Genomic DNA, 57,671 nt, shown 5'->3' on the forward strand with positions numbered 1-57,671 from the left:
GGGCGTTGCCGGGCAAAACAATATGTTATTCCGCAGTTGCTCAGTGACGAGCAATGCTTCATCGATCAAGCTGCGAGTTGCCTCGACGCATTCATCATCATTGAGTATGCGAGTAGAGGAAGAGGCAGTAGCATTCAATTGAAATAATGGTTAAGCAGTATGAATTACTTACATTTTTATTCCGCAGTAGCTCAGTGGTAGAGCACTCGGCTGTTAACCGAGCGGTCGTAGGTTCGAATCCTACCTGCGGAGCCAGTGCTTCCATAGCTCAGTTGGTAGAGCACTTCCATGGTAAGGAAGAGGTCACCGGTTCAAGCCCGGTTGGAAGCTTGTGTGTCGTATGTTGGCCCGTTGGTCAAGTGGTTAAGACACCGCCCTTTCACGGCGGTAACACGGGTTCGAATCCCGTACGGGTCATCTCTTTTACGGAGGATTAGCTCAGCTGGGAGAGCACTTGCCTTACAAGCAAGGGGTCGGCGGTTCGATCCCGTCATCCTCCACCATACGTTTTGATGAATGTGTAGGAAATTGGGTAGCATAATGTAGTCTAGGGAAAATGACTGCCGGCTTAGCTCAATTGGTAGAGCAACTGACTTGTAATCAGTAGGTTGCGGGTTCAAGTCCTGCAGCCGGCACCATCCGCGGAGGGGTAGCGAAGTGGCTAAACGCGGCGGACTGTAAATCCGCTCCCTTTGGGTTCGGCGGTTCGAATCCGTCCCCCTCCACCATTTGTTTTCACATAATGATTACATACATTTTTGTCATATCAATGTCGGATTATTTCGCGAATTTCCTTCAGAAATTCTCAAAATAATCCTGCGGTGTTAATTCATGAAGTAAATTCTGAGAAGTTAACTCATGAAGTTATATCAATGGGCTATAGCCAAGCGGTAAGGCAACGGACTTTGACTCCGTGATGCGCTGGTTCGAATCCAGCTAGCCCAGCCATTTAATTATAATTTAACTTATAACGAGCCATTAGCTCAGTAGGTAGAGCATCTGACTTTTAATCAGAGGGTCGGAGGTTCGAGTCCTCCATGGCTCACTGTTTGCGGAAGTAGTTCAGTGGTAGAACACCACCTTGCCAAGGTGGGGGTCGCGGGTTCGAGTCCCGTCTTCCGCTCCATGGGGCCTTAGCTCAGCTGGGAGAGCGCCTGCTTTGCACGCAGGAGGTCATCGGTTCGATCCCGATAGGCTCCATACTAAAACCTTAGGTATTACCTAAGGTTTTTTCTGTTTGTTATAGAATAAATATTCAAAAAGTTGTCGAGTTGAGCCAACTGTTTCTCCTCATGTACAATAAACATCAGATACAACAAGGGGAGGAGATCGGGATGGACATTTCGATTATTGGAGTGCCAATGGACTTAGGACAAACACGCCGTGGTGTTGATATGGGGCCAAGTGCCATTCGCTACGCTGGCGTAGTAGAGCGTTTAGAAAACTTAAATCATGATATTGAGGATTTAGGAGATATTCAAATTGGTCGCGCTGAGCGCGTTCAAGATGTGACAAATCCAAAATTACGAAACTTGAAAGCGGTTGCTGAAGCGAATGAAAAACTAGCCGCTACGGTGGATGAAGTTGTAGCCAAAGGTCGTTTCCCACTAGTGCTTGGTGGGGATCACAGCATTGCGATTGGGACACTTGCAGGAGTGGCTAGACATTATAAAAGTTTAGGCGTCATTTGGTACGATGCGCACGGAGATTTAAACACGGAGGAAACATCGCCCTCGGGAAATATTCACGGTATGTCGCTTGCTGCAAGTTTAGGACTTGGTCATCCAGCTTTAACGATGATTGGTGGATATAGTCCAAAAGTGAAACCAGAAAATATTGTGATCATCGGTGCTCGTGCACTTGATGAAGGCGAAAAACAATTAATTAAAGAAAAAGGAATCAAAATATATACAATGCATGAGGTTGATCGTCTCGGTATGACAAAAGTAATGGAAGAGACGATTGCGTATTTAAAAGAACGAACAGACGGTGTACATTTGTCTCTTGACTTAGATGGGCTTGACCCACATGATGCACCTGGAGTTGGAACGCCGGTGATCGGTGGGCTCTCTTACCGTGAAAGTCATTTAGCGATGGAAATGTTAGCTGAAGCGCAAATCATCACTTCAGCTGAATTTGTTGAAGTGAACCCGATTTTAGATGAGCGCAATAAAACAGCTGCAACTGCTGTCGCTTTAATGGGATCGCTGTTCGGTGAGAAGCTTGTATGAGAGGTGGCATGATGCCACCTCTTCATTTTTTTTAAAAATATGAATATATTCGTTGCGATTTGTGGAACTTTGCTTTATGTTATTCGTATAAAATAGTAGCCCCCATGTGGAGGTAAATATTACATGGACATGTTTATTAGGCAACGCATTAAAGCAGTTAAAAAAGGAGATCAAAGTGCTTTTGCTGATATTGTTGAAATGTACAAAGATAAAATTTATCAACTATGCTATCGCATGTTAGGAAATCGTCATGAGGCGGAGGATGCGGCACAAGAAGCGTTTATTCGGGCGTATGTCAACATCCATACGTACGATCCAACTATGAAATTTTCTTCTTGGTTGTATCGCATTGCAACGAATTTATCGATCGATCGCATGCGTAAAAAAAATCCTGATGTTTATTTAGATGCGGAAGTGTCAGGAACAGATGGGCTAACGATGTACTCTCAGCTTGCAGATAAGGGAACTTCTCCGGAAGATGCTTTAGAAAGCTTAGAGTTACAGAAAATGGTTCAAGAAGCGATTTTAAAATTGCCGGAAAAATATCGCACAGTCATCGTTTTAAAATATATTGACGAGCTATCGTTACAAGAAATTAGTGACATTTTAAACTTGCCGATTGGCACAGTAAAAACGCGCATTCATCGTGGTCGTGAAGCATTGCGTAAACATTTAGGCCATTTATGATAAAAGGAGTGAGACAGATGCCATGCTCTAAACAAATTGTTCAATGGATGCATGACTACTTAGATGGGGATATTCCAAAAGAGGAAGAACGACAATTGCGTAGCCATATTCAACAATGTGAAGCATGTCGCGAGCATTTTTATGCATTGGAAAAAACAGTGGCGTTTGTCGAAAACGTTTCTCACTTCACCCCTTCAGACGATTTTATCAAAAAAGTGATGTACAACTTACCTCGTGAAAAACGACGTGTACGTTGGAAACGGTGGTTTACTCATCATCCGTTTTTAACGGCTGCATCACTATTTCTCCTATTAAGCACAAGTGGCTTGTGGGCCGTTTGGCAAGAAGACAATGAATTTTCGTTTTCTAAGCAAGAACATTTAATTGTTCAAAATCATACTATCATTGTGCCGAAAGGAAAAGTCGTGGAAGGTGATATTGTTGTCCGAAATGGTGATATTCAAATTGAAGGAGAAGTGCGTGGCAACGTTACTGTTATTAACGGTCATAAATATTTAGCTTCTGCTGGTGAAGTAACCGGACAAATTGAAGAAGTTAATGAAGTATTTGATTGGATTTGGTATAATGTAAAAAGAGTCGGTTACAATATCGCCAAAACATTAACGAAATAGCCATCCATATTGATGGCTTTTTTACATGTGAGAGCAATTAGAATGAGTGAAGGAAGTGTAAGAATGCCATTTGGAGAGCTCCCAACATTTGTGAATTACCTCATTAAGTTTGTAGACATTCTTGTCGTTTGGTTTGTGATTTACAAACTCATTATGGTTGTGCGTGGCACGAAAGCGGTGCAACTGCTAAAAGGGATTATTGTCATTATCCTTGTTCGCATTGTAAGTAGCTTTATTGGATTAAGCACATTGCAATGGTTGATGGATCAGGCGATTACATGGGGTTTTTTAGCTATCATCATTATTTTCCAGCCTGAGTTACGTCGAGCACTTGAACAGCTAGGGAGGGGAAAACTGTTTTCTCGGAGCACGACGCCTGAAGAGGAAGAGCAAACGCACATCATTGAAGCGATTGTGAAAGCGACAGAGTATATGGCAAAACGACGAATCGGGGCGTTAATTTCTATTGAGCGAGAAACAGGAATGGGCGATTACATTGAAACCGGCATCCCATTACACGCACATGTTTCATCAGAATTGCTCATTAACATTTTTATTCCAAATACGCCACTTCACGATGGAGCTGTTATTGTTCAAAGAAATCAAATCGCTGCGGCATCTTGTTATTTGCCACTGTCTGAAAGCCCGTTTATTTCTAAAGAGCTTGGCACGCGACATCGCGCGGCATTAGGTATTAGTGAAGTGACCGACAGCATTACCGTTGTTGTATCCGAAGAAACTGGAGCAATTTCTGTTACGAAAAATGGGGAGCTTTACCGTGACTTAAAGTTAGATGTATTGAGAGAATTGCTGACGAAAGAGCTCATCCAACCGAAGACAACTTCCTCATCTCGTTGGCAGTGGAGGGCGAAAAAAAGTGGATAAATGGATGAATAGCCCATGGTTTATACGTATTTTTTCTTTGTTGTTAGCGCTTATGATTTACGTTTCAGTCAATATTGAAACACAATCGAATAGTACGTCACGAAATACGGTTGGTCAATCGGATGTTGAAACGGTGACGGACGTTCCAGTCGTCGCGTATTACGATCAAGAAAACCTTGTTGTTTCAGGGATCCCCCAATCTGTGAATGTCATGCTTGAGGGGCCAAAAAGCATTGTTACGCCAACGAAGCTGCAGCGAGATTTTGAAGTGTATGTCGATTTATCTAAGTTGTCAATTGGCAAACATACTGTTCCTTTGAAATACCGAAATATTTCGGAAAAGTTGCGTGTCACTATTGATCCAGCGACAATTACTGTAACGATTGATGAACGAGTGTCAAAAGACTTTCCTGTAGAAGTTGACTTTATTAATAAATCACAAATTGCAGATGGTTATTCACCAGAACAGCCAATTGTGAAGCCAAATGTTGTGAAAGTGACCGGAGCAAAAACATTAATTGATAAAGTGGCATTAGTAAAGGCACGTGTAGACTTAAAAGGAGTTGAAGAAACAATTGAGAGGGAGTCGAAAGTGACGGTATATGATAAAGAAGGAAATGTGTTACCGCTCGATGTGGAACCATCCATTGTCGACATTACCGTGCCAATAAAAAGTCCAAGTAAAACCGTTCCTTTAAAAATTGAACGAAAAGGAACGTTACGCGAAGGATTAAGCATTGTCAAAATGGAAGTAATTCCGAGTGAAGTAACGATTTTTGGACCAAAAGCAAAGATCGATGAGATCGAGTTTATTAGTGGTATTGAAGTCGACTTAAGCGATATTACAAGTGATACCACTTTACAAGTTGATGTGCCTGTTCCAAAAGGAGCTAAAATGGTAGATCCGGCGAAAGTGACAATTTTAATTGAAATTGAACAGGAAAAAGAAAGAACATTTGATCAAGTCCCAATTGAAATCATCGGACTAAACGATGCGTACAAGGCAGAATTTATCGATCCTGCTGATCGAAATGTTACACTAACGGCTTTAGGGGCCCAAAGTGTATTGGATGCTATTCAGTTGAAAGATATTGAGGTATACTTAAACGTTAGTGAATTAGGTATTGGAGAACATGACGTACCAATTGAAGTCAATGGTCCTCAAAACGTTCGATGGAGACTACCGCAAAAAGAAGCAACGATTCGCATTACAAGAAACGAGTAATAATAGAAGGAGCGATAGCATGGGTAAGTATTTCGGAACAGACGGTGTTCGAGGGATTGCCAATAGCGAATTAACGCCAGAATTAGCTTTTAAAATTGGTCGTTTTGGTGGATATGTATTAACGAAAGATAAAGAAAAAGAACGTCCGAAAGTATTAATCGGACGCGATACACGCATTTCTGGTCATATGCTCGAAGGAGCGCTTGTTGCTGGATTGCTCTCCATCGGGGCAGAAGTGATGCGCCTTGGTGTTATTTCGACGCCGGGTGTAGCCTACTTAACAAAAGCGCTAGGGGCACAAGCAGGAGTTATGATCTCTGCTTCCCATAACCCCGTTCAAGATAACGGCATTAAGTTTTTCGGTCCAGATGGGTTTAAGCTTTCTGATGAACAAGAGTTAGAAATTGAAGCACTTCTTGATAGTGAAGAAGATACGTTGCCACGTCCAATCGGCAAAGATTTAGGGCAAGTAAACGACTATTTTGAAGGTGGACAAAAATATTTACAATATTTAAAACAAACGGTAGATGAAGATTTTTCAGGCATTCATGTCGCGCTTGATTGTGCACATGGGGCGACATCGGCATTAGCGACACATTTATTTGCTGATTTAGATGCCGATGTATCGACGATGGGTGCATCACCGAACGGATTAAACATTAACGACGGTGTCGGTTCGACGCATCCAGAGGCGTTGGCTGCGTTTGTGAAAGAAAAAGGAGCAGATGTAGGATTAGCGTTTGATGGCGATGGTGACCGATTAATTGCGGTGGATGAAAACGGTCAAATTGTTGACGGTGACCAAATTATGTACATTTGCGCGAAATATCTCAATGAACAAGGCCGCTTAAAACATCAAACGGTCGTCTCGACCGTCATGAGCAATCTCGGCTTTTATAAAGCGCTTGAAGCGCAAGGGATCAAAAGCGTACAAACAGCCGTTGGCGACCGTTATGTCGTCGAAGAAATGAAAAAGAACGGCTACAATTTAGGTGGAGAACAATCGGGGCATATTATTTTCCTTGATTACAATACGACAGGGGATGGATTGTTGACGGCGCTGCAGCTTGTCAACATTATGAAAATGACGAAAAAGCCGCTTTCTGAGCTAGCGGGGGAAATGAAAAAATACCCACAAAAATTAGTAAATGTAAAAGTAACAGATAAACAGGAAGCAATCGCAAACGAAGAAGTGCAACGTGTCATTCGCGAAGTGGAAGAAGAGATGGCTGGAAACGGCCGCATTCTCGTCCGTCCGTCTGGTACGGAGCCGCTCGTTCGTGTGATGGCAGAGGCGCCGACAAATGAACTTTGCGATCAATACGTCGAGCGCATTGCGTCCGTTATTCGTGAACGCTTTGGCGTACAATAATGGTTTCAGTAAACGATATGCATAAATGGAACAGTTTATTCCATTTATGCATATTTTGTTTATACAGGGGTAAGCGATACACATTGACGTTTGCCTCTTTGTTGTTGTAAACTATTGTTGTTTGACATCTTACATGAAAGGAGGATAGCGGAAAAAAAGTTTCACAAAAGCGCCTGGACTAAGCTTTGGACGGGAAAAAAGCTTAGTTGACGAGGAGGAGGTTTATCGAGTGTTCGGCGGATGCCTCCCGGCTGATGCGATGACAGCCGCAAGTTCTTTCTTAAAACAAAGAGGCGACTCTTTGCACAAAGGAAAGAACGTTCATCGCAAACAAATATTTTAAGGGGCAAGAGCCCCTTCTTGCCCCTATTATTAGGGAGGATTTATTATGTGCGGAATCGTTGGTTATATTGGTGAACAACCAGCAAAAGAAATTTTATTGTACGGATTAGAAAAATTAGAATACCGTGGCTATGACTCGGCAGGGATTGCGTTATTAAACGAAAAAGGTGTTCATGTGTTTAAAGAAAAGGGACGCATTGCTGACTTGCGCGCGATTGTCGCAAAAGATGTCGATGCGCCGCTTGGCATTGGCCATACACGTTGGGCAACACATGGCGTACCGAACCGTGTTAACGCCCATCCACATCAGAGCACATCAGGCCGTTTTACGCTTGTGCACAATGGGGTAATTGAAAACTATGAATTGTTAAAACGCGATTATTTAGCACACGTATCCTTTACAAGCGATACAGATACAGAAGTCATTGTGCAGCTAATTGAAACGTTCGTAAACGACGGATTATCGGTAGAAGAAGCGTTTCGTAAGACGCTTTCGTTATTAAAAGGTTCGTATGCGATCGCGTTAATTGATGCCGAAAACGATGGTGTCATTTATGCGGCGAAAAACAAAAGCCCGCTTTTAGCTGGGTTAGGCGAAGGATTTAATGTCGTCGCAAGCGACGCATTAGCGATGTTACAAGTGACAAATCGATATGTTGAGTTAATGGATAAAGAAATCGTCATTGTCACAAAAGAACATGTGACAATTAAAAAGTTAAATGGTGAAGTCGTAGAGCGTGCACCGTATGTAGCGGAATTAGATGCAAGCGACATTGAAAAAGGAACGTATCCTTACTACATGTTGAAAGAAATTGACGAACAACCGCTTGTCATTCGTCGTTTAATTGAAAAATATCGCAATGAACAAGGCGAGTTAGCGATTGATGAAGATATCGTGCAAGCAGTGAATGAAGCCGATCGTTTATATATTGTCGCATGCGGCACGAGCTATCATGCTGGTTTAGTCGGCAAACAATTGATTGAAAACTGGGCGAAAATCCCTGTTGAAGTGCACATTGCAAGCGAATTTTCATACAATATGCCGCTTTTATCGGAAAAACCGCTCTTTATTTATATTTCACAAAGCGGGGAGACGGCAGATAGCCGCGCGGTGCTCGTGCGCACGAAAGAGCTTGGTTATAAATCATTAACCATTACGAACGTGCCAGGTTCGACATTATCGCGCGAAGCAGATTATACGCTTCTTCTTCATGCTGGACCGGAAATCGCTGTTGCATCAACGAAAGCATATACAGCACAAATTGCGGTGCTTGCGATGTTAGCGGCGGTCGCTGCGAAAGCAAAAGGCATCGCGCTAGATGTTGACGTCACAAAAGAACTCGGCATTGTCGCCAATGCGATGGAGACACTTTGCGACGCAAAACATGAAATGGAACAAATTGCACGCGAATATTTAGCGACAACACGCAACTGCTTCTTTATCGGTCGCGCGGTTGACTATTATGTCGTATTAGAAGGGGCATTAAAGCTAAAAGAAATTTCTTACATTCAAGCAGAAGGCTTTGCAGGTGGAGAATTGAAGCACGGTACGATCGCTTTAATTGAAAACGGCACACCAGTCATTGCCCTAGCGACACAAGAACATGTGAACTTAAGCATTCGCGGAAACGTCAAAGAAGTTGTCGCTCGCGGTGCAAATCCGTGCATCATTTCCATGAAAGGATTAGACATGGAGGACGACCGTTTCGTCATTCCAGCCGTTCATCCGATGCTCACACCGCTTGCGTCTGTCGTGCCATTGCAATTAATTGCTTACTATGCGGCATTACACCGCGGCTGCGACGTCGACAAACCGCGCAACTTAGCGAAGTCGGTAACGGTGGAGTAAAAATTAGAAGAAATGATAAAAACATGTTGAATGACAAAAAAGTCGGGTACTTGACAAAAAAGTCGGGAACCGGACAAAAAAGTTAGGTACCGAACAAAAAAGTCGGGAACTGAAAGCCTGTTGGTGAATCCAGCAGGCTTTTGTTTTTTCTATTATCTGCGGAAAATAAAGTCGCATACTGAAAAATAAAGTTATATATTCAATAAAAGTGTTGGCGAATTTTTATGCCAACAATTTTTTCTTTATTTCCGATCAAACAAATATTTGAATAATAAAAGGCATTTTGAAAGTGTTTGTAATATTGTGGTAAATTGATTAAAATCGGTCTTATTTGATTTCTATGGAAGAATAAAATTTCTTTCATCATCTGTGATGCCGCGAAGCGATGCATGGGCATCTAACGGGCAGTATAATTAAAGAAGGAATCAAATGCTAAATATCTAATATATAAAATCAATATGGATTTATATTCTAAAAATATATTTTAGGGGAGTTGTTATTCAATGTGTGGGATTTGTAACTAGACACAAAGAAAGAGATTTAGAAATTCCAAAGCATCGTCAAGATTTAATGACTGCAATTGAAAAAGATTTATTTAATGACGATGATGTATTAGCGGTTTTTTATGGTGGTTCAATCGGGAGTGAAAACATGGATTTATATTCCGACATTGACCTCCGCATCGTTGTATTACCTGAAAAATTCCAAGCATTTATCTCGAACAAAAAAAATCGCCCTAAAAAGTGGGGAAATGTTCTTTATTTTGAGGATTTAGGTCCGTTTGTAACTTATTCAATCGCTCACTATGATTGTTTCGTTAAAGTGGATACATTTTATTATAAACCTGAAGACATTCAGCCTTCCGTATGGTTGAAAAATATAAAAATTATAAAAGATACGGATGGAATGTTGGCAGATATTTTAGATAAATCAATGGCTTTATCCTATGAACCAACAATTGAAGAATTGGAACTTTGGCAAACAAAGTTTTTTGCGTATTTTCATGAAGCTTATCGCAGAGTAATGAGAAAAGAGTATTATTATGCTTTGAAATGTATTGACAACTTACGTTTATCAATGGCAACAGCTTGGTATATGGAAGCAGGAATCCAACCAAATACGTTTGGTGATTGGGCAAAATACGAAGGGGAAAGAAGCAAGCTAGAAGCTTGGCAACTTTCCCTCCTTGAAAGTTGGGAATGTGGTAGAAATCCCCTTGAAATGATGAATGTGATGAAAAGTATAGTTCCAGAATTTAAAAGAGTTCATAAAAATCTTTGTAATAAGCTCGGAATCGAAGAAAATTCTGAATGGATTAATGGAATTATTGATATGGTTATTTAAGCAGAAACACCCGCACATTTTGCGGGTGTTTTGCTTACACCCATTTCTTTTTTAACTATCCCGAAAATTAGTATTTTCATCATTTGCTAGTGCCGTAAGCACGACATGGAGGTCTATCCTGAAAATGAATTTTTCATTATTCTGATGATGCCGCATAGATGCGGCATGGTTGTCTCCCTGGGAAGAACGAATGAACTTCCATCATCTGTGGTGAAGTTCGTTTCATGGTTGGCTAACGAAGCAGTTAGTCATAATAAACCGTTAATAAATTGATGAAGAAAAAGGTGTATCACTATTCGATACACCTTATTAAATCACTTAAAACATCCTTAATCCAATTGCCTTTCTAACTTCACTGATCACTTTTTGTGATGACTCTTTCGCTTTCATTTTCCCGTGTTCTAAAACATCATATACATCACTATCTGACAATTTTTTTCTTTTTTCTCTAAACGGTCCAACGATGGAATTGATCGAATCGGATAGAATGGATTTACATTGTACGCACCCTATCGTCGCATTACTGCATTGGAGCTGAATCTTTTCTAACGTTTCCTTTTCAGTAAAGTAAGTGTGCAAATGATAAACGTTGCACCCTTCTTTTGAAGGGTTACCTGCTTGATGTTTATAGATACGAGTAGGGTCAGAATATGCCTTCTTTACTTTTCGTTGAATGGTTTCATTGTCATCTTTCATACTAATATAACTGTCGGCGTTATCGGATTTACTCATTTTCCCTTTCCCTGAAAGAGAAGGAATACGAACAGCATTTTCCACAATCGGTCTTGGTTCAGGAAAAATATCTCCATAGAGTTGGTTAAATCTACGTACAATGGTCCTTGCTATTTCCAAATGAACCAATTGATCTTCGCCGACGGGCACAAATTTTCCTTTGTGTATAAGAATGTCTGCTGCCATCAAAACTGGATAACCTACTAATCCATAATTGACATTATCAGGTTGTTTTTTTGCTTTTTCCTTAAATGTCGGACAACGTAATAAATCCCCTAATGGCATTACCATGCTTAAATAAGTATGCAATTCACATATTTCCTCTGCAATCGAGGATTGGACATAAAATGTAGATTTATTTGGATCGAGCCCTGCTGCCAAATAATCTTTAGCAATTTCCAAAACATTTCTCGTTAAATCATCTGGTTTAGGGTGAGTAGTTAGTGAATGAATATCACTGATAAAAAAGTATGAATTGTACTTTTCCTGTAATTCAAGGATATTCTTCATTGCACCATAGTAGTTACCCAAATGTAATTCTCCTGTAGGTCTTATTCCTGATACTAATATTCCCCTATTCATCGAAATCCCTCCATTTTGTTGTAGTTTTAATGCTTTGAATTGAAAAAAACGTCCACCAGCCGTCTTCCATGACTAATCACTCCTTTTAGACAACTAAATAAAAAGGCTTTCCATCCACTTGCCAAAGGACGGAAAGCCGCGGTGCCACCTTTGTTCGTTTGTAAAACAACAAACGCACTTTTAGGGTACGGAAACATAAATTACGTTTCGATACCTTGTCTCTTTTAACAGTGAGACTCTCCGCCAAAACCTACTCTAAATTTCGGTCTGGTTGCTCCGAAGCCCATTCAACATGGTTTCCACACTGATTTGCACCAACCATCAGCTCTCTGAAGTGTCCGCCATGCCTACTATTCTTCATCATCACAAAGATATATGAATTTTTTTATTTATTATAATCACACGGTAGAATGATTGCAATGTTTTTTACTAAATTATCCAAAAAATTAGTATTTTCATCATTGCTGATGCCACATAGATGCGGCATGGTTGACTCCCATGGAAGAAAGAATTAACTTCCACATCTGTGATGAAGCTCGCTTCATGGTTGGCTAACGGGTGCTTTGTTGAATAACCTACATTAAATATAAAAGAGATTGGAACGTTTTCTTGTAACGTTTTTCAAGCTCTTTTATTAATTTGAATTATACTGTGAATTCATTGTGAAAATTGTGCGATTTGACCTGTGACTCAACCTGCGTTTTACTGTTTTGCACCTGACAAGTGAACCCGTTAACAACACACACGATTGTTTTTCTTATTTTCGAGCCACTCGTCTATTCTAATTCGTGATCTCGCTCTTTTCTTACTAAAATTAGATAATGACCACCATACTTATTTACGTTTGTAAAACCTAGTTTCTCATAGAAGGAGGTTTTATCTTTTGTTCCTAAAGCAATAGTACGAACCCTCTTCACTTTTGGATGATTTATCAATCTTAATATCAACTGTTTTCCTATACCTTTTCCTTGATAAGGTTTATCCACTACCACATCGTAGATTTCTCCCCAACGTACATAATCGGTAAGCATACGGGCAAAACCAACAATTTTACCATTATCAAACGCTGCAACCAGTAAAGGGGTATTTTTTAACATTTCTTCCCATTCTGCTATATCAGTTGGCATCTTCCAAGTAGCTACTCTTTGGAAAATCTTTTTGAGTTCTACAACATCAATATCATCTTTGCTATGGCTGTAGCTAATATTCACTGATAGTTTCCTCCTTGCATTGTAATATTATTTATTAGATTCTTACAAGAAAATTAAATTCCTCCTGTATCCTTTATTCATGTGAACTTTACATAACACTATATTATTGTTGTATTCAAGAGTACATCAGTGGGCTAAAGAGAATAATTATAATATCGTTTCTTTATCTTCTGGCTTACAGCGTGTTGACGCACATCGTTTTTATGAAGAAAAAATGCAATATGATAAAGTAAGCTACGTATTCTTGAAGAGACTATCGAAGTAACAATAAGTATTAGCTCAATAAGAAGCAGTAAATAAGTATAAAAACGCTCTGATTTTTGTTCCGAGCGTTTTTCTTTGCGATTTATATTGTTATTTTGTACTAATTACTTTGTATTTGCTGTGTTTTTTCACATTTCTCTTCACGAAGTGAACCCGTTAAGGTTTTAAATGGGTTTTATTTTTATTATGTTTTAAGTATTTTCTGAAAATAAAACGGAAATGACTGATAGTAAAAAGGTTTGTGAGGGGAGAAACATGTATGTAAATAATGTGCGTGAGGCTTTGGATCGATTAACCGAGGATGAATTCGAGGAATATTTAAAAAGGTTGCGGTTAGTATTGAGAAAAAGGTACAAGAAGAATGTAAAGCCATCGGACCTAAAAAATCGAGTTAAAGAATTCATTAACGGAAAAGATCCAAAAATTGATTATTTTGAATCATATTTATTAACATTCGATGAGCTTTCAGTAAATGGAGCGATAAATGCATTACATAATAAAAAAATAAGAATACCAAAAACATGGAGACAACTGCTATTAAGTGTAACAGAAGATCGGACATTATCACCTGAAGTTGTAAAACATTTGGAGGACGAACAAATATTATCAGAGATAAAGGCATTGTTTTATAATTCCATTGAATATTGCAAAAACGAAAATAGGGATCAATTTTTTACAAATTTGTATAGCTTTAATAATTTTTTGAAAATAAAATGATTTATCAACTGACCTGTTCAAGACAACAGGTCATTTTTTTGAAATTTTTGTTGTTTAAAAATGACGTTTTTTGTAAATAATGATAGAAAAATGTCATTTTCAAATTACCTAAAAACAATTTTATTTCATAAATCAATCATTTACCGCATTTAAAGATACACAAAAAAATATTTCTTTAAATTATTTTTTCTCAAAAATATTTTTTGTATAAAAATGGGAACTGGGAAATTTTATGGCATGTATAAGGAAACTTGTCTGTCTATGATAGGAACGTGAAGGTTTTGCATCAAAGGAGTGGCATAGATGGCGAAAAGGAAAACAGAATTAACCGAAAAGAAAATCGCTGAAATGGAAAAAGAAGGTGGTGGTCAAGGCAAGGGAGAGAATTATAAACCTTGGATATATATTCAGGATTTTCCTTCAAGTGGTCTAGCGACTAGGGGGAAAGGATGGAAAACCAATCGAATTCATCACTTTTTATCCAAATTAGAACGGGATTATTTCTATGTATTGGAATGGAATCGGTCTGTTGTTGATATACGAGAACAGTTTCCATTAAATCGCGAAGATACATTGTTTATTGCCACAAACAAAGGCATTAAACATCCAATAGATCCGAAATCCCAAATACCAATTGTCATGACCACTGATTTTCTTATCACGGTGACCACTTCAGCAGGCACAAAACATTATGCCCGGACAATAAAACCATCAAAAGAACTGGAGAACAAACGAACCATTGAGAAATTAGAAATTGAACGTTCCTATTGGGAAGATCGTGGGGTTGATTGGGGAATTGTCACGGAAAAGGAAATGCCTAGGAACCTGATTGAAAATGTTGAATGGTTACATTCGTCCTATTTTGGTATAGAAGGTTTGCCTACATCAGCACTTCATACTTATGCTCAACAAATGAAATCATTCATTAAGAAATATAATACCTCGATTATAGAAGTGGTAACAGAATTTGATAACACATTTCAATTAGAAAATGGAATGGGATTAGAAATCCTTAAGTATTTAATTGCCCACCGAGAAATACGTGTAGATATTAATCAAAAGATTCACACGCACCTTTGGGTGGAAGATGTTTTCAAACTAGACTTTATATAAGAAAGAAGGGATCAAATGTTTGTAATAAATGACATCATCAGTATTGAAGAAGCTAGCGGCAAGAAACAATTGGAGCGTATCCTTTGGATTGATGAAGGTAATGTAATCTGTTACACCATCGATATTGAAAAAGAAAAAGCACTACCCATCAAGCGGAAAATCTCTGATTTGCAGCAATTACACACAGAACAATTATTATCGTTTATCGATAATGATCCTTATGGTTTTATCTATCAAGATGAGGAACAACTTCCTGAAAAAAATAAAATGTTGAGAGATGAACGTTGGGAATGCATCAAAGACATGGTTTTACAAGAGCCGGAAATATATGAAAGCGAAACAAGGGGTTCTCTCATTCGAATGGCGATGGAAAAGACGGGCAAAACCAAACGGTTACTTTATAAGTACATGGTTCAATATTGGCAAAGAGGTAAAGTGAAGAACGCTTTGTTGCCCGATTATCAAAATTCTGGCGGGAAAGGGAAGGAAAAGACTTGCACAGATAAGAAAAAAGGACGACCACGAAAATTTGCTACAATAACCGGCGAAGGTATTGTAATAACCGATGAGATTAAAAGAATTTTTGAGGTTAGTGTGAAGAGGTTTTATCATACTGCGAAGAAAAATCCTCTAGCAACGACCTATGAACAAATGCTTAAAACCTTCTTTGTGGCGGATTATCGATATGATAATGGCATAAAAAAGCCCATTCTCCTAGAACAAGATAAACTTCCGACACTAAGGCAGTTCCGATACTGGTACGAAAAGACCTATCAATTGGAAGAAAAACTTCGAAAAAGAAAAGGTAATCGGAGATACGAATTAGAGGATCGGGCAGTGTTAGGAACTTCCGTTGGTGAATTGTATGGACCTGGAACAAAATATCAGATTGATGCAACGGTTGCAGATGTTTATCTTGTCAGTTCTTTTAATCGAAATTGGATCATCGGTCGTCCTGTCATTTATGTAGTAATTGATGTATTTAGCCGTATGGTTGTGGGGTTGTATGTAGGACTAGAGGGACCATCGTGGCTCGGGGCAATGATGGCACTTGCCAATACTGCCAGCGATAAAGTTTCCTATTGTAAGCAATACGGTATTGAAATAACAAAAGACGAATGGGATTGTCATTACCTTCCTCAAACGCTATTAGCCGACCGGGGAGAATTAGAAGGGTACAATATCGAACGACTTATTTCTGTTTTTAATATGAAAGTAGAAAATACACCACCGTACCGAGCAGATTGGAAAGGAATTGTCGAACAGCACTTTAAGACCATTCATACAAAAGTCAAACCATTTTTACCTGGCATCGTGGATAGGGATGCCATAGTACGAGGTGATAGGGATTATCGTTTAGATGCCACGTTAACATTGGAAGAATTCACAAGTGTGATTATCCGATGTGTCCTCTATCACAATAATCACCATTGGTTGAAACACTATAATCAAGATGAAATGATGATTCAAGATGAGGTCCCACTGATTCCTCGCGAATTATGGAAGTGGGGTATAAAAAATCGTTCCGGCAAACTCCGTTCTTATTCAGAAGATATCGTAAAACTTAACCTCCTTCCAAGGGCAAAAGCTAGAGTGACGTATAAAGGAATTGAGTTTAAGAAAATGCGTTACAGCAGTGAAAGGGCATTAAAAGAAGGTTGGTTTGAAGAAGCCAGACAAAAGAGTTGGCAAATCCCTATTTGTTATGATCCAAGAAACATGTCACACATTTATTTGCCTAGCGAAGACGGTCGAAGCTATGAAGTAGCTACTTTGCTTGATCATCAAAAGAAATATCATGGAAAAACAATCGAAGAAGTAGAATATTTGTTTGCTTATGAAACGTTGAAACACCAAGAATATGCTCATGAAGAAATTCAACAAAAGGTGGATTTGGCAAGCGACATCGAACACATTGTTCAAAAAGCAAAAAAGTTAGTTGATCAAGAAAAAATAGAAATGAGTAATGCCCAAAAAGTCAAAGGAATTCGTGGGAATCGTTCAATGGAAAAAGAAGAGAGAAGGAAAGAAGAAGCCTTTTTATTAGCGGATTCTGACCAATCGACTCAAAGAACTATTTCAGAAGAACATGTCGAAGACACGCAGCCGAAAAAGAGCGTTTCCAGAATCGAGTTATTACGACAAAAACAAAAGGAGAAGTTGATGCATGCAAAAAACAGTCAATGAAACACAGATTCTGCATGGTAAAACAGTAGTTGATGCGATTTATAGCCCTCAGATCGTTCAAGATTATGAAAACAATCCATTGATTGAAGCACTTCCTCCTATTCTTACGGAGGAAGAAGTAATTGAACAAATATCCGTATTCCCTCCATTTAATGAAAAAGAACGTTCGTTGAATGCTAATTATCGATTTCATTGTGTGCAGAGGCTGTTTCAATACTTTCAACCATTTGAAAAACATTTAGACCTTGAACAACGAATTTCAAGAGCCATCCGTCAAGGATATCTGCACCGAAATCCAATGCAAAAAGAAGAAGTCATGAGAATTCATGAAAGTTACCAAGCGATAAAAGAGGGGAAATTTTTAAAGAGCTATCAAACAGAAACAAAACGAACAGCAGCTGGCTTTACGCTTATTGGTCTTTCAGGAATCGGAAAATCGACCGCAATTGAAAGAGTGTTATCTTTTTATCCGCAAATTATTAAGCATCATGAGTATCAAGGGAAACCATTTATTTTTACTCAGATTAGCTGGATGAAGCTGGACTGTCCGTTCGATGGTTCATTAAAAGGCTTATGTATAAGCTTTTTTGCAGAATTGGATCGATTGCTGGGATCCAACTATCTAAACAAATTTGGGTCACAAAAAAATACTACAGATTTAATGTTACAGCGAATGGCTCATCTGGCAAGTCTCCATGGGATAGGCTTACTCATTATCGATGAGATTCAGCACCTCAGTCTTAGTAAGAGTGGCGGATCGGACAAAATGCTGAACTTTTTCGTCACATTGGTTAACACCATTGGTATTCCTGTTTTGCTGGTTGGAACAAATAAAGCTGTTTCGGTTTTACAAAGTGAATTCCGGCAAGCAAGACGGGGAAGCGGACAAGGGGATATGGTTTGGTCCCAGATGCCAAAAGATGAGTCATGGGAGTTATTTGTCGAAGGTATGTGGGAATATCAGTGGACAACCAATTATACACCGCTAACCAGTGAATTCAGTGATTTGATTTATGAGGAAAGCCAAGGAATCCTCGATATTGCTGTCAAACTCTTCATGCTATCACAGGTAAGAGCGATTGCAACAGGGGAAGAAAAATTAAGCAAACAAATCATCAAACAAGTGGCAAACGATAGCTTAAGGTTGGTTCGACCGATGTTAAAGGCATTGAGATCAGGAATTCCAAGTGAGATTGCCAAATACGAAGATATTCGTCCCATTGATATTGATGAGGAAATTGAAAAATATAAAGCCTCCATTGATTTGCAAGAAAAGATTCGCATTCAAAAGAAGATACAAGAACAAAAACGTCAAAAAAGGGAGCAATCCCTTTTAGAAGAGGTGACACTGCAACTGTTAGCTATGGACTTTGAGCCCAAAGAAGCCCAGACCGCCCTAAAGAAAGTCTTTAAAAAGTTTGGCGAAGATATTGAAAAACCAATGGTGATAAAAGAAGCGATAAAACTCCTTATTGAAAAGGATGAGAAGAAAGACAATGCTCAAATCAAAACCAAGAAAGCCAAATCAAAATCGGAAAATTATTTGGGTCACTTAATGGAAGAAGCAAGGAATAAGAAAAAATCAGTTCACGAATGGTTTCTTGATAAAAACATTGTCAAACAACCTTTAGATGATTTTTGGGAGGAAGATGACCATGCTACTTTGGTTTCCAACGCCGTATCCTGATGAGCTTCTATATAGCGTATTCGCGAGGTATCATGTGCGGTCCGGAAATACAAGTCCTAAAATGACGACCGAAGAATTGTTTGGAAAACGGACCATCCGATCAGTTTGGGACTTACCAGCCAATTTGAATACTTTGTTGAGTCGAATGGGTCCTTATTGGGATGCAGATAACCTAATTTTCAACCATACGATGTATTCATATTATGCAGCCTTTTTGCTTCCAAAGCAGGCAGATCAAGTAAAAAAATCCATGATGGATGATAAAGGGAGTACCATTCATACCCGTATCGGAGTTTCAGCAAGTAATGTGAAAACAAAAACGAACCTTTGGGTATGTAGTGATTGTATCAAAGAGGACATGGACACGTATGGCGAAATGTATTGGCATCGTATCCATCAAGCTCCTGGCGTGTTTATTTGTCCAAAACATGAAACGATATTGGAAGAAACAGCGGTATCTACAAAAACTGAAAACCAACATGAATATGTAATCGCAACCCCTTTTATTGAAAGAAAACGGATGAACCTGGATGGGTTGCAAAAAGAAGAACTTCAGTTGCTTTTAAAAATTGCTCAAATAACGGAGTCCCTGCTAACAAATAGGCATCTCCAGACACAAGATAATACCGTTAGGGAAAAGTATGTTGAGCTTTTAAAACAAAAAGGATTTGCCAGTCCTAATGGGTTTGTAAAACGTGATAAATTATATCAGAGCTTTACTTCAAAGTTTTCCGACCGCTGTTTGGAACTTTTACAGTCTCCAGTATTGTTCGAAGAAACCAATTGGTTAACGATGATATTTCAAAAACACCGGAAGTCCTTTCATCCGATACGGCATATACTAGTCATGCTGTTTTTAGAAACCGACTTGAATCATTTGTTTAATAAAGAGCAGTATCATCCTTTTGGTAAAGGTCCTTGGCTATGCTTAAATGTCGCATGCCCCAATTATCATAAACCAGTTGTTACATCTTTAACGATAACCAGATGTTATGATACAGGGAAACCGGTTGGAACATTTCGTTGTGACTGTGGGTTTGTTTTTTCAAGGAGAGGACCTGATAAAAACAGTAATGATCGGTATCGTATTGGCACGATAAAGGAATACGGTAAGGTTTGGAAGGATAAACTGACCGAATTAGTGAACGAAGGGTATTCACTTACAGATATATCAAAAGAATTACAGGCGGACCGAGCAACAATCAAAAAGTACGCTGCCGAATTAGGATTAAAAGTACCATGGAAATTACCAAAAATCGAAAAGGAAAACCAAGAAGATCCGTTGGAACGATACGAAGCCCAATTAGCCGAAAGAAAAAATAAATGGCTTGAGCTACAAAAGTTATACCCTGAAAAATCAAAGACGGAATTACGAAAAATGGCACCTGATGTTTATGCGTTTTTGTACCGACATGATCGTGATTGGCTTAATAAATATTCTCCTTCAAAGAAAAGAATTCAACCCTCTAAGCAACGTGTAAATTGGGACAAGCGAGATGAAGAAATCTTAAAAATGGTCAAGGAAGCTGTTCGGACATGGGATTTGGGAGCTGAGAAGCCAACAAGGATTACAAAGACAGCCATTGGCAAGAAAATCAACCACTTGTCCTTACTTGAGAAAAAAGGTGATAAATTACCCAAAACCATGAATTATATTTCTCAAGTAGAAGAAAGTTTAGAATCGTTTCAAATGAGACGGGTGGAATTTGTAATCGAGAAATTAAAACAAGAGGGACAACCTATCATTGAATGGCAAATTTATAAAAAGGCAGGACTTCGACCGAACGTTTCAAATAAGGTGAAGAGGTTTATTTCTTTAAAGATAGTTGATTTAAATACTGTTTAAAAAGAGATGTTTAACAGGTGAAAAGTATGTGAAAAATTTAACATTTGATCAAATTTGAAAAATTAACTTGACGATTTGCTATATTATGGTTATAATTAAATTGAAAATAACAGAGATATGTTTTGCGGAGTCAAATCATATCAAAATCTAAATTTTAGGTGGGTAGAAGCCCATCTAAACTAATTTGAATTGAATTATCAATAATGCGTGGCATTATTGATGCGAATTTTTTCTTTAGGAGGTCAGATGTTCCTGATCTCCTTTTAATTTATGGAGAGGAGAAGGCTTCATATGGAAAGGGTCATGATTTTTATTGATGGAAATAACTTTTATCATGCGGCAAAAAATTATTTAAACCAGAGTCCAAAGTATAAATTAGAGGAACTTTGCCAAAATGTTACAAACAAAAAACCTAATAGATATTTATTGAGAAGTTACTTTTATACAGTAAATGAACCACATCAGCAAGCAATTATAAATGCCTTAAAAAAAATTCCACGTATTTCTGTTAATGCAGAAGGGTATTTAAAGAAAAATAGAATTCCAGGTATTACATTTGACCCTAATGATCCTAGTACATATATTTCTGAAGAAAAAAGAACAGATATTAATTTAACAACTGACTTATTAGTAGGAGCATATATGAATAGTTATGATACTGCAATTATTTTTAGTGCAGATAATGATTATCTCACACCTATAAAAGAAATTCAGAAAATAGGAAAAATTGTGGAGTTGGTTATTACAGAGGGACAACCTATCTCCGAAAATTTAAGAAATACTGTTGACGAAGTATTTGAATTAAATGAAGATGATTTTAAAAATTGTTGGAATGGCACATATATATCAAACAGAAGACAAGCTCAAACCACTCCTTAACACCAATGAAAAGAAATCGCTTAAGAAAATTTTTTGAGAAAAAAGCTCTTAAGGGAAACAAAGAGGTGGCTTTTTCAGTCACCTCTTTGTTTATTTTTTATTTATTCATTTTTAGTACCCGACTTTTTTGTCACGCAAAAAAAAATCGTGGTACCCGACTTTATTTTTTACGAAATGTAAAATCGAACGTAAGAATGCGGGGTTTATCGTTTCACAGTACCCAACTTTTTTGTAATTTAACAAAACACACGTCACGATGTATGTAATCGGACGTGTGTTTTTTCGTGTAAATATTTATGCCTTGTTGTTTCGTTTGTTTTGCTGATACAGTTGTACGATTTGTTCCTCCTGTTCGCGAATGATGACTTTTGGAACAGGCGTCGGTTTTTTGTTTTGATCGATGGCGACCATTGTTAAAAAGCATGTCGTTGTTAAGTGATGTTCGCCTGTAAATAAATCTTCTGTTTCGACTTTGACGAATACTTTCATGGATGTGCGACCGGTCGAGTAGACGAATGCTTCGAGTTTTAAAATGTCACCTACTTTTGCGGACGAAATAAAGTCAACTTTGTCGATCGAAACGGTGACGACTGCTTTTCGCGCATGGCGCATGGCGGATATTGCCGCAATTTCATCAATGTAAGCTAAAACGGTACCGCCAAAAATCGTGCCGAGATGGTTCGTATCAGAAGGTAATACGAGACGCGTTTGAATCGTTTTTGACTGCTCGACGCTTACTTCCATGATTTCATCCCTCCGTACGCTAAAAGACGCTCGCGGTATTCGCGTGCTGCCTCTACCATCACTTGAAGTGCGGCAATCGTTTCTTCTTCTTTTCGAGTTTTTAATCCGCAATCTGGATTGACCCAAAATTGTTCTGGACGAAGAACGCGAAGTGCCCGTTCGATTTGTTCGCTTAGTTCTTCTTTTGTCGGAATGCGTGGGCTATGAATGTCATACACCCCTAATCCGATTCCCTTCTCATACTCATATGTTTCAAATACAGAAACAAGTTCACCATGGCTTCGTGACGATTCAATGGAGATGACATCCGCATCAAGCTCATCAATGATATGCATCATATGTTCAAACTGTGAATAGCACATATGGGTGTGAATCTGCGTTTCCTCTTCCACCGATGAGGTAGCGAGGCGAAACGCCATAACGGCATCTTCCCAATACGATGCATGTTTTTTTGTTTTCAAAGGCAATCCTTCCCGTAATGCTGGCTCATCGACTTGAATGATGCGTATTCCTTCTTTTTCTAACTGCAATACTTCCTCACGAATGGCGAGGGCGAGCTGCACCAGCACATGTTTTCGTGGAATATCGTCGCGAACGAACGACCAGTTTAAAATAGTTACTGGTCCTGTTAACATTCCTTTCACAGGTTTAGTCGTTAATGATTGGGCATATACTGTTTCTTCTATGGTCATCGGTTGTTGATAGGCAATATCGCTAAAAATAATAGGTGGGCGCACACAACGTGATCCATATGATTGCACCCAACCGTTTGTTGTGCATGCCATGCCTTGCAGTTTTTCACCGAAAAACTCCACCATATCTGTACGTTCAAATTCGCCATGGACAAGCACATCGAGCTGAAGTTGCTCTTGAATGTCGATCCATTTTGCGATTTCTTTCTTTATAAACGACTTGTATTGCTTGTCGTTCCATTCGCCTTTTTTCCACTTCATTCGAGCTTGGCGCACGTCGCTCGTTTGTGGGAAGCTTCCAATCGTCGTTGTCGGCAAAAGTGGAAGCTGCAAATGGGCTTGTTGTGCTTTTTGTCTTTCGCTGTAAGATGTTCGGTTTAATGGAACGGTTGTGATATCGTCTGTTTGTTTAGATTGACGGAACTTGGAAAAATAAACGTTTGTTTGTTCATCGTATTTGATTAGCTCGTCGATCGTTACGTTTCCGTTCATATACTCTGTCAACATACGTATTTCATCTAATTTTTCATCGGCAAATGATAAAGCCCCAGCAAGCTCCGTCGGCAATGCATGTTCATGTTTTGTCGTGACAGGAACATGCAGTAAGCTGCAAGACGGTTGAATGATCAGTTGTTCGGCAACGTTTGCTAAATGATGAAGGAGCGTTGCTTTTTGGGCAAGCGAGCTTTTCCATACATTGCGACCGTCTACAATCCCAGCAACTAATATTTTATCTTTCGGAAATCCGTACGTGTTTATGTTTTTCATGTTCTCGCCATCGTCATGCACGAAATCAAGCCCAATGCCTGCGACAGGTAAAGCAACGATTTCACGATAATGCGATACGCTATCAAAATATGTTTGTAAAATAAGGTTTATATTTGGTACATCGCGATGAAAAACTTCATATACATCACGAAATGCATCGACTATGTCATCGTCTATATCTTGAACGAGAATCGGTTCATCGATTTGGACGAATGACACGCCCGCTTCGCTTAGTTGTTTGAATAATTCCACATAAAGAGGAACTAATTGTGCGAGATGTTTGCGCCACTCGTGTCGCGCGTATTGCTTAGAAAGCAAAAGAAACGTAATCGGTCCAAGTAATACAGGCTTTGTTTCTAAATTGAATGTTTCTTTTACAAGCTTGTATTCTTTCAATAGGCGATTATCCACTAATTTCGGCTTCGTTTGCCCGATTTCAGGCACAATGTAGTGATAATTTGTATTAAACCATTTCGTCATTTCAAGCGCATGTTGCCCATTTGTCCCACGTGCCATTGCAAAATATTGCTCAAGCGTATCGTTTATTTGTTGAAATCGCTTGGGAATATACCCAAACATAAATGCGGTATCTAGCACGTGATCGTATAAAGAAAAATCTCCGATCGGAATGAGATCAATTCCTTTCTCAAGTTGTTTACGAATGGAATCGAGTCGAATCGTTTCCATTGTTTTTGTGAATTGATCTTTGTCTATTTGCCCATTCCAAAAAGATTCTAATGTTTTTTTCCATTCTCTTTTTTCACCAATGCGCGGATACCCTACATTTGAACTACGAATGAACAAGTTAAGCACCTCCAGTTATTTATATCCCAATCAAGCAAAAAAACCCTCTTCCAAACAGAAGGAGGGCATAGCTAGCTCGTATTGAGATACATGAAGTGCCTCAAGATCATATGTCCTCACTCCTCCCTATGACGCGTAGGTCGTAAGTGCATACAACAGGCAGGTCTCCTGACTTAGCTTCATCGCTGTTTATCTCCTTCCCATTTCAAATGAAACAGTGGATTGTGATAAACAGCTCTGCATCACAGTGGCGCGACCGTGTTGGACTTTCACCAAACTTCCCTTTTAAGATTCACAGCATGTGTGAACCACCTGTTGCGTGAACTTATTATGTTATTGTATAAAATTCAGAATAAACGAACTTTTTGTTTTTTTCAACAGAAATATTAATGTATTTTTACATAAAACATAAAAATAATGTAGTAATCACCCTAACGTTTGTGAATTTTTTGATTTGTATGCATATTGATGGTCAGCTATGGAGGATTTTTTATTTAATGCTATCAATAACATCATAGTAATAATGCAAGCTGTGCCAATCCATTGAAAAAAACCAAAAGGTTCTTTTAACCAAAAAACGGTTGTTAAAACAGCGGCGAGTGGTTCAATGTTGCCTAATAGGCTTGATTCTTTAGGCGAGAGACTTTGTAAGCTTTCGATATAAAACCAAAATGCAATCATTGTACCGAATATAATAACGAAAATTAAGTATAAGTACGTTTCTATGGTTAAGTGTTTAAAATCCATTTGCCAGGGTGGATGAACAAAGCTTAGTGCTAAGCCGCCAATCACCATGGACCAGCCGACAACGACAAGTGAATGATATTGTTTCAGTAAAGGAACAGCATATAGAGTATAAAATGCTAAAGCGATGCCAGATAAAAAACCCCAAACAATTGCGAGCAGTGGTACAGATAGTTGGGAAACAGAACCGTTTGTTAATAAGAAAAAGCAACCAACTAAGGCGAGCGAAATAGCCAATACATCTCTTTTTGTTATAGTAGCTTGTCTGTGAAAAACGGAGTAAATGATAATCATAACAGGTGCTAAATATTGCAATAATGTGGCGACAGCTGCGTTACCATGTTTAATGGAAGCCATATACGTATATTGAACAGCCAGCATACCGAGCAATCCGAAGGTAATCAATGAGATAACTGCTTTTTTCGTTTTCCAAACGGAAAATATTTGTGTGCGCTCTTCTTTCCTAACAAATTGAACGATTAAAAGTAAAAAACCAGCTACGAGTAATCTTGTCGTTACAAGCCAATCTACATCGATGCCATACTGAAAAAGTTTTTTTGATACAGTTCCCCCAATCCCCCAAAATAATGCTCCGGTGATGACTAAAAATAATCCTTTTTTTCTATTCATGATTCATTTTTCACCTCGGAATATAAAAATAGTACTATGATAGTTTGTATAATAAGACAAAATACATTATAAATCATACAAAGATTGAATAAAAAAATATCACTATATTGAGGTGATAGTGTGCAAATAAAGGATTTTATGGTTGATCGAAATTTAAAAGAATTAACTGAACATCGGACGGTTGCGTTGCCAGTTGCATGTTACGAGACAATTATTAATCAAAACGTTCATGGATATATACCGCTCCATTGGCATGACGAATTACAATTTATTCTCGTTATAAAGGGTCAATCCATTTTTCAAGTTAATGGGGAAAATATCGTTGTTGGAGAAGGAGAAGGGTTGTTTATTAATAGTGGCTGTCTGCATATGGCAAAAGATATGGATGATTCGAATTGTGCTTATATTTGCTTAAACGTTTCGCCTAGCTTTATACTGTCACAAGAACTTTATGCCACCTATGTAACTCCATATATTCAAGCGACTAATTTATCTTACTTACAATTACATCCAAACGAACTATGGGGGAAAAATATTTTGGATGCTGTCAGAAAAATAAACGAATTGATACGGAAAAAATCCTTATACTATGAACTAGACATCTTTATCCAGTTAACATTCATTTGGAAAAATTTAGTTATGAATGGTTTTCAATTAAAGTACGAGCGGATGGAAATGCTAAAGAGCCATCGAATGAAACAAATGTTAGATTGGATACACACACATTATGCAGACAAAATACTTTTAGAAGATATTGCCCGAGCTGGCCAATTGAGCCGTTCCGAGTGTTGTAGATACTTTAAAAAATTTCTCAAAAAAACACCACTAAATTATGTAATAGAGTATCGAATTCAAAAAAGTTTAATTCTCTTGCAAAAAGATCATTTGAATGTTACAGAGGTTGCCTACCAAGTCGGTTTTAATAGTACAAGTTATTTTATTGATCGATTCCGAAAATATATGAAAATGACACCACTGTCTTATAAAAAACGTATGAGTAACTTTAATTCAAACAGATCGTTCGATTGAACTGTAACAAATGGTCTATAACAAGAGCCGCTTTGTTTTATGGCGGCTCTTTTTCATTGAAAAGACCTTTATTACTTAAAAATACGCCTTGAGTCGTAGTTGAAAATATAGCTATGGGACATGATGAACAAAGATGAGAATCGGTAAGATGAAAGCAAGGAAGGAGGCGAAAGGGATGTTAAAAAAAATCGGGTTATTGCTTGCAGGTGGAATGGCGGTACTCGTGCTTATGTTTCACCTCGGGCCGCTCATTGGATTAGCGATCAGCTTGGCGATTTTGTACTATGCGGTCAAAAAGTTTTTCAAAGCCGATTCGACGTTCGGCAAAATCGTTTGGGCGCTCATTGGCTTGGCTGCGCTGATGGTAAGCGTGTCGAATGTGCCGGCGCTTGTTGCTATCGTCGCAGCGTATGTGCTGTATGTCGTGTATAAAAAATGGAACGAACCGAAAGAAGTGGTGCAAGTCGTTGACGATCCGTTCGTGAACTTCGAAAAACAATGGGCGGAGCTACAAAAACATTATTAAAGGAGCGAAGAACAATGGGTTTACTTTCTCGCATGAAAACGATGATTGCAGCAGATATTCATGAATGGTTGGACGAAAAAGAAAAGAAAAATCCGATTGCGGTGCTAAATGAATACTTACGCCAATGCGAACAAGAAGTAGAAAAAGTACGAAAGCTGCTTGAGCGGCAATACGTATTAAAAGAGCAGTTTACGCGCGAATATCGCGAAGCTGTGCAGCTGGCGGAAAAGCGGAAAAAACAGGCGGATATTGCCTCAAAAGCAGGAGAATCGGAGCTGTTTGCATTTGCGTCTCATGAGCAAATGCAATACGAAGAGCGGGCGGCGCGATTAAAGCAATTGCTTGAGCAAACAAGCGAACAGTTATTGGAACTAGAAAAGAAATACGAACAAATGAAACATCAACTAAAAGATATGCATATGCGCCGCATGGAACTGATGGGGCGAGAAAATATCGCACGGGCGCATTATCGCATGAATCGCGTATTAGACGGGTATGCAAGCCCAGCGTTTACTACGTTCGCGGATACAGAGTCCTATTTAGCGCGCCTCGAGCAACAAGTGCAGTCAGACTATTATCGCCATACGATTGACGCTCGCATCGCTGAATTAGAAAAGCGGTTGCAGCAAGAGCAATAAACATATATGCTAAAGGCGTACGTTGTTGCGCCTTTTTCGTTTGATTGAGTTATCGTTGAAAGGGGGATGCCCCGTGGATAAGAAAAAAACGACTGACTATGTTAGTTGGGTAGTGCTTCTTGCGCTCATGATTTTGGCGCTAGAAATTGCGTTTTTTCATCCAGGCATTATTTTTTCTGTTCTTTTTTCAGCAGGCTTTATTTATATCGGAAGAAAAAAATGGCATCGGAAACTTGGGAAAATCGTCTTTTGGCTTGGGTGCATTGGTCTTGTAGTGCACGTGTTCACAATGGTGACATTCAGGTTTTTGCTTGTCGCCCTATTGTTTTATGCGATCATTCAGTTTGCCCAGTCAAAGCGACGCCCTATCGTTATTCGTCCAGAGAGGACAACAACCTTTGCAGAAACAGAAGGCGGTTTTCGTCAACCGCTTTTTCAAAACATGTTGTTCGGTCGGCAAAAAACACCGGAGCATGCATATGAATGGAGCGATGTGAACATTCAAACAGGCATTGGCGATACAGTGATTGATTTAAGCTATGCGGTCGTTCCGAAAGGGGAAGCGGTCGTCGTCGTTCGTGGCTGGATTGGCAATGTCCACATTTTCGTTCCGTACGAAACGGAAGTAAGTGTCGTTCATTCCGTACTGTTTGGGGCAGTGTCTATGTTTTCAAAAGAAACGGAGCGGCTATGGAATCAAACGTTTATTTATGAAACGCCCGCATATGAAACAGCTGAGCAGAAGCTAAAAATCATCACCTCGATGGCGATTGGAAACGTTGAGGTGAAACGGATATGAATCGGCATATCGTTGGAGGGTTGCTTCTGGCTTTGACCGTTGCGGTTATATTATTTCTTTCATACGCTCTCACATTTCCGCCTGTGAAGTGGTCGGCGCTATGGGACGAAACGGTGCTTGGTGTGCCGTTTATCGTTTTTTTGTTTATGGCAAGCAGCCTAATTGGTGTGTTGTTTGGCGCCGTGTTCGATTGGTTTTGGCGTAAACAATGGCGAGCGGTTGAACATGCGTTGTTTCAAATCGAACAAGGAAATACCGAGCTATCGCGTCAACATACGGCAAAAGAACTTGAGGATGTATGGGAGAGAATTGAGAAACTGCAAAAACATTGGCTCGAACAGACGAAACGTACCCAAAAATTAACGACAGAAAAGGTAGAAAACGAAGAAGAACTCATCGAGCGAATTATTTCGGAAGAACGAAATCGCTTAGCGCGCGAATTGCACGATTCCGTGAGCCAACAACTATTTGCGGCATCGATGATGATGTCTGCGCTGATGGAAACGTATATAGGAAGCGAACAAGGGGAGAAGCAACTGAAGCTCGTGGAACAAATGATTCACCAATCGCAGCTTGAAATGCGGGCATTATTGCTTCATTTGCGTCCCGTACAACTGAAAGGAAAATCGCTTCAAGATGGAATGAGGGAACTGTTAACGGAACTTGCGCAAAAAGTGCCAATGGAGATCAAATGGAAAATCGAAGACGTGACGCTTGACCGCGGAGTAGAAGATCATTTATTTCGCATTTTGCAAGAATCGGTGTCCAATACGCTTCGCCATGCGAAAGCGAACATGTTAGAAGTATTGTTGCTTGAGCGAGATGGATTTGTCCTTTTGCGCGTGTCGGATGATGGCGTTGGCTTTGATGTCGAACGAACAAAAAGCGGCTCTTACGGCTTACAGCATATGTACGAACGAGCGGCTGAAATCGGTGGGACGTTAAAAATCGTTAGTGTAAAAGATAAAGGAACTCGGTTAGAAGTGAAAGTACCGCTTGTGTAAGGGTGGGAGTAGTGTGATTAAAATATTGCTTGTTGATGACCATGAAATGGTGCGGCTTGGCGTTTCTGCCTACTTATCGGCCCAACCGGATATGGAAGTTATCGGAGAGGCGGAAAGTGGGGAAAAAGGGGTAGAACTTGCCCTGCAACTCCGTCCAGATATGATTTTAATGGACTTAGTGATGGAGCCGATGGATGGCATTGAAGCGACGAAACAAATTATAAGCGCGTGGCCGGAAGCGAAAATTATGATTGTCACAAGTTTTGTAGACGATGACAAAGTATATCCAGCGATTGAAGCAGGTGCTGTCAGTTATATGTTAAAAACGTCGAAAGCGAGCGAAATTGCAAATGCGATTCGCGCGACGTTTCATGGGCAATCGGTATTCGAGCCCGAAGTGATGGGAAAAATGATGAACAATCGGCGAAAGCAGTCGCTTCCACACGAACAATTGACGAGCCGCGAAATGGAAGTGTTGTTGTTAATGGCGCAAGGAAAAACGAACCAAGATATTGCCGATGAGTTGTTTATTTCATTAAAAACAGTCAAAGTCCACGTCAGCAACATTTTAGCGAAACTAGACGTGCAAGACCGGACGCAAGCGGTCATTTATGCGTTTAAACACGGATTGATCAAATAATGCTCGCTTTTATGGCGAGATTTTTTTATTTTTTGCTTTACATTAACGTTACGTCAACGTTTATCATGAAATTGTCAGGGGGTGAGCGCGTGGAATATACGGTGCAGCAACTAGCAAAGTTGGCGGGGGTGACGAGCCGAACGCTACGTTATTACGATGAAATCGGTCTTTTGAAGCCAGCGAGAGTGAATGCCTCGGGCTATCGCATATACGGAGCGAAAGAGGTCGACCAACTCCAGCAAATTTTGTTTTATCGCGAACTCGGGGTGGATTTAGAAACGATTAAGCAAATCATCATGGCCCCGTCATTTGACGACGTACAGGCGTTAAAGCAACATCGCGAAAAACTCTTGGCAGAACGGCGGCGGTTAGAAGCGTTAATCGCCAATGTCGAAAAAACGCTATTAGCGAAAGAAGGGAGAATCATCATGAGCGACAAAGAAAAATTTGAGGCGTTTAAACAGCAGCTCATTGACGAAAACGAACGGAACTATGGCAAAGAAATTCGGGAAAAATATGGGGAGGAACAGGTGAACAAAGCAAACGAAAAAGTAAAAAACATGACGCAAGCACAATACGAAGAAGTAACAAAGCTTGGCGAAGAAGTATTGCGCGTATTGCATGAAGCGTTTTTGACTGGCGACCCAGCGGGAGAGCTTGCCCAAAAAGCAGCCGATTTACATCGTCAATGGTTAGGGTACTTTTGGGACCATTATTCAAAAGAAGCACATGCAGGATTGGCACAAATGTATGTGGATGATGAACGATTTAAAGCATACTACGATCAGAAACAACCAGGAACGGCGGAATTTTTCCGTGAGGCGATTTTTATTTATACAGGTAAAAAATAGGCAGGCATCAGCCTGTCTTTTTACATTGTAAAAGTTTGAAAAAAGATGTATATTTAAATGAGAATGATAATCAAATTTAAGGGTGATAACGATGGAGCAACAATTGTATGACGTGACGATCATTGGCGGTGGACCAGCAGGGCTGTATGCGACGTTTTATAGTGGATTGCGAGAAATGAAAACGAAGTTGATTGAATATCAGTCGCAGTTAGGTGGAAAATTGCATGTGTATCCAGAAAAAATGATTTGGGATGTTGGCGGGCATGCTCCGATTACAGGAGAGAAATTACGCGAACAACTTGTTAAACAAGCGCTTACCTTTAATCCGACCGTTGTATTAAATGAAAAAGTTGAAACGATTCAGCGAAGAGAAGACGGCATATTCATTTTACAAACATCATCTGGTCAACGACATATATCGAAAACGATCATTATTGCGGTAGGAAGTGGCATATTAAAGCCGCAAAAACTTCAAATTGAAGGAGCAGAAAAGTTTGAGATTACAAATTTACACTATACGGTGAAATCGTTAAAACAATTTAAAGAGAAAACGGTGATTATTTCGGGTGGGGGGAATACAGCGATTGATTGGGCAAATGAACTCGTGCCAATTGCGAAAAAAGTATATGTCACTTATCGTAATGAATCGTTAAAAGGACATGAGGCGCAAGCGACGCAATTATTAAATAGTTCTGCCATTTGCTTTTTCCATACGTCCATTACAAAATTAGTTGCCAGCCCCAACCATGAAATGATTGAGCGAGTGGTATTGACAAATCATGAGACGGGCGATGTGTTTGAACTCGATGTAGATGATGTCATTATTAGCCATGGATATGAACGAGATGCCTCATTGCTTGCCAATAGTGAACTACCCATTCAAATGGTTGACGAATATTATATTGCGACAAATGCAAAAGGAGAATGTTCTGTTCCGGGGTTATATGCAGCTGGCGATATTTCAAAATATGATGGAAAGTTATATTTACTTACAGGTGCTTTCCAAGACGCAGCGAATGCGGTAAATAGTGCGAAACGTTTCATTGAACCCACTGCCGATCCGTATGCGATGGTATCTTCACATCACGAAGCGTTTAAGGAGCGAAATCGAGAGTTAGTGAAACAAATGTTAAAATAATAGTAATGCATAAATTCGTTTGTTTTAACGCAAACTTTCGGTAAAACAAACGAGGTGAACATCGTGTTCAAACAACGAAACATATGGATGATGGTGTTGATGTTATTTATATTGACAGCGTACAGCCACCCACTTCATGTGACAACGAAGCAAATAAAATATACAAATGAACTGATGGAAGTCGATTTGAACATTCCGATCGTATCCGGATCGATCAACCAATCTTTCCAGCGCCAAGTCAATCGTTTATTGCGTAAGGAGTCGCTTGATTTAAAGCGTGAAGTAGAAAAGCAAGCGCGAGAAAATATGGCAATAAGCAAAAAGGAAGGATTTCCATATCGATTGCATGCAGCAGTCAGCAATTATGAAGTGACGTACAATCAACATGGCATACTAAGCATCCCGGTGACGTTATACAGCTATACAGGTGGTGCGCACGGAATGACAGTGAAAGTGCCAAATAATTTTGATTTTCATGAAGGAAAATCGTTACAACTTAGCGATTTATTTAAAAAGGGAACGAACTATAAGCAAGTGATTACGAACGAAGTGATTGCACAAATAAGAAAAGAAAACGACTTGTATTTTGATAATGCCATCGATGTTGTAAAAAAGATGCCAAATGATCAGCCTTACTATATAACAAGTGACGGCATTGTCATTTATTACGGATTATACGAGATTGCCCCGTACGCGGCTGGCATTCGTGAATTTCTTATTCCTTTTTCGATCTTGCGGCCATATATGAAAATCAAGCTAGCGCGATAAGAGCGCTAGCTTAATTATTGTTGGGAGGTAACAACCTCTTTTTTCGTCGTTTTTGTCATGGCTGTCCAACCCTCAAGAGCTAGGAAAATGCATAAAACAAAAAGGACGAAACCTGATCCGGCTAGTAGCCAATTTTGCGTTAAGGCATTTTGATACATTAAAACACAAAGGGCAGCGATAGTTACAACGAGCATAAACACCATCGGGATGACAACATAAAACGATTTCGCTCCTATTTTCATAAGCCATGCAGAAACAGCTAGCAAAGCGAGCGCCCCAAGCATTTGGTTGGCTGCTCCAAAAAGCGGCCAAACGGATTGCCATGTTCCCGATAACGCAAGTGCCCCAGCACCGATAAGACCAACCGTTGTGGCAACGTGGTTATTTTTAAATGCATTTGTCCGTTCTTCACCGAGCTCCTGAATGGCGTAACGCATTAACCGTGTTGCTGAATCTAATGTTGTTAATAAGAAAGCGGATGCTGTCAATGCGGTAAATGTAACTGCTGTTGCTTCTGGGATGCCGACATGGGACATAAAATAACCAACACCAGCAGAGAATGTACCGATTGGTCCACCAAGCTCACCCATACGAGTTGTGAAGTCAGCTTGTGTTAAATATGCAACCGTTCCAACCGAGATGATGGCTAAAAAGCTTTCTAATAACATGCCACCATAGGCGATAAATTTCCCGTTTTTCTCATTATCAAGCTGTTTTGCCGTCGTTCCAGATGATACGAGCGAATGGAAGCCTGAAATAGCACCGCAAGCGATTGTAATGAACAAAATTGGAAACAGAAATCCGAGTTTTTCATGATAAAAACCTGTAAACGCAGGGAACTGAATAGTCGGTGCAGCGATAATCATACCAACAGCAGCCCCAGCAATCATCCCATATAAAAGAAATGAGTTTAAATAATCCCGTGGTTGTAACAAAAACCATACAGGCAATACCGATGCAGCGTATGCATACCCTAACAAAATGAGTGACCATGTTGTTGCACTTAACGAAAGTGGATATTGAATTCCAGCCCATACAGATAAAAGCATTGCAATGACACCAAGCACGCTGGCTACAAATAAGTTCATTCGCATTTGATTAACAAAAAAGCCAAAAATAATCGCAATGCCGAGGAATAATACAGATGCTGTAGCAGCCTGTGGGACAGCAACAAATGTATTCGCAACTAAAATAATAAACACACCGACAACGAGCATAAGCGTGGCGATCGAGAAGGTTAAAAACAGCACTTGTCCACGATTACCCATATATTGTTTAATAATCGTTCCGATCGATTGTGCTTTATGGCGAATAGAAGCTTGTAGCGATGTATAATCATGGACGCCCCCGATGAAGATACCTCCAATCATAATCCATAAAACAGCCGGAACCCATCCAAATACTGCTGCCGTGATCGGTCCGACAATCGGGCCACCTCCAGCAATTGTAGCGAAATGATGTCCGAGTAAAACAGGTTTTTTTGCTGGCACGTAATCTATACCATCATACATTTCATGTGCTGGTGTTTTACGATCACCGTCTACTTTCAATTGTTTTTCAAGAAAACGTCCATATGTGAAATAGGCGATAAGTAAAATAATTCCACAAATAAGAAGCAACGTTAATAAATTCAATTCGTACCCTCCTCAAACGGTTTTTCGAAAACATCTGTTAACGGAAGAGCTTTTCGATGAGTAAATCGTTCTTTTTTGTTTAAAGCAATGATGGCCAAATAACATTCGAGCCAACCGTGTAAACCGAAACGGATAAATTGCAGCTTTCGAAAACGTTTCACCTCCTTTATGGCATCAACATGTGCCTCCGGTGCGACAATTGCCCCGATAAAAACGGTAGACATATGATCTTGATGACTAGATAGGTAATTTGGCAGCGAGCGAACGAATGCTTCAGAAAACTGTGTGACGTCCTCTTTTGTCACTATGTCGTTTTTTGGCCATACAAAAATAAATTGTTCATTTTCGACGGCCCAAATTTTAGACTTTTTTGTCATAAAATATTTCTCATCACGCCGATGGTAATGAGCATAAAAAGGTAGAGAAAATGCTTCAAGTTTTTCATCCCGATAAATATCGAAATAAGGTGTAAGAATGGTTGATAGCGTATGGATATAGTTGTTTGTGTTCATCAGTAGTCACCTTTTTATTTTTCTGAATATTATTATATTTTATAAATATAAAACATCTCAATAGTTTTGTTTATTTTCCCTAAAATTCTGTTTAATAGTTTAATAAATATATTTTATTTTTCTGAAAATTGTGTTAAAATGCAACAAAAAGGAGTTCATGCACATGGTTGAGAAGCAGCTAAAGGATCGTATTATTGAAACGGCGCTTACGTTGTTCGAAAAATATGGGTATCATGGGGTGACGGTCGATCGCATTGTTGCGGAATGTGGAGCATCAAAAGGGGGATTTTATCATAACTTTAAGTCAAAAGATGAACTGCTTTATCACATTCATGATGTATTTATTACGTATGTGCTAAATAAAGCACAAGAAGCATATGTAAAATATAAGACGCCAACTAAGCGGTTATGTGCGATCATTCGGTCGTTTGTTAAAGTTTTTCACATATATAAACCACACATTACGGTGTTCAATCAAGAGGCGGCGTATTTAAAGCCGGAATATGCTGAAAAAATTAACGAAAAACGTGAACAATATAAACAAATTATTTTTCAAGTGCTTCGTGAAGGTATTGAAGCAAAGCAATTTCGTACAGAAGTGCCTGTTGAAATTGCAGGGTTGTCGATTATCGGGATGGTGAACTGGATGTATAAATGGTATAAGCCTGATGGACCGATGTCGATTGAACAAATTGCTGCTGCTTTCAATGATTTAATTTTACATTCGCTCTTGACAGAGGAAGCGAAGCGAGATGAAGACGTTTCATCATTTCTTTTGTCGCATGTAGGCGACAAGTGATGAGTGTTGCATAGCGTACAGACCAACTAGTCGGTTTGAAACAAAAACAGGCTTGTTGGTTTCATATATTTTCATTTTTATAAAGGAGGAGAAAGGCGATGCATTTTGAATTAACGAAAGAGCAACAAATGATTAAAGAGATGGTTCGCGATTTTGCGGAAAAGGAAATTGCCCCATACGCGTCGAAATGGGATGAGGAAGCCATTTTTCCAATTGACACATTCAAAAAAATGGGCGAGCTTGGACTGTTTGGTATTCCGTTCCCTGAACAATATGGTGGTTCGGGAGGAGATACGATTTCTTACGCCATTGCGGTTGAAGAAATTGGTCGGGCATGCGGCGGAACAGGGTTAAGTTATGCGGCAGCTGTATCGCTCGGTGCAAGCCCAATTTACTATTTCGGAACAGAAGAACAAAAAGAAAAATGGCTCGTGCCAATGGCAAAAGGAAAGGCATTCGGTTCGTTCGGATTAACGGAGCCAAACGCAGGGTCTGATGCGGGCGGAACACAAACGCGCGCCGTTTTAGATGGCGATGAGTACGTCATTAACGGAGAAAAATGTTGGATTACAAATGCGGGATATGCCCGCCAAGTCATTGTAACCGCTGTCACTGGTAAAGATGAACGAGGAAAAAATATTATTTCCGCTTTTATTGTTCCGACCGATGCCCCGGGGTTTACGGTCAACTGCCATTATGACAAAATGGGCGTTCGCGCATCGAATACGTGCGAACTTGTATTGCAAGATGTGCGCGTACCAAAAGAAAACATACTAGGCGATCCGAAAAAAGGATTTAAGCAGTTTTTATACACGCTAGATGGCGGACGTATTTCGATTGCAGCATTAGCCGTTGGGATCGCACAAGCTGCATTTGAAAAAGCGCTTCAATATGCGAAAGAACGAAAACAGTTCGGCCAACCGATCGCGAAATTTCAAGCGATTCAATTTAAACTTGCTGACATGGCGATGCAGCTCGAACTCGCGCGTAATATGGTGTACAAGGCGGCGTGGTTAAAAGATCAAGGCAAACCGTTTACAAAAGAAGCGGCGTATGCGAAATTATTTGCTTCCGAAACAGGATTTCATATTTGTAACCAAGCGATTCAAATTCACGGTGGATACGGATATATGAAAGAATACGGCGTTGAACGTCATCTCCGCGATATGAAGTTGATGGAAATTGGTGAAGGAACATCAGAAATTCAACGACTCGTCATTGCTCGTCAATTAGGGTGTTAAAGGAGGGAAAGCATGCTTCATACGACAGTTGGACAATTGCTTGAACAAAAGGCTTTGATGCATCCCGATCATGAGGCGGTTGTGTATGCGGATCGTCAGTTGCGTTGGTCATATCGTCAATTTAATGATTATTGTCGCCTTGTTGCCAAAGGGTTGATGAAACTTGGCATTGAAGCAGGAGAACATATGGCGATTTGGGCAACGAATAAACCGGAGTGGCTTGCGTGCCAGTTTGCGACAGGGAAAATGGGAGCGGTACTTGTTACGGTCAATACGAATTACCGCACAGCCGAGCTCGAATATTTGTTAAAACAATCTGATGCGACAACGATTATTTTAATGGAACAGTATCGCGATGCCTCTTATATCGACATGATTTACGAAATTGCACCGGAACTTGCTTACTGTGAACCCGGAAAACTACAAGCAAAACGACTTCCACAGCTACGAAATGTCATCGTATTAAGTGAACAACGTTATCCAGGAACATTTTCATGGAATGACCTCTTAGCCATGGCGGAATATGTCGAAGACGCAGCACTCGATGCACGAATGAATTCCCTCGATCCACATGATGTCATCAACATGCAATATACCTCAGGAACGACAGGATTCCCGAAAGGCGTCATGCTTACACATTACAACATCGTAAATAATGCGTATTACATTGCCGAATGTATGAAACTGACAAAAGAAGATCGTTTATGTATTCCTGTGCCGTTTTTTCATTGTTTCGGTTGTGTGCTCGGTACGCTCGCTTGTGTGACAGTTGGGGCAACAATGGTGCCACTTGAGCAATTCCATCCGAAGCAAGTATTACAAACAGTACAAGATGAAAAATGCACAGCACTTCATGGCGTGCCAACGATGTTTATTGCTGAATTAAACGATCCGGATTTTGCATCATATGATTTATCTTCTTTGCGCACGGGCATTATGGCCGGCTCGAATTGCCCAATTGAAGTGATGAAAGCGGTCATCGAAAAAATGGGGGCAAAAGAAATTACGATTGCGTACGGGCAAACGGAATCTTCCCCTGTCATCACGCAAACACGCACAAATGATCCAATTGAATTGCGAGTAGAAACAGTCGGGCGTGCTCTTCCGCATGTCGAAGTGAAAATTGTCGATCCCGTTACAAATCAAGAAGTGCCACCTGGTGTGCAAGGGGAGTTATGCACGCGCGGATATCATGTCATGAAAGGGTATTACAATAATCCTTCAGCCACACAGGAGGCTATTGATGAAGAAGGATGGTTGCATACAGGCGATTTAGCCGTAATGGATGAAAACGGCTACTGCCGCATTACAGGAAGATTAAAAGATATGATCATTCGCGGTGGCGAAAATATTTATCCGCGTGAAATTGAAGAGTTTTTATATAAACATCCGAAAGTGCTCGATGTGCAAGTTGTTGGCGTCCCGGATGAAACGTACGGAGAAGAAGTAATGGCTTGGATCATTTTAAAAGAAGGGGAACACGCCACACCTGAAGACATTCGCTCGTTTTGTGAAGGGCATATATCGCGTCATAAAATTCCGCGATATATCGAATTTACAACAGCGTATCCGATGACGGCATCGGGGAAAATTCAAAAATTTAAATTGCGCGAATGGGCGCGGGAGCGAGTCGAACAAAAAAAGCATGTGTAAGGGGGAAAAACATGTTTTCGAAAATACTTATTGCGAATCGGGGAGAAATTGCTTTACGTATCATTCGCACGTGCCAAAAGCTCGGCATTCAAACGGTCGCCATTTATTCGGAAGCCGATGCTAATTCGCTTCATGTGAAGCAAGCGGACGAAGCGTATATCGTTGGAAAAGCGCGGGTGAATGAGAGCTATTTAAATATCGAAAAAATTATTTCGATCGCCAAAGAAACGAAAGCGGAAGCTATTCATCCGGGTTACGGCTTGCTTTCAGAAAATGCAACATTTGCTCGTCGGTGCGAAGAGGAAGGGGTCGTGTTTATCGGTCCCAAACCGGATGTGATTGCGAAAATGGGGAGCAAAATCGAAGCGCGACAAACGATGGCGGAAGCAGGGGTGCCGATTGTGCCCGGCATCTCTTTTCCGCTTGCTGATGTCGATGAAGCAACGAACGTAGCGAACGGCATTGGATATCCAGTTATGTTGAAAGCATCGGCAGGTGGCGGAGGCATTGGCATGCAACTTGTTTATGACGAAGAGCAGCTACGAAAAGCATTTGAAGGAAATCAAAGTCGCGCGGCTTCCTTTTTCGGAGATGGGGCGATGTATGTTGAAAAATATATTGAAAATCCGCGTCATATTGAAATTCAACTGTTAGCTGATGCGCACGGGAACTGCGTGTATTTATGGGAAAGAGAATGTTCTATTCAACGTCGCCATCAAAAAGTTGTCGAAGAAGCACCTTCTCCGTTTTTAGACGAAGAAACGCGTCGGAAAATGGGAGAAGCGGCTGTGCGAGCTGCAAAACATATCGGATATACAAATGCAGGGACGATCGAATTTCTCGTAGATGAGCAAAAAAACTTTTATTTCCTTGAGATGAATACACGTCTTCAAGTAGAACATCCTGTGACAGAAGAAATTACAGGGATTGACATTGTCGAACAACAATTGCGCATTGCCGCAGGGGAAAAGCTATCTTTTACACAAGCTGAAGTGAAACGAGAAGGACATGCGATCGAAGTGCGTATTTACGCTGAAGATCCAAATACATTTTTCCCTTCCCCAGGGACGATTACGCGTTTACAGCTTCCTGAAGGGGAACATATCCGCCATGAAATTGCGGTGCAAAGCGGCTCGGTCGTTACCCCGTTTTACGATCCGATGATCGCGAAATGTATTGCTAAAGGAAGCGATCGACAAGCAGCCATCGCCACTATGATTGAAGCATTACATGAATATAAAATCGAAGGAATTAAAACAAATATTCCGATGTTAATTGATGTATTGACGCATGAGGCATTTCAACAAGGGAATACGACAACAAACTTTGTGAATATGTATTTAAACAAAAAAGGAGGCAAGACACATGCATGAGGTTGTCGCATTGATGGCAGGAAACGTGTGGAAAATTGTTGTTCAAGTCGGTGACGTTGTTGAAGAAGGGCAAGATGTCGTCATTTTAGAATCGATGAAAATGGAAATTCCCGTTTCTGCAGAAGTCGGCGGAGTCGTAAAAGCGATTCGCGTGCAAGAAGGAGACTTCGTAAACGAAGGCGACATATTACTCGAAATCGAATAGGGGGGCATGTATGCGTGTAACGGTGAAAGAAGTCGGTCCGCGTGATGGATTGCAAAACGAGCCAGTATTTATTGCAACGGAAGATAAAATCGCATGGATTAATCAGCTATCAAAATCGGGGTTGTCATACATTGAGGTGACGTCATTTGTCCACCCAAAATGGATTCCACAGCTTGCTGATGCGTACGAAGTGGCTTCGCGCATTGAGCGCGTCGAAGGGGTGACATATGCCGCGCTTGTACCAAATAAAAAAGGGCTAGAAGGCGCGCTTGCCGCAAATATGGATGAAGTTTCCGTATTTATGTCAGCAAGCGAAACGCACAACCGAAAAAATATTAATAAATCTATTGAAGAAACGTATCCCGTACTGAAGGAAGTCATTGACGAGGCGAAGCGAGCAAACAAAACCGTTCGCGGCTACGTATCAACGGTGTTTGGCTGTCCGTATGAAGGAACAGTCAGCATTGAACGCGTCATCTCTGTTTCTGAGCGATTGTTTGAGCTTGGCATTGATGAGCTATCGCTTGGCGATACGATCGGTGTTGCAAACCCTGTGCAAGTTCAACGGACGTTAGAACAACTATTAAAGCGGTTTTCTGCTGAAAAGATGGCGCTTCATTTTCATAATACGTATGGAATGGCACTTGCAAACGTGTTTGCATCGTTGCAGATGGGGATGACTACTTTTGATAGCTCGCTCGGCGGACTAGGGGGTTGTCCATATGCCCCAGGCGCATCTGGCAATTTAGCGACAGACGACTTAGTATATATGCTTGCTCAAATGGGTATCGATTGTGGTGTTCAACTTGAACCATTGACAGAAGCAGCGCGATGGATTGAAGAAAAAATTGGCCGTCCGCTAACGAGCCACCATTCACACGTTGTAAGGAGGAATGCATGATGATGGAAGCTGTTCTTTATTCCACAATTGATGCAGGGGTGGCAGTTGTTACGTTAAATCGACCAGATGCGGCAAATGCTCTATCTGTAAAAATGTTAAACGAATTGCAACGCATTCAAGCGGAACTAAAGCTAAATCGAAACGTGCGTGCAGTCATTGTCATAGGGGCGGGACATAAAACATTTTGTGCAGGAGCAGATTTAAAAGAGCGAGCAAAAATGAACGAAACGCAAGTGCGTCAAACGGTGGCGCTTATTCGGGAGACGATTAATGGATTTGAGCAACTGCCTCAGCCTGTCATTTGTGCACTAAACGGAGGGGCTTTTGGTGGGGGGCTTGAGTTGGCACTCGCATGTGACATTCGCATTGCTGCTGAACATGCGATCATGGGACTGACAGAAACATCGCTTGGGATCATCCCAGGTGCAGGAGGGACGCAACGTCTTCCGCGTCTCATTGGTATTGGGCGAGCGAAGGAGATGATTTACACAGCGAAGCGCATATCCGCACAAGAAGCGGAGCGGATTGGTTTAGTGGAACGCGTTGTTCCGATAGAACAATTGTTGGACGAGGCGCTTACTATCGCAACGACGATCGCCAATAACGCTCCGATTGCCGTTGCTCAGGCAAAAGCAGCGATTAATCATGGGGTACAAGTCGATATACAAACAGGGCTTGTCATTGAGCAAATGGCATACGAGCGAACGATTCATACAAGCGACCGACGAGAAGGATTGCAAGCGTTCAAAGAAAAACGAAAACCGGTGTACAAAGGGGAGTAATAGATATGATTTCAAACGAACAATTGTCACTCGTTGAACAACTACAGCAAAAACGAAAACAAATTGAACAAGGAGGCGCACGCAAATATCACGAAAAAAACGCCGAGCAAGGAAAATTATTTGTTCGTGATCGTTTAAAACTGTTGTTTGATGATGGCTTGCAGTTTGAAGATGCCTTTTTTGCAAACTGTTTAGCGGACGGGCTGCCAGCAGATGGTGTCGTGACAGGGGTCGGAAAAATTAACGGACAAACGGTATGCGTTATGGCCAATGATTCGACAGTTAAAGCAGGTTCATGGGGAGCAAGAACAGTAGAAAAAATTATTCGTATTCAAGAAACAGCCGAAAAATTACGTTGTCCGATTTTATACTTAGTGGACTCGGCAGGGGCTCGTATTACAGATCAAATTGAAATGTTTCCGGGACGGCGCGGAGCGGGACGCATTTTTTATAACCAAGTGAAGCTGTCTGGAAAAGTGCCGCAAATTTGTTTATTGTTCGGACCATCGGCAGCGGGTGGTGCGTATATTCCAGCTTTTTGTGATATCGTCATTATGGTCGAAGGAAATGCTTCCATGTATCTTGGTTCTCCACGCATGGCTGAAATGGTTATCGGTGAGAAAGTGACGCTAGAAGAAATGGGTGGCGCGCGCATGCATTGTTCTGTTTCAGGTTGCGGAGACGTGCTTGTGAAAACAGAAGAAGAAGCGATTGCGTTTGCCCGTAAATATTTATCATATTTTCCTGCAAACTTTAGTGAAAAGCCACCAGTAGTAGAACCAAAAGAACCAAAATCATTTCAAAAAACAATTGAAGAAATTATTCCGAAAAACCAAAACGCACCGTTTAACATGTATGATTTAATTGACCGAATTATTGATGAAGGATCGTTTTGTGAAATAAAAAAATTGTTTGCCCCTGAGCTAATTACAGGTCTTGCGCGCATAAACGGACAATCCGTTGGAATTATCGCCAATCAGCCTCGTATGAAAGGCGGTGTATTATTTCACGATTCTGCAGATAAGGCGGCAAAGTTTATTACCCTTTGCGATGCATTCCATATTCCGCTCATCTTTTTAGCAGACATCCCTGGATTTATGATCGGAACAAAAGTCGAGCGGGCAGGTATTATTCGTCACGGTGCAAAAATGATTTCGGCGATGTCTGAAGCGACTGTTCCGAAAATATCAATCATCGTGCGAAAAGCGTACGGAGCGGGGTTGTATGCCATGGCAGGCCCAGCGTTTGAACCAGATTGTTGTTTAGCTTTTCCGCATGCGCAAATTGCTGTTATGGGACCAGAAGCCGCGGTCAATGCGGTGTATGCCAATAAAATTGCCGAATTGCCAGAAGAAGAACGTGCCGCTTTTATTGAACAAAAGCGGGAAGAATATCGGAAAGACATCGATATTTACCGACTCGCTTCTGAAATGGTTATAGACGGCATTATTGCGCCGAATGAGTTACGTTCTGAACTCATTCGTCGTTTAGATGCATACATGTCGAAATATGTTGTATTTTCTGAACGGAAGCATGGGGTTTACCCTGTGTAGTTGTCAAGACATATGGTACAATGGAGGCGATGTGTTCTAACATCGCCTTTTTTTCGGGAAATTTCCCCGGAAATCGACAACATTTGCACGTGTTGTCGATGAGAAGAAAGATCAATTTGTTTTTAAAAAACACTCTTTGTATTTTTTTGTATAATTAAGAAAGGAGATTTGACGTTTGATTTATATATGGCTCATCGCACTATTTTTCATTTATAGCATATTGCCAACGTTGATTGTCCGCATTTTCTCACTTCGTGTACAAAAGAAGGTGAAAAACGGTGTGGCATTAACGTTTGACGATGGTCCAGATCCAGTGTACACGCCTCAGTTGCTTGATTTGTTGAAAAAATATAATGTAAAAGCGACGTTTTTCGTTGTTGGGTGGAAGGCGAAAAAATACCCACATCTGATCAAACGAATGCAAGAAGAAGGTCATACGATCGGTTTACACCATTATTATCATACGAGCAACTGGTTTCTTCTTCCGCTTGTTACGGAATGGGAGCTTGAACGATCAGCACGTGTCATTGAGCACATTACAGGCGTTCGTCCGGTATACTATCGTCCGCCGTGGGGACATTTAAACATATGGACGGTGCTGATGCAAAAAAAGTATAAAATCGTCATGTGGACATATATTCTTGGTGATTGGAATGCTTCATTAGGTGTTGATCGCCTTTATGAACGACTAATGAGCAGTATAGAAGATGGAGCCATTATCGTATTGCATGATAGTGGTTCAACAATTGGCGCAGATGAACATGCACCCGCCAACATGATCGCAACGTTAGAAAGACTATTCCAACATACAAACGTAAAATGGGTAAAGCTGAATGAAGAGTAAAGGGGAATGGGGAAGTGGAAGCGAACAGCGTGTTAACGTATATTCAATCTCATGGCTATATTGTATTATTTCTTTCTTTATTTTTCGGCATCGTTGGCATTCCTGCACCGGAAGAGTCGCTTCTATTTTTCGTCGGCATTTTTATTTCGCACGCCCAATTGCATTTATTTAAAAGTTTATTTTTTGCGATTTCTGGGGCAACTATTGGCATGGTTGTCGCCTATGTCGCTGGCTATACGTTCGGTTCTCCGCTCTTGTTTAAATATGGTCATTATATTGGGTTCCATCGTCGCCGTTATCGGTATGTGTATCGCCATTTCCGCAAACGTGCTTTTTTATTGATTCCCTTTGGTTATTTCGTTCCCGGTATTCGTCAATTGTCTCCATACATGGCTGGAGTTGTTCGCTTCCCGTTTCTTCCGTTTCTCTTTTTATCGTTTCTTGGGGCATCGTTTTGGATTTGCTTATTTATATTTGTAGGTAAGTTTCTTGGAGAACGTATTCATATCCCGCTTCATGTATTGCCATGGATCACGTTGTTATTTTTTAGTTTATTTTTCATTGCATTGTATGTGAAAAATAGAAAACAAAAATAAAAGGGAGTTCGCATAATGATGAACATTCTCGTACTACCTTTGTTTCAAATGCCGTCTGGTCATCACCAAGTGGCCGATGCGATTATGTATTCGTTGCAACATCGTTTTCCTAACGTTTCTTGCGAAAAGCTTGATTTTCTTAGCTATTGTAACGAACAAGTTGAAAGACGAGTCGCTGATTTTTATCTTCGCTGGATTTCGCTATCGCCACATTCTTATGAGTGGATGTATCGACGATGGATGAAAAAATTTGAACAACCAGCGATGGAACCGTGGTTGCTTTATTTTGAAAAGAAGATGAAACGTCTTCTTCAAGAGAAAAAACCGGATCTCGTCATATGTACGCATTCGTTTCCTTCACACGTGTTGCAGCGATTGAAACAAAGAGGCGCTATAACAGTGCCTGTTATAAACGTATATACAGACTTTTTTTTAAGTGGCATTTGGGGAAAAACAGCGATTGATTATCATTTCGTTCCTCATAAAGATGCAAAGCGGTTGCTATGTACAATGTTTCATGTTGAGCCTCGTCGCGTCATTGTCACAGGCATTCCGATTCACGAACAAATTGTGCCTGTACAAAAAAGAAAGCGACGAAAAAATAAACGTATTTTAGTGGCGGGCGGCAATCAAGGATTAGGGAAAATAGAACAATTTTTAATGAACGCAACTCATACACAATTGACATATGACGTACTATGCGGAAAAAATGAAACATTATATCATGAGATAAAAAGTTGGAACAATCCGCGTATTCGCCCGTATCGATATATTTCCGATCCAGCGAAAATGAACGAATTATATGATAAAGTCGATGCCATTGTGACAAAACCGGGCGGTGTGACAATGAGCGAAGTGCTTGCAAAACGGTTACCTGCTTTCACACTCTCGTATTTACCAGGGCAAGAACAAATGAATTTACATTATTTAAGAAAAAAAGGACTGATTTATTTTCTCAATGACAATGAGCCGTACGATCAACAGTTAATGCGCGTATTAACGGATAATGATGAGATGGATCAATTAGGAAAACGGATCGAACAATATTGGCTCGAACGCGAGAAAACAGCACAAGAGGCGTTGGGCGAGTGGATCGAAGCACGTTTACATGCGGTAAAGAAGCGATGAGTAGCTCTCATCGCTTTTATTTTTTCGATTTCCCGTATGTGTCAATACTTAATTTGACATGGATACGTTGTAACGTATTTTTTGTAAGGGGGACTACTCCGTTTGTCGTGTATTTTCGCCAATCATTCACGTTTTGGCGATACAAGGCGTTCGATAACTGAAGCGTATCGACTCCCTCTTTTACTCCGAGCTCGAATAAGTTTTTTATCTCTTTTTCGACCGTTTTTGATGCGTATTCAACAATTTGCTTTTCTGACATGCGCTCGCGCAATTCGATGATGCTCCCTGTCGCTTGCACCTCAACGGTGAATACGGGGTGGCCGTCTTTTATTTTGTACGATATGCTTGCCTTCGGTCCGTGCACAACGAGCGTGCCAATCATTTTGCCGTTCGGTTTCATGTAAATCGGGGTACGCCCGGTACCTTTTGTTATCCAGCGTAATCCGTCAAGTTTATGACGCGGGATGCATGCTTGCTTATTGTAGCGATGTAAAAAACAAACGCCGTCGATTTTTAGCATCGGCTTCTTTTTTTTATTTTCCGTCCAACTTTTCTCCTCGACAGAAAGGGAAGGGAGCGGAAACGTAACTGCTTTTTCATTAGAAGCGGCGATCAGCTCATTAATGCGCTTCGGTTGAATAAAAGAACTTTGTTCATAAATATCGGTCGGATTAGCAAGCAACGAAAAATATGGTGAATAGTCTAAAAACGGCGTCGTTTCAAAAATACGTTCAATTGGTTGTTTGGTAGCGAACGCCCAAATCGTATGGCGAATTTCATTGTAACGGTCGAGCACATCGATGACGTCACGCACGAGCCCTTTTTTGAGCGCTCGTTCTGTAAAAACGATCCCTTTCACATGTCCCCATGATACACCTTGTTGAATCGCTTGATACAACCGATCGGTCGCCACGTTAAACGTCTCCCCTTTTGCTTTTCCGATCGTCACGGTTGATTTTTGTCTTCCACCGCCTGCTTCCATTTTCGCAAGCCCTGTAAAACTAACGAGTTGGGCGTAGGCAATCACTTGTCCGTCTTCATAGTCCACGCCGATTACATGAATGTAAGCCAGATGATCAATTTCTTTCATTCCCCAACAGCCCGTTAATACGAAACAAAAGAAACAACAAACAATTGCGCGAATCATGATTCGTCACCCGGCGTATTGTCGCTTGTTTTCAACATTTTTGGACGGCGTTTAAATCTTTTCCATCCACTAGTAATCACCACTTTCCATATGTCCCCTGTCGCTGGGGAAATCGGTGCTAAGTACGGGACGCCAAACGAAGTTAAATTTGCTGTATAAACAAGAATAAAAAACATCGATGCAATGAAACCGAAAAGTCCGAGCAACGATGAAGCGGCAAGGACGATAAAACGTAAAATGGATACTGTTCCAGCAAGCGATTGATTGACGAGCGTAAATGTGGCGATGACGGAAGTGGCGATGGCGACGAGTGTACCGGGGGCAGCCAGCCCGGCGTTTATCGCTGCCTGCCCGATAATGAGACCGCCAACAACTGATAATGTTTGCCCAATAGCGATTGGAAGACGCATACCAGCTTCTTTAAAAATTTCAAATAAACTCACCATAATAAATGCTTCAAGTGGAGCAGGAAGCGGTACTCCTTGTCTAGCGAGCGTGATCGTAGCCAGTAACGTAAACGGCAACTGATCTTGATGATACGTTGTAATTGCGACCCAAAGACCCGGTAAAAAGACAGCGACGCTTACACCGATTAGGCGAATAATGCGTTGAAATGTCACAAACACAAATGATGTGCTATTGTCTTCCGATGTATTTAACAAAAATGTTAAATTTGCTGGTCCGATCAATGCGGTCGGTGAACCGTCAATAAAAACAGCAAACCGTCCACTAAGCAGGGCGTTCACGACAAAATCAGGACGGCCGGAGTAGGCGAAAACAGGAAATAACGAAATATACTTTTCACTTAACAACTCTTCTAGTTGATTTGTTCCTGTTAAAGCATCAATGTTGATTGTGCTTAATCTTCGCTTTAATTCAGTAATCGTTTCTTGATTAATAATGTCTTGAATATATAAAATATCGACTTTCGTTCGGCTTCGTTTGCCGATTAATACTTGTTCGACATGCAAACTGCTCGTTTTTAACCGTTTCCGTATAAGCGCTACATTTTTTGCTACTTCTTCAATAAAACCGTCTTTTGGACCACGAATGGACACTTCGGTGTTCGGTTCTTCTGGGTTGCGATTCGGCGGATTAGCGAGCGAAATCGAATACATCACCCCAGCTTCGACGAAGTAAATGATTAAATCTCCGTTAAAAATGATAAAATCAAGCTGTTGGGTAGAGATGGATTTTCCGATTAAATGAAGCGGCATTTGTTTATATTTTTCAATATCTGTAACGGAATAAAGCGGATATTGTTGCCCCATGCGCGTAATGGTCGGGAAAATAAATTCTTTAAGTAGCTTCGTATCACATAATTCTTCACAATAGACGAAAATGAGTGAAAGCGGTTTTCGTTCGTCCGAATAGATGGTAGCTGGCATGATTACGACATCTTTACATTGTGCAAAATGTTCTTTTAATGTTCGTTCATCGACAATGATTTCAGCGGTCATGCGGATGCTCTCCTTTCTTTTATACGTATTGCTAACGCAAGTACGAACAATAACATCGCAAGAAAACAAATGAAGAAAAACGACATCGGTAACACCCATTTTTTTAACATACGAAAAAACGTATCATCGCTCATTGGTGTCATAGCAGCGAAGAACAAGACGACGTATACGAATAGTAATATCCAGCGGCGCGATGCTTTATTTGTAATGTCAAATAACTCCGGGATAAGCGCAGTTGCCAATGAAATGCGAATAAATGCTCCGGCGAGCCATTGATACACGGATAAAAAATCAAAATGCTCTAAATATGTTCCTAAGTTCACCATGCGCCATTGTTCAAATGCAGGGTAACGGAGATGACTCGCTTCTGCAGGACCAAATTCTGTAATGGCCCCAATCGTTGGCCCAATTGATAAACTAGCGGCGACAAGACCGAATAAAACGAGTTTCATAAAGGAAATGTTTGTTTTCATTTGTTGTTGCATAAATAGTAAAAGAACAATTTCTCCGTATCCAGCAGCGACATACATCACACCTTTCCAAACGGGCATCCATCCTTCTTCAAGTACCGGCTTTAGCAGTTCGTAGTTTTTGTGTGGCACCGTAGCTAAAGCGACAAATATGCCGAACAATACGACGAAAGGTAAAATAATGCCTGACGTTTTCGCGATGGATGGCAAACCGATCGAAGCATTATAAAAACAAATGATGCAAAGTGTAACGACAATCGCCCAGTTCGGCGTTCCTGTTAAATATGATGTCGTGGTAAACGTTGTTGTATCTTTTAATGTGACGATGCTAATGATGAGTAAATATAAACATGTGACGGAAGCGATAAAATAGGCAATTGGTGCGCCGACATTTTCTTTCAGCCATTGAAAGATGTGCGTTTGTTGCGATTGTTTTATCGGAAAATAAACAAGTGGGAGGAAAAGGACGAGAAGGATCAACCCAAGAACGGCAGAGATCCATGCATCTCGCCCAGCTACTTCAAGTAAGATTGGAATGATAATGACGTGATTCATAAGACCGATCGATAGCATTAAAACGAATAACATTTGTACCGTATTCATAAACACACACCTTTTTTCTTTTTGTATTTTTATCGTTTCCAAACACGGAAATGATATGCATTGTCACCATCTAGGCTTGCTTCACCATATAAATAACAAAGTAGTTGTGCTACAATAAATGAAGTGAATGAACAGTCGAGGAGGAAAAAACATGAAGATAACGTTAGGTATACTATACGGCGGAAAATCGCCTGAACATAAAGTATCTCTACAAACAGCACGTTCCGTCATTAATGCGATAAATAAAGAAAAATTTACGGTCGTGCCCATTTACATTACGACAGATGGACAGTGGTTGCGCGGTGAGGCAATTGAAGGGGAAGTGCAAAACATTGAGCAACTTGCTTTTCAACAAGGTTTACCAGCGCTCGCGTCGATTGCAAATCGTTCGGAAAACAAAGAAGAACGCATTGATGTTATTTTTCCTCTTTTACACGGGCCGAACGGGGAAGATGGAACGGTGCAAGGCATGTTAGAATTATTAAACGTACCGTACGTTGGGAACGGTGTGTTAGCATCAGCTGTCGGTATGGATAAAGTCGTTATGAAACAATTGTTTGCGCAAGCAGGGCTAAAACAAGCGCGTTACGTCTTTTTCTTGAAAAAAGAATGGGAAAAGCAAAACGAAAGCGTATATGAAACGGTCGAACAAGAACTTGGCTATCCGTGTTTTGTTAAGCCAGCCAACGCCGGTTCAAGCGTGGGTATAAGCAAATGTAAAAACCGTGAACAATTGCAAGCGGCGTTTCAAGAGGCGTTTCGTTACGATCGGAAAGTCATCGTCGAAGAAGCGATTATCGGTCGTGAAGTGGAAATTGGGGTAATCGGGAACGATGAACCCATTTGTTCGGTTGTGGGGGAAATTGTGCCGAAAAAAGAGTTTTACGATTACGAAGCAAAATATGTTGATGGAAATACAGAATTAGTTATTCCAGCGAACATTACACATAAAGAATACGAAACAATAAAACAAATGGCGCTTACCGCTTTTAAAGTGCTCGATTTAGCAGGATTAGTCCGCGCCGACTTTTTCTTGACAGCAGATGGAGAGGCGTATATTAACGAAGTCAATACGATGCCGGGCTTTACGCCATTCAGCATGTTCCCGCTCTTATGGAAACATACAGGTGTATCGTATGAGGAATTAATTGAACGCCTCATTCAACTGGCGATTGAGCGATATGAAGAAAAACAAAACATTACGTATGTATTTTAAGGTGATCATATGATTATACGTTCATTAGCAGACATTCAAACGATGATTCCTGGAAGTATAATTGATGAGCGATATGCTTCTGTTATGATTCATGGTGTGTCAACAGATACGCGCACAATTGAGAGAGGGAATTTATATGTTCCGTTAAAAGGAGCAACGTTTAATGGTCATCAGTTTGTGAAGGAGGCGTTTGAAAAAGGAGCAGCCGCTGCGCTATGGAGCAAACATGAGCCGAATGCGCCAACGGATGTACCACTTATTTTTGTGGAAGATTCACTCGTTGCGTTGCAGCAGCTGGCTCATGCGTATCGAAAACAGTTGCGTGCGCGCATCATCGGTGTGACCGGAAGCAACGGAAAAACAACAACAAAAGATATGATTGCATCACTGCTTGGGACCGTATACCGCGTACAAAAGACAGAAGGGAACTTAAACAATCATATCGGTGTGCCGCTCACACTGCTTCGTTTAAAAGAAGAAACAGAGTATGCCATTGTCGAAATGGGAATGAGTGGGTTTGGTGAAATTGAGTTGCTTTCCACTTTGGCTGAACCAGATGTTGCTATCATCACAAACATTGGTGAATCACATTTGCAAGAGCTCGGCTCGCGCGAAGGAATTGCAACAGCAAAGTTTGAAATCATAAAAGGATTAAAACGCGACGGTTTATTTATTTACCACGGGGATGAACCGTTACTGCAAACACGTGTGGAAAACGCTAATCTTTCGCATGTTCAAACGTTTGGAATGGAACCGACAAACGATTATTATCCGCTAGACATTCGTGTTCAAGCGGACGGAACGACGTTTAAGGTAAATCGTTGGCCAAACGAAACGTTTCGTATGCCACTTCTTGGCCGCCACCATGTGATGAATGCTCTTGCAGCGATTGCAGTTGCTCGATTTGCTTCTGTGGACATCGATCATATCAAGGAAGGCTTTTTACGTTTATCTGTAACAAAAATGCGTACAGAAGTCATAAAGCGTTCTGACGGGGTGACGATCATTAACGATGCGTACAACGCAAGCCCAACATCGATGCGGGCTGCGCTTGAACTGCTTGGACAACTGACGGGATACCGTAAGAAAATTGCCATTGTTGGGGATATGCTTGAACTAGGTGACCAAGAAATCGCTTTTCATGAGCAAATTGGTGAGATGATCGATCCGCAAAGCATACATTACGTGTTGACGTACGGCACGCGCGCCAAAGCGATCGCTGAACGCGCAAGCAAGCGGTTTAGCGAGGGGCGTGTTCGGGCGTATGACGATAAATTCGAATTAGCAGCGGATGTACGAGGGATAATAGAAGCAGGTGATGTCATTTTACTTAAGGCATCTCGCGGTATGAAGCTCGAGGAAATCATTTCTTTGTTAAATAATTAAAAAGAGGCGTCCAATTTGTTGAAAACATATGCATAAAATGGTATGATGAACAAGAGCTGTTTACGGAATGAATTTCAACAAGGCACTTCCGTCTATACGGGAATGCCTTTTTTCGTAAGTTATTTGAAGAAGGAGTATGAAAACATTGGTTACATTTAACGAATTTGGATTAAGTCCAGAATTAATGAAAGCAGTTAGTAAAATGGGATTTGAAGAGGCAACGCCGATTCAAGCGGCCACCATTCCGCTTAGTTTGCAAAATCGCGATGTCATCGGGCAAGCGCAAACGGGAACAGGAAAAACAGCGGCATTTGGCATTCCGCTTATTGAAAAAATTGATATGAACAACGATGCGGTGCAAGCAATCGTTGTTGCGCCGACGAGGGAACTAGCGATTCAAGTATCTGAAGAACTATATAAAATCGGTTCCACAAAGCGTGTGCGCGTGTTGCCGATTTACGGCGGACAAGATATTGAACGGCAAATTCGTGCCTTAAAAAAGCACCCACACATTATTGTTGGTACGCCTGGGCGCATTTTAGATCATATTCGACGTCGCACACTTCGCTTGCAACATGTGCATACAGTCGTATTAGACGAAGCGGATGAAATGTTGAACATGGGCTTCGTTGAAGATATTGAAGCGATTTTAAGCCATGTGCCAACAGAGCGTCAAACACTTCTTTTCTCGGCGACGATGCCAGAACCGATTCGCCGCATCGCTGAACGATTTATGAATAATCCGGAACTCGTTCGTGTGAAAGCGAAAGAAATGACTGTTCCAAATATTGAACAATATTATATTGAAATTCAAGAAAAGAAGAAGTTTGATACGTTAACGCGCTTATTAGATATTCAATCGCCTGAATTAGCAATCGTTTTCGGAAGAACGAAACGTCGCGTCGATGAGCTAGCGGAAGCACTCAACTTGCGTGGCTATGCGGCAGAAGGCATTCATGGCGACTTAAGCCAAGCGAAACGCTTATCTGTATTGCGTAAGTTTAAGGAAGGTTCCATCGATATTTTAGTCGCAACAGATGTAGCAGCGCGTGGTTTAGATATTTCTGGTGTCACACACGTATACAATTTTGATATTCCACAAGATCCAGAAAGCTATGTTCATCGTATCGGTCGAACAGGGCGTGCCGGGAAAACAGGAATGGCGATTACGTTCGTTACTCCACGTGAAATCGGACAGTTGCACCATATTGAAAAAACGACGAAGCGGAAAATGGAACGGATGAAACCGCCGACGTTAGATGAGGCGCTTGAAGGGCAACAAAGGGCAGCGATTGAAAAACTGCTTGCGACAATTGAACATAACAATTTGTCATTTTATAAGCGTGCAGCGGAGGAATTATTAGAGGAGCATGACTCCGTTTCACTTGTTGCCGCATGTATTAAAATGTTAACAAAAGAGCCGGATATGACACCGGTGCAGTTGACAGAAGAGCCACCGCTTATGAAAAAAGAGAAAAAGCGACAAGTACAAACGCGTCAACGTCGTAATGAGACGCGCAGCCGCGGATCGAAAGCGCGCACAAAGCGATAGAAGCTGTCTGAAAAGATAGCTTCTTTTTCTTTACAGGAGGGATGTAGATGATTGTTGGTATTGGCATTGATATTGTCGAATTACATCGCATTGCAGAGCTAATGGAACGTCAGCCGAAATTGATTGAGCGCATTTTAACAGACAATGAATATATTCGTTTTCAACAACTATCGTCAAAACGGAAAATTGAATTTGTGGCTGGACGATTTGCAGCAAAAGAAGCGTATGCGAAAGCGTTAGGGACAGGGATTGGTACACATGTTTCTTTTCGCGATATTGAAATAAAAAATAACGAAAACGGCAAGCCGTATATTATTTCTCCATCCATGGATGAACGTGTGCACGTTTCGATTTCACATAGCGAACATTATGCAGTTGCGCAAGTAATCATTGAACGCTTGTCAAGCTAGTCTGCATATTCTCCCGTTTGACCTCATATGATGGCTTATGAAGGAAGTCCAAATGAGGTAAAGGGGTTGAAAACATGAGACGAACATGGCTTTTTTGGTGCCTGCTTCTTTTTGTTGTAGGCAGTTTGGCCGCTTGCGGAGAAAAGTCGCAACAAGATGTATTAAAGGCGCTCGATGAGAAAGTACAAACGATGTCTGGGTACAAAGCCGAAGCAAAAATGACGCTGCAAACAGGGACGGAGCCACAAGTATATGAAATTGAGATTTGGCATAAGTCTCCAAATTATTATCGCGTGAACTTGAAAAACGCCCAGCGTGATCAACATCAAATGATTTTGCGCAACGACGAAGGAGTATTTGTATTAACGCCTGCACTAAATAAAAGTTTTCGCTTTCAAAGCGACTGGCCGCAAAACGCAAGTCAAGTATATTTGTATGAATCGCTCGTAAAAGACATTTTAGCTGATACGAAAGCGGATTTTAAAGCGACAAAAAACCATTACGTGTTCCAAACGAAAACAAATTATGAAAACAAAAAAATGTTACCGAAGCAAGAGATTACGTTAAATAAAAAAGATTTAACACCGGTAAAAGTGACGGTCATGGATGTTGATTCCCAACCGATGTTAACGGTTGAATTTTCCAAAGTTGAATGGAATGCTTCGTTTGATGATAACGCTTTTGATGTAAGTAAAAATATGACAAGAGCGAAGTTAGAAAATGAACAAGAAGCGACGACAGCAGCAAACCAACAAGCAGCGCCGGTCATGTATCCGACATACGAACTCGATGGTGTGAAACTTGTTGAAGAAAAAGAATTTACAACGGCAAATGGCAAGCGGATAGTGATGACATTTGCTGGGGAAAAGTCGTTTACGCTTGTACAAGAAAAAGCGCATGCTGTACCGACAGCAAACGTATCGACAACTGTTAAAGGTGAGCCTGTTGATTTAGGGTTTGCTGTTGGAGCGATGGCAAACGGCACGTTGACGTGGACGTATAAAGGTGTCGATTTTATTCTCGCTTCACAAGATTTAACGAAAGAAGAAATGGTTGCGATTGCCCGTTCGGTGCAAGGGAAGGTTATGAAGTAAGACTCGCGCGGCGAGTCTTTATTTTTTTGTTGACATGATGCAAGGGCAAAAGAAATAATCAAACGTGAACATATTTTTAAAGGGGCTTTTGAAGGATGGAGAAAGCATTTTACCGCGATACATGGGCAGAGATTGATTTAGATGCGATTTTTTATAACGTACAGTCAATGAAACAGCATGTTGGATCTCATGTTGAAGTCATTGCTGTCGTGAAGGCGAACGCTTATGGGCATGGGGATATTCAGGTGGCGAAAACAGCGCTTGAAGCAGGTGCAACACGTTTAGCCGTCGCTTTTTTAGACGAAGCGCTCGCTTTAAGAAAAAAAGGCATTTCTTTAGACGTACCGATTCTCGTACTTGGGGCAACAAACCCTCAATATGCGCCGTTAGCCGCTAGTCAAAACATTGCGCTAACTGTTTTTCGGGCGGATTGGTTTGAACAGGCGATCGTGTATGCCCCGTATGAACAACCGTTGAACGTTCACATGAAGTTAGATACAGGCATGGGGCGATTAGGAGCGAAAACAAAAGAAGAAGTGCAGCAAATGATACACGCAATCGAACAGCATCCTAGTTTCATACTCGAAGGAGTATACACACATTTTGCAACAGCTGATGAACAAAATATAGACTATTTTTCGTTTCAATATGATACGTTTCTACACATGCTAGAATGGTTGTCGATTCAGCCACCGCTCATTCATTGCGCCAATAGTGCAGCAGGACTACGTTATCCCGATCGTATATTCAATGCGGTTCGTTTCGGTATCTCAATGTACGGATTAGCACCGTCGCAAGAAATGAAATCATTGTTACCTTATCCGTTAAAAGAAGCGTTTTCGCTTCACAGTCGTTTAACGCATGTAAAAAAAGTGAAAGGCGGAGAAAAAATAAGTTACGGAGCAACATATGAAGCAGAGACAGATGAATGGATCGGCACAGTTCCGATCGGTTATGCTGACGGGTGGTTACGTCGGATGCAACATTTTTCTGTGCTCGTTGATGGAAAACGTGCCCCAATTGTTGGACGGGTTTGTATGGACCAAATGATGATTCGTTTGCCATATGAGCTTCCTGTCGGTACAAAAGTGACGCTCATCGGTGAACAACAAGGGGACCGTATTTCCGTTGATGATGTTGCCGCGCATGTAAATACGATTAATTATGAAATTCCTTGTACAATTAGTTATCGTGTTCCCCGTATTTTTTTAAAAAACAAGAGTATAATTGAAGTGAAAAATGCGGTATTATAGTAGATGGGTGTAATGAGAATGGTCGTTTTCGAAAAATTTCTACAAAATTTGGGCGAATGATGCTGGAAATGACTTTGCATCGCGAAGATGAAATGGTATGATGTAAATTGGGAGCAACTATGTGGTTGTAGTTTAGTTGGAGGTGTGTGTTTGTGTCTGAATCCAGCGCAACAACAGAAATTGTTATTCGGTTACCGCAGGCGTTAGTGAGCGAATTAGATGGAATTGTGAAGCAAGAAAACGGCAGCCGAAATGAACTGATTTATCAAGCGATGAAAATGTACATCCGTGAGCGGAAA

The 57,671-nt window shown here is 40.6% G+C and carries 51 protein-coding genes, 10 tRNA genes, 1 pseudogene, 1 riboswitch and 1 other annotated feature (1 of these 64 running past the window's edge); of the genes and pseudogenes, 52 read left to right on the top strand and 10 right to left on the bottom strand.

Translation table 11 applies throughout. The features are described 5' to 3' along the window. The first annotated feature begins 180 nt into the window (after positions 1 to 180). The 18 genes from BO219_RS12275 to BO219_RS12360 all read left to right on the top strand — a co-directional run bounded on the left by BO219_RS12275 (position 181) and on the right by BO219_RS12360 (position 10,567). Positions 181 to 255: transfer RNA gene (locus BO219_RS12275), tRNA-Asn, on the top strand. 2 nt (positions 256 to 257) lie between these two features. Then, positions 258 to 330 (top strand) — tRNA-Thr (locus tag BO219_RS12280). Positions 331 to 345: 15 nt separating this feature from the next. Next, positions 346 to 417 (top strand) — tRNA-Glu (locus tag BO219_RS12285). A 10-nt stretch (positions 418 to 427) separates the two neighbouring features. Then, a tRNA-Val gene (locus tag BO219_RS12290) sits at positions 428 to 503 on the top strand. A gap of 59 nt (positions 504 to 562) precedes the next feature. Further along, positions 563 to 638 (top strand) — tRNA-Thr (locus BO219_RS12295). Between the two features lie 5 nt (positions 639 to 643). After that, positions 644 to 728: transfer RNA gene (locus tag BO219_RS12300), tRNA-Tyr, on the top strand. A 145-nt stretch (positions 729 to 873) separates the two neighbouring features. After that, a tRNA-Gln gene (locus BO219_RS12305) sits at positions 874 to 948 on the top strand. Between the two features lie 24 nt (positions 949 to 972). Next, positions 973 to 1,045, top strand: a tRNA-Lys gene (locus tag BO219_RS12310). Positions 1,046 to 1,051: 6 nt separating this feature from the next. Next, positions 1,052 to 1,126: transfer RNA gene (locus BO219_RS12315), tRNA-Gly, on the top strand. A 1-nt stretch (position 1,127) separates the two neighbouring features. Continuing rightward, positions 1,128 to 1,200 (top strand) — tRNA-Ala (locus BO219_RS12320). A 134-nt stretch (positions 1,201 to 1,334) separates the two neighbouring features. Next, complete coding sequence (gene rocF / locus BO219_RS12325; protein ID WP_004888717.1) at positions 1,335 to 2,231, top strand: arginase; 897 nt, start codon at positions 1,335 to 1,337, stop codon at positions 2,229 to 2,231. A gap of 123 nt (positions 2,232 to 2,354) precedes the next feature. Next, a complete protein-coding gene (sigW, locus tag BO219_RS12330; RefSeq protein WP_077429737.1) occupies positions 2,355 to 2,918 on the top strand; it encodes an RNA polymerase sigma factor SigW in 564 nt (187 codons plus the stop codon). Positions 2,919 to 2,935: 17 nt separating this feature from the next. Next, the gene (locus tag BO219_RS12335) at positions 2,936 to 3,550 is read left to right on the top strand and encodes an anti-sigma factor family protein (protein WP_077429738.1); all 615 of its coding nucleotides are present in this window, start codon (positions 2,936 to 2,938) and stop codon (positions 3,548 to 3,550) included. A 63-nt stretch (positions 3,551 to 3,613) separates the two neighbouring features. After that, entirely contained in the window at positions 3,614 to 4,435 is an 822-nt protein-coding gene (gene cdaA / locus BO219_RS12340; protein ID WP_077429739.1) for a diadenylate cyclase CdaA, read from the top strand. Next, positions 4,428 to 5,660, top strand: a complete 1,233-nt coding sequence (locus tag BO219_RS12345; RefSeq protein WP_077429740.1) for a CdaR family protein — start codon at positions 4,428 to 4,430, stop codon at positions 5,658 to 5,660. Before cdaA ends, BO219_RS12345 begins: the two co-directional genes overlap by 8 nt. A 19-nt stretch (positions 5,661 to 5,679) precedes the next feature. Beyond that, positions 5,680 to 7,032, top strand: a complete 1,353-nt coding sequence (gene glmM, locus BO219_RS12350; protein ID WP_077429741.1) for a phosphoglucosamine mutase — start codon at positions 5,680 to 5,682, stop codon at positions 7,030 to 7,032. 388 nt (positions 7,033 to 7,420) lie between these two features. Continuing rightward, entirely contained in the window at positions 7,421 to 9,223 is a 1,803-nt protein-coding gene (gene glmS, locus BO219_RS12355; protein ID WP_077429742.1) for a glutamine--fructose-6-phosphate transaminase (isomerizing), read from the top strand. A 507-nt stretch (positions 9,224 to 9,730) separates the two neighbouring features. Continuing rightward, complete coding sequence (locus BO219_RS12360) at positions 9,731 to 10,567, top strand: aminoglycoside 6-adenylyltransferase (protein WP_077429743.1); 837 nt, start codon at positions 9,731 to 9,733, stop codon at positions 10,565 to 10,567. A gap of 318 nt (positions 10,568 to 10,885) precedes the next feature. Here BO219_RS12360 and trpS read toward each other — a convergent pair whose 3' ends face one another. Continuing rightward, complete coding sequence (gene trpS, locus BO219_RS12365) at positions 10,886 to 11,881, bottom strand: tryptophan--tRNA ligase (RefSeq protein ID WP_077429744.1); 996 nt, start codon at positions 11,879 to 11,881, stop codon at positions 10,886 to 10,888. Between the two features lie 121 nt (positions 11,882 to 12,002). Then, positions 12,003 to 12,254, bottom strand: a binding site (T-box leader). A gap of 403 nt (positions 12,255 to 12,657) precedes the next feature. After that, positions 12,658 to 13,092: a GNAT family N-acetyltransferase gene (locus tag BO219_RS12370; protein WP_077429745.1), complete on the bottom strand. Its 435-nt coding sequence runs from the start codon at positions 13,090 to 13,092 to the stop codon at positions 12,658 to 12,660. A 109-nt stretch (positions 13,093 to 13,201) separates the two neighbouring features. On the opposite strand from BO219_RS12370, the pseudogene BO219_RS14895 reads away from it, so the two are divergent. The 7 genes and pseudogenes from BO219_RS14895 to BO219_RS12405 form a co-directional block, all read left to right on the top strand. Further along, positions 13,202 to 13,357 (top strand): annotated as a pseudogene (locus BO219_RS14895) (GNAT family N-acetyltransferase); the annotation flags it as partial. A 254-nt stretch (positions 13,358 to 13,611) separates the two neighbouring features. Then, on the top strand, positions 13,612 to 14,073 hold the full coding sequence (locus tag BO219_RS12380) for a hypothetical protein (protein ID WP_077429746.1): 462 nt from the start codon (positions 13,612 to 13,614) through the stop codon (positions 14,071 to 14,073). A 303-nt stretch (positions 14,074 to 14,376) separates the two neighbouring features. After that, complete coding sequence (locus tag BO219_RS12385; protein ID WP_077429747.1) at positions 14,377 to 15,186, top strand: TnsA endonuclease N-terminal domain-containing protein; 810 nt, start codon at positions 14,377 to 14,379, stop codon at positions 15,184 to 15,186. Positions 15,187 to 15,201: 15 nt separating this feature from the next. Continuing rightward, a complete protein-coding gene (locus BO219_RS12390; protein ID WP_077429748.1) occupies positions 15,202 to 17,373 on the top strand; it encodes a Mu transposase C-terminal domain-containing protein in 2,172 nt (723 codons plus the stop codon). Then, complete coding sequence (locus BO219_RS12395) at positions 17,354 to 19,060, top strand: AAA family ATPase (protein WP_077429749.1); 1,707 nt, start codon at positions 17,354 to 17,356, stop codon at positions 19,058 to 19,060. Before BO219_RS12390 ends, BO219_RS12395 begins: the two co-directional genes overlap by 20 nt. Further along, positions 19,029 to 20,906, top strand: coding sequence for a TnsD family Tn7-like transposition protein (locus tag BO219_RS12400; RefSeq protein WP_198936690.1), 1,878 nt, complete (start codon positions 19,029 to 19,031; stop codon positions 20,904 to 20,906). The genes BO219_RS12395 and BO219_RS12400 overlap by 32 nt, the downstream gene beginning before the upstream one ends. A 291-nt stretch (positions 20,907 to 21,197) precedes the next feature. Continuing rightward, on the top strand, positions 21,198 to 21,785 hold the full coding sequence (locus BO219_RS12405) for an NYN domain-containing protein (protein ID WP_077429751.1): 588 nt from the start codon (positions 21,198 to 21,200) through the stop codon (positions 21,783 to 21,785). A 294-nt stretch (positions 21,786 to 22,079) separates the two neighbouring features. Here BO219_RS12405 and BO219_RS12410 read toward each other — a convergent pair whose 3' ends face one another. From BO219_RS12410 to BO219_RS12420, 3 genes are all read right to left on the bottom strand, one after another. Continuing rightward, positions 22,080 to 22,529 (bottom strand): acyl-CoA thioesterase, encoded by a 450-nt coding sequence (locus tag BO219_RS12410; protein ID WP_009362626.1) that lies wholly within the window; start codon positions 22,527 to 22,529, stop codon positions 22,080 to 22,082. Further along, positions 22,520 to 24,793 carry a 5-methyltetrahydropteroyltriglutamate--homocysteine S-methyltransferase gene (metE, locus tag BO219_RS12415; RefSeq protein WP_077429752.1) on the bottom strand — a complete coding sequence of 758 codons (2,274 nt, stop codon included), beginning with the start codon at positions 24,791 to 24,793 and terminating at the stop codon, positions 22,520 to 22,522. The genes BO219_RS12410 and metE overlap by 10 nt, the downstream gene beginning before the upstream one ends. Positions 24,794 to 24,934: 141 nt before the next feature. Further along, a riboswitch (cobalamin riboswitch) is annotated at positions 24,935 to 25,124 on the bottom strand. Positions 25,125 to 25,219: 95 nt separating this feature from the next. Next, positions 25,220 to 26,167, bottom strand: coding sequence for a DMT family transporter (locus BO219_RS12420; protein WP_077429753.1), 948 nt, complete (start codon positions 26,165 to 26,167; stop codon positions 25,220 to 25,222). 120 nt (positions 26,168 to 26,287) lie between these two features. Here BO219_RS12420 and BO219_RS12425 point away from each other — a divergent pair, with 120 nt between their 5' ends. From BO219_RS12425 to BO219_RS12465, 9 genes are all read left to right on the top strand, one after another. Beyond that, a complete protein-coding gene (locus BO219_RS12425) occupies positions 26,288 to 27,196 on the top strand; it encodes an AraC family transcriptional regulator (protein WP_077429754.1) in 909 nt (302 codons plus the stop codon). 175 nt (positions 27,197 to 27,371) lie between these two features. Then, positions 27,372 to 27,722 carry a lmo0954 family membrane protein gene (locus BO219_RS12430; protein ID WP_077429755.1) on the top strand — a complete coding sequence of 117 codons (351 nt, stop codon included), beginning with the start codon at positions 27,372 to 27,374 and terminating at the stop codon, positions 27,720 to 27,722. 14 nt (positions 27,723 to 27,736) lie between these two features. Beyond that, positions 27,737 to 28,360, top strand: a complete 624-nt coding sequence (locus tag BO219_RS12435; protein WP_077429756.1) for a PspA/IM30 family protein — start codon at positions 27,737 to 27,739, stop codon at positions 28,358 to 28,360. 73 nt (positions 28,361 to 28,433) lie between these two features. Next, positions 28,434 to 29,159, top strand: a complete 726-nt coding sequence (gene liaF / locus BO219_RS12440) for a cell wall-active antibiotics response protein LiaF (protein ID WP_420807106.1) — start codon at positions 28,434 to 28,436, stop codon at positions 29,157 to 29,159. Continuing rightward, positions 29,156 to 30,163: a sensor histidine kinase gene (locus BO219_RS12445; protein WP_077429758.1), complete on the top strand. Its 1,008-nt coding sequence runs from the start codon at positions 29,156 to 29,158 to the stop codon at positions 30,161 to 30,163. Before liaF ends, BO219_RS12445 begins: the two co-directional genes overlap by 4 nt. 13 nt (positions 30,164 to 30,176) lie before the next feature. Continuing rightward, positions 30,177 to 30,803, top strand: a complete 627-nt coding sequence (locus tag BO219_RS12450; RefSeq protein ID WP_077429759.1) for a response regulator transcription factor — start codon at positions 30,177 to 30,179, stop codon at positions 30,801 to 30,803. Positions 30,804 to 30,868: 65 nt separating this feature from the next. Further along, positions 30,869 to 31,654: a MerR family transcriptional regulator gene (locus BO219_RS12455; RefSeq protein WP_077429783.1), complete on the top strand. Its 786-nt coding sequence runs from the start codon at positions 30,869 to 30,871 to the stop codon at positions 31,652 to 31,654. A gap of 91 nt (positions 31,655 to 31,745) precedes the next feature. Beyond that, positions 31,746 to 32,792 (top strand): NAD(P)/FAD-dependent oxidoreductase, encoded by a 1,047-nt coding sequence (locus BO219_RS12460; RefSeq protein WP_077429760.1) that lies wholly within the window; start codon positions 31,746 to 31,748, stop codon positions 32,790 to 32,792. Between the two features lie 63 nt (positions 32,793 to 32,855). Continuing rightward, positions 32,856 to 33,560 (top strand): DUF3298 and DUF4163 domain-containing protein, encoded by a 705-nt coding sequence (locus BO219_RS12465; RefSeq protein WP_077429761.1) that lies wholly within the window; start codon positions 32,856 to 32,858, stop codon positions 33,558 to 33,560. A 14-nt stretch (positions 33,561 to 33,574) separates the two neighbouring features. On the opposite strand, the gene BO219_RS12470 is transcribed toward BO219_RS12465, so the two are convergent. Together BO219_RS12470 and BO219_RS12475 are read right to left on the bottom strand one after the other, a co-directional pair. Next, positions 33,575 to 35,194, bottom strand: coding sequence for a carbon starvation CstA family protein (locus BO219_RS12470; protein WP_077429762.1), 1,620 nt, complete (start codon positions 35,192 to 35,194; stop codon positions 33,575 to 33,577). Next, positions 35,191 to 35,706, bottom strand: coding sequence for a DUF8052 family protein (locus BO219_RS12475; protein WP_077429763.1), 516 nt, complete (start codon positions 35,704 to 35,706; stop codon positions 35,191 to 35,193). The genes BO219_RS12470 and BO219_RS12475 overlap by 4 nt, the downstream gene beginning before the upstream one ends. A gap of 163 nt (positions 35,707 to 35,869) precedes the next feature. On the opposite strand from BO219_RS12475, the gene BO219_RS12480 reads away from it, so the two are divergent. The 11 genes from BO219_RS12480 (at position 35,870) to BO219_RS12530 (ending at position 46,781) form a co-directional block, all read left to right on the top strand. Continuing rightward, a complete protein-coding gene (locus BO219_RS12480) occupies positions 35,870 to 36,505 on the top strand; it encodes a TetR/AcrR family transcriptional regulator (RefSeq protein ID WP_077429764.1) in 636 nt (211 codons plus the stop codon). A gap of 98 nt (positions 36,506 to 36,603) precedes the next feature. After that, on the top strand, positions 36,604 to 37,746 hold the full coding sequence (locus tag BO219_RS12485; RefSeq protein ID WP_077429765.1) for an acyl-CoA dehydrogenase: 1,143 nt from the start codon (positions 36,604 to 36,606) through the stop codon (positions 37,744 to 37,746). Positions 37,747 to 37,758: 12 nt separating this feature from the next. After that, positions 37,759 to 39,399 carry an AMP-binding protein gene (locus BO219_RS12490; RefSeq protein ID WP_077429766.1) on the top strand — a complete coding sequence of 547 codons (1,641 nt, stop codon included), beginning with the start codon at positions 37,759 to 37,761 and terminating at the stop codon, positions 39,397 to 39,399. Between the two features lie 11 nt (positions 39,400 to 39,410). Next, positions 39,411 to 40,772: an acetyl-CoA carboxylase biotin carboxylase subunit gene (gene accC / locus BO219_RS12495; protein WP_077429767.1), complete on the top strand. Its 1,362-nt coding sequence runs from the start codon at positions 39,411 to 39,413 to the stop codon at positions 40,770 to 40,772. Further along, on the top strand, positions 40,765 to 40,977 hold the full coding sequence (locus BO219_RS12500; RefSeq protein ID WP_003398506.1) for an acetyl-CoA carboxylase biotin carboxyl carrier protein subunit: 213 nt from the start codon (positions 40,765 to 40,767) through the stop codon (positions 40,975 to 40,977). The genes accC and BO219_RS12500 overlap by 8 nt, the downstream gene beginning before the upstream one ends. Positions 40,978 to 40,987: 10 nt before the next feature. Further along, positions 40,988 to 41,878: a hydroxymethylglutaryl-CoA lyase gene (locus BO219_RS12505; RefSeq protein WP_077429768.1), complete on the top strand. Its 891-nt coding sequence runs from the start codon at positions 40,988 to 40,990 to the stop codon at positions 41,876 to 41,878. After that, complete coding sequence (locus BO219_RS12510; RefSeq protein ID WP_077429784.1) at positions 41,878 to 42,660, top strand: enoyl-CoA hydratase; 783 nt, start codon at positions 41,878 to 41,880, stop codon at positions 42,658 to 42,660. The genes BO219_RS12505 and BO219_RS12510 overlap by 1 nt, the downstream gene beginning before the upstream one ends. A gap of 5 nt (positions 42,661 to 42,665) precedes the next feature. Beyond that, the gene (locus BO219_RS12515; protein WP_077429769.1) at positions 42,666 to 44,213 is read left to right on the top strand and encodes an acyl-CoA carboxylase subunit beta; all 1,548 of its coding nucleotides are present in this window, start codon (positions 42,666 to 42,668) and stop codon (positions 44,211 to 44,213) included. 175 nt (positions 44,214 to 44,388) lie between these two features. Further along, on the top strand, positions 44,389 to 45,057 hold the full coding sequence (locus BO219_RS12520) for a polysaccharide deacetylase family protein (protein WP_077429770.1): 669 nt from the start codon (positions 44,389 to 44,391) through the stop codon (positions 45,055 to 45,057). Between the two features lie 14 nt (positions 45,058 to 45,071). Then, the gene (locus BO219_RS12525) at positions 45,072 to 45,653 is read left to right on the top strand and encodes a DedA family protein (RefSeq protein WP_077429771.1); all 582 of its coding nucleotides are present in this window, start codon (positions 45,072 to 45,074) and stop codon (positions 45,651 to 45,653) included. A gap of 15 nt (positions 45,654 to 45,668) precedes the next feature. Further along, the gene (locus BO219_RS12530; RefSeq protein ID WP_077429772.1) at positions 45,669 to 46,781 is read left to right on the top strand and encodes an MGDG synthase family glycosyltransferase; all 1,113 of its coding nucleotides are present in this window, start codon (positions 45,669 to 45,671) and stop codon (positions 46,779 to 46,781) included. Between the two features lie 16 nt (positions 46,782 to 46,797). Here BO219_RS12530 and BO219_RS12535 read toward each other — a convergent pair whose 3' ends face one another. Genes BO219_RS12535 through BO219_RS12545 form a run of 3 tightly spaced genes read right to left on the bottom strand, consistent with a single transcriptional unit; the run spans position 46,798 to position 50,461 of the window. Continuing rightward, on the bottom strand, positions 46,798 to 47,928 hold the full coding sequence (locus BO219_RS12535) for a Ger(x)C family spore germination protein (RefSeq protein ID WP_077429773.1): 1,131 nt from the start codon (positions 47,926 to 47,928) through the stop codon (positions 46,798 to 46,800). Continuing rightward, a complete protein-coding gene (locus BO219_RS12540) occupies positions 47,925 to 49,388 on the bottom strand; it encodes a spore germination protein (RefSeq protein WP_077429774.1) in 1,464 nt (487 codons plus the stop codon). The genes BO219_RS12535 and BO219_RS12540 overlap by 4 nt, the downstream gene beginning before the upstream one ends. After that, positions 49,385 to 50,461, bottom strand: a complete 1,077-nt coding sequence (locus BO219_RS12545; protein ID WP_077429775.1) for a GerAB/ArcD/ProY family transporter — start codon at positions 50,459 to 50,461, stop codon at positions 49,385 to 49,387. The genes BO219_RS12540 and BO219_RS12545 overlap by 4 nt, the downstream gene beginning before the upstream one ends. Before the next feature lie 151 nt (positions 50,462 to 50,612). On the opposite strand from BO219_RS12545, the gene BO219_RS12550 reads away from it, so the two are divergent. The 7 genes from BO219_RS12550 to BO219_RS12580 form a co-directional block, all read left to right on the top strand. Beyond that, positions 50,613 to 51,677 (top strand): D-alanine--D-alanine ligase, encoded by a 1,065-nt coding sequence (locus tag BO219_RS12550; RefSeq protein WP_077429776.1) that lies wholly within the window; start codon positions 50,613 to 50,615, stop codon positions 51,675 to 51,677. A gap of 9 nt (positions 51,678 to 51,686) precedes the next feature. Then, positions 51,687 to 53,063 carry a UDP-N-acetylmuramoyl-tripeptide--D-alanyl-D-alanine ligase gene (locus BO219_RS12555; protein WP_077429777.1) on the top strand — a complete coding sequence of 459 codons (1,377 nt, stop codon included), beginning with the start codon at positions 51,687 to 51,689 and terminating at the stop codon, positions 53,061 to 53,063. A 145-nt stretch (positions 53,064 to 53,208) separates the two neighbouring features. Further along, entirely contained in the window at positions 53,209 to 54,615 is a 1,407-nt protein-coding gene (gene cshA / locus BO219_RS12560; RefSeq protein WP_077429785.1) for a degradosome RNA helicase CshA, read from the top strand. Positions 54,616 to 54,662: 47 nt separating this feature from the next. Beyond that, a complete protein-coding gene (acpS, locus tag BO219_RS12565; RefSeq protein ID WP_077429778.1) occupies positions 54,663 to 55,025 on the top strand; it encodes a holo-ACP synthase in 363 nt (120 codons plus the stop codon). A gap of 74 nt (positions 55,026 to 55,099) precedes the next feature. Continuing rightward, the gene (locus BO219_RS12570; RefSeq protein ID WP_077429779.1) at positions 55,100 to 56,119 is read left to right on the top strand and encodes a LolA family protein; all 1,020 of its coding nucleotides are present in this window, start codon (positions 55,100 to 55,102) and stop codon (positions 56,117 to 56,119) included. A 95-nt stretch (positions 56,120 to 56,214) separates the two neighbouring features. Continuing rightward, entirely contained in the window at positions 56,215 to 57,372 is a 1,158-nt protein-coding gene (gene alr / locus BO219_RS12575) for an alanine racemase (RefSeq protein WP_077429780.1), read from the top strand. 152 nt (positions 57,373 to 57,524) lie between these two features. Further along, a protein-coding gene (locus tag BO219_RS12580; protein ID WP_003398486.1) for a CopG family ribbon-helix-helix protein crosses the window boundary here: on the top strand, positions 57,525 to 57,671 show its 5' portion. It continues 135 nt past the right edge of the window; 147 of the gene's 282 nt are visible here — the first part of the coding sequence; it begins with the start codon at positions 57,525 to 57,527; its stop codon lies beyond the right edge, outside the window.

The organism is Anoxybacillus kestanbolensis (assembly GCF_001996285.1).
GTDB lineage: Bacteria > Bacillota > Bacilli > Bacillales > Anoxybacillaceae > Anoxybacillus > Anoxybacillus kestanbolensis_A.

What these genes read in the sequence shown, in the direction of transcription:
- rocF (WP_004888717.1), top strand. Translation starts at nt 1,335, where the DNA reads ATGGACATTTCGATTATTGGAGTGCCAATGGACTTAGGACAAACACGC.
- sigW (WP_077429737.1), top strand. Translation starts at nt 2,355, where the DNA reads ATGGACATGTTTATTAGGCAACGCATTAAAGCAGTTAAAAAAGGAGAT.
- BO219_RS12335 (WP_077429738.1), top strand. Translation starts at nt 2,936, where the DNA reads ATGCCATGCTCTAAACAAATTGTTCAATGGATGCATGACTACTTAGAT.
- cdaA (WP_077429739.1), top strand. Translation starts at nt 3,614, where the DNA reads ATGCCATTTGGAGAGCTCCCAACATTTGTGAATTACCTCATTAAGTTT.
- glmM (WP_077429741.1), top strand. Translation starts at nt 5,680, where the DNA reads ATGGGTAAGTATTTCGGAACAGACGGTGTTCGAGGGATTGCCAATAGC.
- glmS (WP_077429742.1), top strand. Translation starts at nt 7,421, where the DNA reads ATGTGCGGAATCGTTGGTTATATTGGTGAACAACCAGCAAAAGAAATT.
- trpS (WP_077429744.1), bottom strand. Translation starts at nt 11,881, where the DNA reads ATGAATAGGGGAATATTAGTATCAGGAATAAGACCTACAGGAGAATTA.
- BO219_RS12380 (WP_077429746.1), top strand. Translation starts at nt 13,612, where the DNA reads ATGTATGTAAATAATGTGCGTGAGGCTTTGGATCGATTAACCGAGGAT.
- BO219_RS12385 (WP_077429747.1), top strand. Translation starts at nt 14,377, where the DNA reads ATGGCGAAAAGGAAAACAGAATTAACCGAAAAGAAAATCGCTGAAATG.
- BO219_RS12390 (WP_077429748.1), top strand. Translation starts at nt 15,202, where the DNA reads ATGTTTGTAATAAATGACATCATCAGTATTGAAGAAGCTAGCGGCAAG.
- BO219_RS12395 (WP_077429749.1), top strand. Translation starts at nt 17,354, where the DNA reads ATGCAAAAAACAGTCAATGAAACACAGATTCTGCATGGTAAAACAGTA.
- BO219_RS12400 (WP_198936690.1), top strand. Translation starts at nt 19,029, where the DNA reads ATGCTACTTTGGTTTCCAACGCCGTATCCTGATGAGCTTCTATATAGC.
- BO219_RS12405 (WP_077429751.1), top strand. Translation starts at nt 21,198, where the DNA reads ATGGAAAGGGTCATGATTTTTATTGATGGAAATAACTTTTATCATGCG.
- BO219_RS12410 (WP_009362626.1), bottom strand. Translation starts at nt 22,529, where the DNA reads ATGGAAGTAAGCGTCGAGCAGTCAAAAACGATTCAAACGCGTCTCGTA.
- BO219_RS12420 (WP_077429753.1), bottom strand. Translation starts at nt 26,167, where the DNA reads ATGAATAGAAAAAAAGGATTATTTTTAGTCATCACCGGAGCATTATTT.
- BO219_RS12430 (WP_077429755.1), top strand. Translation starts at nt 27,372, where the DNA reads ATGTTAAAAAAAATCGGGTTATTGCTTGCAGGTGGAATGGCGGTACTC.
- BO219_RS12435 (WP_077429756.1), top strand. Translation starts at nt 27,737, where the DNA reads ATGGGTTTACTTTCTCGCATGAAAACGATGATTGCAGCAGATATTCAT.
- BO219_RS12445 (WP_077429758.1), top strand. Translation starts at nt 29,156, where the DNA reads ATGAATCGGCATATCGTTGGAGGGTTGCTTCTGGCTTTGACCGTTGCG.
- BO219_RS12455 (WP_077429783.1), top strand. Translation starts at nt 30,869, where the DNA reads ATGAAATTGTCAGGGGGTGAGCGCGTGGAATATACGGTGCAGCAACTA.
- BO219_RS12460 (WP_077429760.1), top strand. Translation starts at nt 31,746, where the DNA reads ATGGAGCAACAATTGTATGACGTGACGATCATTGGCGGTGGACCAGCA.
- BO219_RS12475 (WP_077429763.1), bottom strand. Translation starts at nt 35,706, where the DNA reads ATGAACACAAACAACTATATCCATACGCTATCAACCATTCTTACACCT.
- BO219_RS12480 (WP_077429764.1), top strand. Translation starts at nt 35,870, where the DNA reads ATGGTTGAGAAGCAGCTAAAGGATCGTATTATTGAAACGGCGCTTACG.
- BO219_RS12485 (WP_077429765.1), top strand. Translation starts at nt 36,604, where the DNA reads ATGCATTTTGAATTAACGAAAGAGCAACAAATGATTAAAGAGATGGTT.
- BO219_RS12490 (WP_077429766.1), top strand. Translation starts at nt 37,759, where the DNA reads ATGCTTCATACGACAGTTGGACAATTGCTTGAACAAAAGGCTTTGATG.
- accC (WP_077429767.1), top strand. Translation starts at nt 39,411, where the DNA reads ATGTTTTCGAAAATACTTATTGCGAATCGGGGAGAAATTGCTTTACGT.
- BO219_RS12500 (WP_003398506.1), top strand. Translation starts at nt 40,765, where the DNA reads ATGCATGAGGTTGTCGCATTGATGGCAGGAAACGTGTGGAAAATTGTT.
- BO219_RS12505 (WP_077429768.1), top strand. Translation starts at nt 40,988, where the DNA reads ATGCGTGTAACGGTGAAAGAAGTCGGTCCGCGTGATGGATTGCAAAAC.
- BO219_RS12510 (WP_077429784.1), top strand. Translation starts at nt 41,878, where the DNA reads ATGATGGAAGCTGTTCTTTATTCCACAATTGATGCAGGGGTGGCAGTT.
- BO219_RS12515 (WP_077429769.1), top strand. Translation starts at nt 42,666, where the DNA reads ATGATTTCAAACGAACAATTGTCACTCGTTGAACAACTACAGCAAAAA.
- BO219_RS12530 (WP_077429772.1), top strand. Translation starts at nt 45,669, where the DNA reads ATGATGAACATTCTCGTACTACCTTTGTTTCAAATGCCGTCTGGTCAT.
- BO219_RS12535 (WP_077429773.1), bottom strand. Translation starts at nt 47,928, where the DNA reads ATGATTCGCGCAATTGTTTGTTGTTTCTTTTGTTTCGTATTAACGGGC.
- BO219_RS12540 (WP_077429774.1), bottom strand. Translation starts at nt 49,388, where the DNA reads ATGACCGCTGAAATCATTGTCGATGAACGAACATTAAAAGAACATTTT.
- BO219_RS12545 (WP_077429775.1), bottom strand. Translation starts at nt 50,461, where the DNA reads ATGAATACGGTACAAATGTTATTCGTTTTAATGCTATCGATCGGTCTT.
- BO219_RS12550 (WP_077429776.1), top strand. Translation starts at nt 50,613, where the DNA reads ATGAAGATAACGTTAGGTATACTATACGGCGGAAAATCGCCTGAACAT.
- BO219_RS12555 (WP_077429777.1), top strand. Translation starts at nt 51,687, where the DNA reads ATGATTATACGTTCATTAGCAGACATTCAAACGATGATTCCTGGAAGT.
- acpS (WP_077429778.1), top strand. Translation starts at nt 54,663, where the DNA reads ATGATTGTTGGTATTGGCATTGATATTGTCGAATTACATCGCATTGCA.
- BO219_RS12570 (WP_077429779.1), top strand. Translation starts at nt 55,100, where the DNA reads ATGAGACGAACATGGCTTTTTTGGTGCCTGCTTCTTTTTGTTGTAGGC.
- alr (WP_077429780.1), top strand. Translation starts at nt 56,215, where the DNA reads ATGGAGAAAGCATTTTACCGCGATACATGGGCAGAGATTGATTTAGAT.